Source organism: Deltaproteobacteria bacterium (genome assembly GCA_009930495.1).
GTDB lineage: Bacteria > Desulfobacterota > Desulfovibrionia > Desulfovibrionales > Desulfomicrobiaceae > Desulfomicrobium.
Genome location: RZYB01000001.1, coordinates 1 through 55,877, shown reverse-complemented (window position 1 = coordinate 55,877; position 55,877 = coordinate 1). Strand labels below are relative to the sequence as shown.

The 55,877-nt window shown below is 59.7% G+C and carries 60 protein-coding genes (1 of these 60 running past the window's edge); 23 read left to right on the top strand and 37 right to left on the bottom strand.

Annotation, left to right across the window (positions count from 1 at the left end; genetic code table 11):
- Positions 1-614, bottom strand: the 5' portion of a protein-coding gene (locus EOL86_00300; GenBank protein NCD24020.1) for a DNA polymerase IV. The gene continues 625 nt to the left of window position 1, outside the view; only the first 614 of its 1,239 coding nucleotides appear in the window; it begins with the start codon at positions 612-614; the stop codon falls past the left edge of the window.
- Between the two features lie 170 nt (positions 615-784).
- Between EOL86_00300 and EOL86_00295 the strand changes: the two genes are divergently transcribed.
- Complete coding sequence (locus tag EOL86_00295) at positions 785-1,912, top strand: VWA domain-containing protein (protein NCD24019.1); 1,128 nt, start codon at positions 785-787, stop codon at positions 1,910-1,912.
- Between the two features lie 181 nt (positions 1,913-2,093).
- Positions 2,094-3,902: a protein-disulfide reductase gene (locus tag EOL86_00290; protein ID NCD24018.1), complete on the top strand. Its 1,809-nt coding sequence runs from the start codon at positions 2,094-2,096 to the stop codon at positions 3,900-3,902.
- A gap of 15 nt (positions 3,903-3,917) precedes the next feature.
- Here the strand turns inward: EOL86_00290 and cobT are convergent, their stop codons facing one another.
- Positions 3,918-4,982: a nicotinate-nucleotide--dimethylbenzimidazole phosphoribosyltransferase gene (gene cobT, locus EOL86_00285; protein NCD24017.1), complete on the bottom strand. Its 1,065-nt coding sequence runs from the start codon at positions 4,980-4,982 to the stop codon at positions 3,918-3,920.
- A 72-nt stretch (positions 4,983-5,054) separates the two neighbouring features.
- On the opposite strand from cobT, the gene EOL86_00280 reads away from it, so the two are divergent.
- From EOL86_00280 to EOL86_00250, 7 genes are all read left to right on the top strand, one after another.
- Positions 5,055-5,504 (top strand): DUF523 domain-containing protein, encoded by a 450-nt coding sequence (locus EOL86_00280; protein ID NCD24016.1) that lies wholly within the window; start codon positions 5,055-5,057, stop codon positions 5,502-5,504.
- A gap of 77 nt (positions 5,505-5,581) precedes the next feature.
- Positions 5,582-6,232, top strand: coding sequence for a site-2 protease family protein (locus EOL86_00275; protein ID NCD24015.1), 651 nt, complete (start codon positions 5,582-5,584; stop codon positions 6,230-6,232).
- Between the two features lie 9 nt (positions 6,233-6,241).
- Entirely contained in the window at positions 6,242-7,252 is a 1,011-nt protein-coding gene (locus EOL86_00270; protein NCD24014.1) for a tryptophan--tRNA ligase, read from the top strand.
- A gap of 70 nt (positions 7,253-7,322) precedes the next feature.
- Positions 7,323-7,934, top strand: coding sequence for a hypothetical protein (locus EOL86_00265; protein NCD24013.1), 612 nt, complete (start codon positions 7,323-7,325; stop codon positions 7,932-7,934).
- 104 nt (positions 7,935-8,038) lie between these two features.
- Positions 8,039-10,123 (top strand): M3 family peptidase, encoded by a 2,085-nt coding sequence (locus EOL86_00260; GenBank protein ID NCD24012.1) that lies wholly within the window; start codon positions 8,039-8,041, stop codon positions 10,121-10,123.
- Positions 10,124-11,002: a ribosome biogenesis GTPase YlqF gene (gene ylqF, locus EOL86_00255; protein NCD24011.1), complete on the top strand. Its 879-nt coding sequence runs from the start codon at positions 10,124-10,126 to the stop codon at positions 11,000-11,002.
- Positions 10,999-11,334, top strand: coding sequence for a PilZ domain-containing protein (locus tag EOL86_00250; GenBank protein NCD24010.1), 336 nt, complete (start codon positions 10,999-11,001; stop codon positions 11,332-11,334). Before ylqF ends, EOL86_00250 begins: the two co-directional genes overlap by 4 nt.
- On the opposite strand, the gene EOL86_00245 is transcribed toward EOL86_00250, so the two are convergent.
- The 7 genes from EOL86_00245 to EOL86_00215 form a co-directional block, all read right to left on the bottom strand.
- Positions 11,335-11,676: a stress response translation initiation inhibitor YciH gene (locus EOL86_00245; GenBank protein ID NCD24009.1), complete on the bottom strand. Its 342-nt coding sequence runs from the start codon at positions 11,674-11,676 to the stop codon at positions 11,335-11,337. It lies immediately after the preceding gene.
- Positions 11,677-11,709: 33 nt separating this feature from the next.
- Positions 11,710-12,381: a glycosyltransferase gene (locus tag EOL86_00240; protein NCD24008.1), complete on the bottom strand. Its 672-nt coding sequence runs from the start codon at positions 12,379-12,381 to the stop codon at positions 11,710-11,712.
- Between the two features lies 1 nt (position 12,382).
- Positions 12,383-13,063 carry a glycosyltransferase gene (locus EOL86_00235; GenBank protein ID NCD24007.1) on the bottom strand — a complete coding sequence of 227 codons (681 nt, stop codon included), beginning with the start codon at positions 13,061-13,063 and terminating at the stop codon, positions 12,383-12,385.
- The gene (locus EOL86_00230) at positions 13,060-13,317 is read right to left on the bottom strand and encodes a ferrous iron transport protein A (protein ID NCD24006.1); all 258 of its coding nucleotides are present in this window, start codon (positions 13,315-13,317) and stop codon (positions 13,060-13,062) included. Before EOL86_00230 ends, EOL86_00235 begins: the two co-directional genes overlap by 4 nt.
- Before the next feature lies 1 nt (position 13,318).
- Positions 13,319-15,475 (bottom strand): ferrous iron transport protein B, encoded by a 2,157-nt coding sequence (feoB, locus tag EOL86_00225; protein ID NCD24005.1) that lies wholly within the window; start codon positions 15,473-15,475, stop codon positions 13,319-13,321.
- A gap of 1 nt (position 15,476) precedes the next feature.
- On the bottom strand, positions 15,477-15,728 hold the full coding sequence (locus tag EOL86_00220; protein ID NCD24004.1) for a ferrous iron transport protein A: 252 nt from the start codon (positions 15,726-15,728) through the stop codon (positions 15,477-15,479).
- 136 nt (positions 15,729-15,864) lie between these two features.
- Entirely contained in the window at positions 15,865-16,374 is a 510-nt protein-coding gene (locus tag EOL86_00215; protein NCD24003.1) for a metal-dependent transcriptional regulator, read from the bottom strand.
- 152 nt (positions 16,375-16,526) lie between these two features.
- Here EOL86_00215 and EOL86_00210 point away from each other — a divergent pair, with 152 nt between their 5' ends.
- Positions 16,527-16,883 carry an Hpt domain-containing protein gene (locus EOL86_00210; protein ID NCD24002.1) on the top strand — a complete coding sequence of 119 codons (357 nt, stop codon included), beginning with the start codon at positions 16,527-16,529 and terminating at the stop codon, positions 16,881-16,883.
- 118 nt (positions 16,884-17,001) lie between these two features.
- Here EOL86_00210 and lysA read toward each other — a convergent pair whose 3' ends face one another.
- From lysA to xerD, 12 genes are all read right to left on the bottom strand, one after another.
- On the bottom strand, positions 17,002-18,273 hold the full coding sequence (gene lysA / locus EOL86_00205) for a diaminopimelate decarboxylase (GenBank protein ID NCD24001.1): 1,272 nt from the start codon (positions 18,271-18,273) through the stop codon (positions 17,002-17,004).
- Positions 18,274-18,292: 19 nt separating this feature from the next.
- On the bottom strand, positions 18,293-18,709 hold the full coding sequence (locus EOL86_00200; protein NCD24000.1) for a hypothetical protein: 417 nt from the start codon (positions 18,707-18,709) through the stop codon (positions 18,293-18,295).
- Entirely contained in the window at positions 18,706-21,324 is a 2,619-nt protein-coding gene (mutS, locus tag EOL86_00195) for a DNA mismatch repair protein MutS (GenBank protein NCD23999.1), read from the bottom strand. Before mutS ends, EOL86_00200 begins: the two co-directional genes overlap by 4 nt.
- A 2-nt stretch (positions 21,325-21,326) precedes the next feature.
- Positions 21,327-22,403: a hypothetical protein gene (locus EOL86_00190; GenBank protein ID NCD23998.1), complete on the bottom strand. Its 1,077-nt coding sequence runs from the start codon at positions 22,401-22,403 to the stop codon at positions 21,327-21,329.
- A gap of 48 nt (positions 22,404-22,451) precedes the next feature.
- Positions 22,452-23,471 carry an SDR family oxidoreductase gene (locus tag EOL86_00185; GenBank protein NCD23997.1) on the bottom strand — a complete coding sequence of 340 codons (1,020 nt, stop codon included), beginning with the start codon at positions 23,469-23,471 and terminating at the stop codon, positions 22,452-22,454.
- A 90-nt stretch (positions 23,472-23,561) separates the two neighbouring features.
- Complete coding sequence (locus EOL86_00180; protein NCD23996.1) at positions 23,562-23,912, bottom strand: LapA family protein; 351 nt, start codon at positions 23,910-23,912, stop codon at positions 23,562-23,564.
- Between the two features lie 11 nt (positions 23,913-23,923).
- Positions 23,924-24,412, bottom strand: coding sequence for an HIT domain-containing protein (locus tag EOL86_00175; GenBank protein ID NCD23995.1), 489 nt, complete (start codon positions 24,410-24,412; stop codon positions 23,924-23,926).
- A gap of 9 nt (positions 24,413-24,421) precedes the next feature.
- Positions 24,422-25,165 (bottom strand): amino acid ABC transporter ATP-binding protein, encoded by a 744-nt coding sequence (locus EOL86_00170; protein ID NCD23994.1) that lies wholly within the window; start codon positions 25,163-25,165, stop codon positions 24,422-24,424.
- Entirely contained in the window at positions 25,149-25,955 is an 807-nt protein-coding gene (locus EOL86_00165) for an amino acid ABC transporter permease (protein NCD23993.1), read from the bottom strand. The genes EOL86_00170 and EOL86_00165 overlap by 17 nt, the downstream gene beginning before the upstream one ends.
- Before the next feature lie 73 nt (positions 25,956-26,028).
- The gene (locus EOL86_00160) at positions 26,029-26,772 is read right to left on the bottom strand and encodes a basic amino acid ABC transporter substrate-binding protein (GenBank protein ID NCD23992.1); all 744 of its coding nucleotides are present in this window, start codon (positions 26,770-26,772) and stop codon (positions 26,029-26,031) included.
- A 91-nt stretch (positions 26,773-26,863) separates the two neighbouring features.
- Positions 26,864-29,533: a CBS domain-containing protein gene (locus EOL86_00155; protein ID NCD23991.1), complete on the bottom strand. Its 2,670-nt coding sequence runs from the start codon at positions 29,531-29,533 to the stop codon at positions 26,864-26,866.
- On the bottom strand, positions 29,530-30,423 hold the full coding sequence (gene xerD, locus EOL86_00150; GenBank protein NCD23990.1) for a site-specific tyrosine recombinase XerD: 894 nt from the start codon (positions 30,421-30,423) through the stop codon (positions 29,530-29,532). The genes EOL86_00155 and xerD overlap by 4 nt, the downstream gene beginning before the upstream one ends.
- A 60-nt stretch (positions 30,424-30,483) precedes the next feature.
- Here xerD and folK point away from each other — a divergent pair, with 60 nt between their 5' ends.
- The 4 genes from folK to EOL86_00130 all read left to right on the top strand — a co-directional run bounded on the left by folK (position 30,484) and on the right by EOL86_00130 (position 32,696).
- A complete protein-coding gene (folK, locus tag EOL86_00145) occupies positions 30,484-30,990 on the top strand; it encodes a 2-amino-4-hydroxy-6-hydroxymethyldihydropteridine diphosphokinase (GenBank protein NCD23989.1) in 507 nt (168 codons plus the stop codon).
- A gap of 20 nt (positions 30,991-31,010) precedes the next feature.
- On the top strand, positions 31,011-31,265 hold the full coding sequence (locus EOL86_00140) for a transcriptional regulator (protein NCD23988.1): 255 nt from the start codon (positions 31,011-31,013) through the stop codon (positions 31,263-31,265).
- An 8-nt stretch (positions 31,266-31,273) separates the two neighbouring features.
- Positions 31,274-31,927 (top strand): fructose-6-phosphate aldolase, encoded by a 654-nt coding sequence (gene fsa / locus EOL86_00135; protein NCD23987.1) that lies wholly within the window; start codon positions 31,274-31,276, stop codon positions 31,925-31,927.
- Positions 31,928-32,180: 253 nt separating this feature from the next.
- Positions 32,181-32,696, top strand: a complete 516-nt coding sequence (locus EOL86_00130) for a hypothetical protein (protein ID NCD23986.1) — start codon at positions 32,181-32,183, stop codon at positions 32,694-32,696.
- Here EOL86_00130 and EOL86_00125 read toward each other — a convergent pair.
- The 5 genes from EOL86_00125 to EOL86_00105 form a co-directional block, all read right to left on the bottom strand.
- Positions 32,665-33,876, bottom strand: coding sequence for a response regulator (locus EOL86_00125; GenBank protein ID NCD23985.1), 1,212 nt, complete (start codon positions 33,874-33,876; stop codon positions 32,665-32,667). The genes EOL86_00130 and EOL86_00125 overlap by 32 nt on opposite strands.
- Positions 33,877-33,894: 18 nt before the next feature.
- Positions 33,895-35,727, bottom strand: a complete 1,833-nt coding sequence (gene topB, locus EOL86_00120; GenBank protein NCD23984.1) for a DNA topoisomerase III — start codon at positions 35,725-35,727, stop codon at positions 33,895-33,897.
- Between the two features lie 175 nt (positions 35,728-35,902).
- Positions 35,903-36,808, bottom strand: a complete 906-nt coding sequence (locus EOL86_00115) for a chromosome partitioning protein ParA (protein NCD23983.1) — start codon at positions 36,806-36,808, stop codon at positions 35,903-35,905.
- Between the two features lie 22 nt (positions 36,809-36,830).
- On the bottom strand, positions 36,831-37,226 hold the full coding sequence (locus tag EOL86_00110; protein NCD23982.1) for a hypothetical protein: 396 nt from the start codon (positions 37,224-37,226) through the stop codon (positions 36,831-36,833).
- A 13-nt stretch (positions 37,227-37,239) separates the two neighbouring features.
- Positions 37,240-37,695, bottom strand: coding sequence for a PilZ domain-containing protein (locus EOL86_00105; GenBank protein NCD23981.1), 456 nt, complete (start codon positions 37,693-37,695; stop codon positions 37,240-37,242).
- Positions 37,696-37,894: 199 nt separating this feature from the next.
- Here EOL86_00105 and EOL86_00100 point away from each other — a divergent pair, with 199 nt between their 5' ends.
- Entirely contained in the window at positions 37,895-38,359 is a 465-nt protein-coding gene (locus EOL86_00100; protein NCD23980.1) for a 23S rRNA (pseudouridine(1915)-N(3))-methyltransferase RlmH, read from the top strand.
- A 29-nt stretch (positions 38,360-38,388) separates the two neighbouring features.
- Here the strand turns inward: EOL86_00100 and EOL86_00095 are convergent, their stop codons facing one another.
- The 10 genes from EOL86_00095 to EOL86_00050 all read right to left on the bottom strand — a co-directional run bounded on the left by EOL86_00095 (position 38,389) and on the right by EOL86_00050 (position 48,856).
- Entirely contained in the window at positions 38,389-40,812 is a 2,424-nt protein-coding gene (locus tag EOL86_00095; GenBank protein ID NCD23979.1) for a HAMP domain-containing protein, read from the bottom strand.
- Positions 40,813-40,900: 88 nt separating this feature from the next.
- Complete coding sequence (uvrC, locus tag EOL86_00090; protein ID NCD23978.1) at positions 40,901-42,715, bottom strand: excinuclease ABC subunit UvrC; 1,815 nt, start codon at positions 42,713-42,715, stop codon at positions 40,901-40,903.
- Positions 42,715-43,980: a polynucleotide adenylyltransferase PcnB gene (pcnB, locus tag EOL86_00085; GenBank protein ID NCD23977.1), complete on the bottom strand. Its 1,266-nt coding sequence runs from the start codon at positions 43,978-43,980 to the stop codon at positions 42,715-42,717. Before pcnB ends, uvrC begins: the two co-directional genes overlap by 1 nt.
- A 69-nt stretch (positions 43,981-44,049) precedes the next feature.
- Positions 44,050-44,250 carry a hypothetical protein gene (locus EOL86_00080; protein NCD23976.1) on the bottom strand — a complete coding sequence of 67 codons (201 nt, stop codon included), beginning with the start codon at positions 44,248-44,250 and terminating at the stop codon, positions 44,050-44,052.
- A complete protein-coding gene (locus EOL86_00075; protein NCD23975.1) occupies positions 44,247-45,095 on the bottom strand; it encodes an HDOD domain-containing protein in 849 nt (282 codons plus the stop codon). Before EOL86_00075 ends, EOL86_00080 begins: the two co-directional genes overlap by 4 nt.
- 9 nt (positions 45,096-45,104) lie before the next feature.
- The gene (locus EOL86_00070; protein ID NCD23974.1) at positions 45,105-45,566 is read right to left on the bottom strand and encodes a hypothetical protein; all 462 of its coding nucleotides are present in this window, start codon (positions 45,564-45,566) and stop codon (positions 45,105-45,107) included.
- Positions 45,566-46,384, bottom strand: a complete 819-nt coding sequence (locus EOL86_00065; protein ID NCD23973.1) for a glutamate racemase — start codon at positions 46,382-46,384, stop codon at positions 45,566-45,568. Before EOL86_00065 ends, EOL86_00070 begins: the two co-directional genes overlap by 1 nt.
- 7 nt (positions 46,385-46,391) lie before the next feature.
- Positions 46,392-47,021 (bottom strand): NUDIX domain-containing protein, encoded by a 630-nt coding sequence (locus tag EOL86_00060; protein NCD23972.1) that lies wholly within the window; start codon positions 47,019-47,021, stop codon positions 46,392-46,394.
- 5 nt (positions 47,022-47,026) lie between these two features.
- A complete protein-coding gene (locus EOL86_00055) occupies positions 47,027-48,328 on the bottom strand; it encodes a pyridoxal phosphate-dependent aminotransferase (GenBank protein NCD23971.1) in 1,302 nt (433 codons plus the stop codon).
- A 273-nt stretch (positions 48,329-48,601) separates the two neighbouring features.
- Positions 48,602-48,856 (bottom strand): SlyX family protein, encoded by a 255-nt coding sequence (locus EOL86_00050; GenBank protein ID NCD23970.1) that lies wholly within the window; start codon positions 48,854-48,856, stop codon positions 48,602-48,604.
- 57 nt (positions 48,857-48,913) lie between these two features.
- On the opposite strand from EOL86_00050, the gene EOL86_00045 reads away from it, so the two are divergent.
- The 3 genes from EOL86_00045 to EOL86_00035 all read left to right on the top strand — a co-directional run bounded on the left by EOL86_00045 (position 48,914) and on the right by EOL86_00035 (position 51,307).
- Positions 48,914-49,294 (top strand): pancreas/duodenum homeobox protein 1, encoded by a 381-nt coding sequence (locus EOL86_00045; GenBank protein NCD23969.1) that lies wholly within the window; start codon positions 48,914-48,916, stop codon positions 49,292-49,294.
- A gap of 76 nt (positions 49,295-49,370) precedes the next feature.
- Positions 49,371-50,006 (top strand): 4Fe-4S dicluster domain-containing protein, encoded by a 636-nt coding sequence (locus EOL86_00040; GenBank protein ID NCD23968.1) that lies wholly within the window; start codon positions 49,371-49,373, stop codon positions 50,004-50,006.
- Positions 50,003-51,307 carry a 4Fe-4S binding protein gene (locus EOL86_00035; protein NCD23967.1) on the top strand — a complete coding sequence of 435 codons (1,305 nt, stop codon included), beginning with the start codon at positions 50,003-50,005 and terminating at the stop codon, positions 51,305-51,307. The genes EOL86_00040 and EOL86_00035 overlap by 4 nt, the downstream gene beginning before the upstream one ends.
- Here EOL86_00035 and aroL read toward each other — a convergent pair.
- Positions 51,304-51,960: a shikimate kinase AroL gene (gene aroL, locus EOL86_00030; protein NCD23966.1), complete on the bottom strand. Its 657-nt coding sequence runs from the start codon at positions 51,958-51,960 to the stop codon at positions 51,304-51,306. The two genes, EOL86_00035 and aroL, sit on opposite strands and share 4 nt — an antisense overlap.
- A gap of 102 nt (positions 51,961-52,062) precedes the next feature.
- Here aroL and EOL86_00025 point away from each other — a divergent pair, with 102 nt between their 5' ends.
- The 5 genes from EOL86_00025 to EOL86_00005 all read left to right on the top strand — a co-directional run.
- The gene (locus EOL86_00025; GenBank protein ID NCD23965.1) at positions 52,063-52,554 is read left to right on the top strand and encodes a TlpA family protein disulfide reductase; all 492 of its coding nucleotides are present in this window, start codon (positions 52,063-52,065) and stop codon (positions 52,552-52,554) included.
- Positions 52,551-52,925, top strand: a complete 375-nt coding sequence (locus EOL86_00020) for a DUF1992 domain-containing protein (protein NCD23964.1) — start codon at positions 52,551-52,553, stop codon at positions 52,923-52,925. The genes EOL86_00025 and EOL86_00020 overlap by 4 nt, the downstream gene beginning before the upstream one ends.
- Before the next feature lie 10 nt (positions 52,926-52,935).
- Positions 52,936-53,988, top strand: a complete 1,053-nt coding sequence (locus EOL86_00015; protein NCD23963.1) for a lytic transglycosylase domain-containing protein — start codon at positions 52,936-52,938, stop codon at positions 53,986-53,988.
- A gap of 235 nt (positions 53,989-54,223) precedes the next feature.
- Positions 54,224-55,354, top strand: coding sequence for a glutamate synthase (locus EOL86_00010; GenBank protein ID NCD23962.1), 1,131 nt, complete (start codon positions 54,224-54,226; stop codon positions 55,352-55,354).
- A partial coding sequence (locus EOL86_00005) for a 4Fe-4S dicluster domain-containing protein (protein NCD23961.1) occupies positions 55,318-55,877 on the top strand: 560 nt, incomplete at its 3' end. The genes EOL86_00010 and EOL86_00005, both read left to right, overlap by 37 nt.

The window sequence follows — 55,877 nt, the reverse complement described above, 5'->3', positions numbered from 1 at the left end:
CCCATGCGGGCCAATTCCTCGGCGAGCTGGCGACCGACGCCAGGGATCTTGGCCACGGGCAAATCGTGCAAAAACGCGGTCACGCCCTCGGGGACGATGATGGTCAAGCCATCGGGTTTGTTCCAATCCGAAGCTATTTTGGCCAGAAATTTGTTCGGGGCGATGCCGACGGAACAGGTCAAGCCGGTCGCCGTGAGCACCTCCTGCTTGAGCTTTTCGGCCAAGTGGCGCGGACTGCCGTGGAGGCGGTCCGTGCCGCCGATGTCGGCGTAGGCCTCGTCCACGGAAGCCTGTTCCACGACCGGGCACAACCCTCCCATGATGGCCATGATTTGGTGGGATACCTCCCGGTATCTGGCCATGCGCCCTGGCAGGAACACACCGTTTGGGCAAAGTTTTTTGGCCTGGGCGATGGGCATGGCCGAATGGACGCCGTATCTCCGGGCTTCGTATGACGCGGCCGAGGCCACCCCCCGCAAGGATTGTCCGATAATCACGGGTTTGCCGCGCAGTTCCGGATTGTCGGCTTGTTCCACGGCCGCGAAAAACGCATCCATGTCCAAGTGCAGGATTGTGGCTTGAAAATTGGTGTCGGTTGGCGTAGTTGGATACATGACTTGTTCTCTTGTCGTCCGGTTTTCCATGGGTCAAGACTCGTGATGCGAAATCCTGATGGCGTTTCTTTTCGATTGCCTTGGCCCGGGCTTGGAGTAAAGGACTCTGTATTGCGGCATGAGGTTCGTCACTTTTTATCACACATACCCAACCAAAGAGGAGTAAACGCATGAAACTGCAAAAACTGGTCGTGTTGAGCATGGCGCTGGTGCTGCTGGCGGCTTCCGCCGCTGTCGCCGCGGATAAATATGTCCGCAAGGTGGATAATTTCATTTTTCTGGTGGATACGTCCGGATCCATGGACGACAAATATGTGGACTCCAAGGAAACCAAAATTTCCCTGGCCAAATCCATCCTGGAACGCATCAATAAAATGCTTCCGGAACTTGGCTACAACGGCGGCCTCAACACCGCTGCCCCGGCCATGGAATTGAAGGCCGTCGAACCCTATCAGGCCGCCGCTTACGGCGCGGCCATCGCCAACATCCCCACCGTCATCGGCTCCCGACCCACCCCTCTGGGCGTTGGTCTTGCCAGCCTTGAGCCGGCCCTCAAAAACATGGTCGGCCGCAATGCCGTCATCATTGTTTCCGACGGTCAGGAGAATCAGGGCATCGAAACCCTCGCGGTCGCTTCCGAATTGTCCGAAAAATATGGCGTGTGTTTTCACACCATCGGCTTTGCCGATTCCGTCAACGGCAATCAGGAATTGCTGGACAAGCTGACCGCCCTGAAGTCCTGCGGCGTGTCCACCTCCGCCGCCCAGGTCGCCGATGACGCGGCCCTGGAAAATTTTGTCCGTGCCGTTTTTTATGATGTCGCTCCCGTTGAAATCGATCCCTGCTCCCTGGACGACGACAACGACGGCATCGGCAATTGCCAGGACAAGTGTGCCGATACCCCCAATGACCTGGTCGTCGACGCCGATGGTTGCCCGATCCCGGTCGTGGTCAAGCTGAAGGTCAATTTTGATTACGACAAGGCCGACGTAAAGCCGCAGTACCATCAGGAGCTGGCTGATTTCGCTGAATTCATGAAGCAGTATCCTGGCGTGTTCGTGGAAATCGACGGACACACCGACTCCGATGGCTCCGACGCCTACAATCAGAAGCTGTCCCTGCGCCGTGCCAACAGCGTGCGGACATATCTGATTCAGAAGCTCGGCATGGACAGCACCCAGCTTACCGCCATTGGTTTTGGAGAATCCAAGCCTGTCGCCAGCAATGCCACGGATGCCGGCAAGGCTGAAAACCGTCGCATCGAGGCGGTCTTGAAGGGCGTTTTCAAGAAGAAGTAGTTTGAATGCTGCTTTCCAAGCAAAAAGGCGGCCCCCCGGGGCCGCCTTTTTGCTGATTATTATCACGGAGAACAAACCGTCGCGTCATCACATATTTCACAATCTTGCTTCAAACCCGGTTACGGCCTAAAAGTCCGCCTTCAAGTCTGCGTTCATTTACACCCAACCCCCCGATGATTCCATGGCAATTTCTCGAATTTTTTGGTGTTTGCTTCTCGCCTTGGGCTTGGTTCCCACTACCGGCGGTCAGGCCGCGTCCAGGGAGCCCGTTTCGACCCGCTTGGAACTCTACCGCAGCCACGATCCGGACCATCCGGCCGTGGCCGTTTTTTTTCTGACTCCAGCCACGGGTTGGCACGTCTACGGTAACGTTCCCGGAGACGCTGGCTATCCAACCAGTCTGCGGGCCAGCCTCAACGGACGTTTCGTGCCGACTTTTTATCCCCCGGCCACGAACAAGCCCGATCCCCTGGACCCGACCCTGTCCGTCGATCTGTATCAAGGTCGGACGCCGCTGTTCATCCCGCTCGCGCCGGCCGAAACCCTCGATGTCCAGACGCATCTCGAAGCCCTGTTGTGCTCGGACACGACATGCCAGCCCCTGCGCGGCGATTTCAGGGCCACCGCCTCGGCCACGGAGCTGGCCAATCTGCCCCTGGCTGAAAGCCAGGATTGGTGGCCGCAGCTGGCCACCGCCTCGCCAGGCGTCGAAGAATCGGACGCGGTCCCAGCCGCCGTGCCCGAAGCCGATTTGCCGCCGGTTTTTGATTTCAAACCCCGTTATTTCGCTCCAGGCCTGGAGGTGAGCACCCTGTCCAAGGCAGCGACCCTGGCCTTTCTGGCTGGCCTGATTCTCAACTTCATGCCCTGCGTGCTCCCGGTCATCACGCTCAAATTGCGGTCGTTCATCCCCGCGGCCAACAGCGTGGCCACACACCAACGCCAAGCCTTTCGAACGCATAACCTTTTTTTTGCCTTGGGCGTGGTTCTCTATTTTGTGATCCTGGCCACGATCATCGCCATGACCGGCATGGCCTGGGGACAAATTTTTCAGCAGCCGGGCGCGATCATCACCTTGGCCGCTGTTGTTTTCGCCTTGAGCCTGAGTCTTTTTGGTGTCTACGACCTGCCGCTGATCGATTTGAAGGGCCATGCCCGGGGCGTTGCCCATCATCCCCGGTTGGAATCCTTCACCACGGGCGTTCTCGCGACGATTTTGGCCACCCCCTGCAGTGGTCCATTTCTGGGAGGAGTTCTGGCGTGGGCCCTGATCCAGCCGCCGCGAATCATCGCTCTGGTTCTGGCCTGCATCGGTCTGGGCATGGCGGCGCCCTATCTGTTGATGGCCCTTTTGCCTGGATTGTACCGTTTTTTGCCCCAACCCGGGGCCTGGACCATCCATCTAGAGCGGGTTCTGGGATTTCTTTTGGCCGGAACCACTGTCTATCTGATCGGATTGCTCCCAACGACACAGTATTTGAACGTTCTCATTCTCCTGTGGATGTTGGCGCTCGGAGCCTGGATCTGGGGGAAGTGGACCAATTTAAGCCAAACCAGGACGCGGCGCTGGTTCATCCGTGTCTGCGCCCTGGGATTGGTCGCCGGGACCGCGTTTTTGCTTTTCCGACCGGTTCACCATCCGGATGCGTGGAATGCGTTCGATCTGGACAGATTCAAGGCCCGCCTTGGCCACGAAACCCTGGTGCTGGAATTCACGGCCGATTGGTGCCCAAACTGTAAATTCCTCGAAAAAACAGTGCTTTCTCCGGAACGCAGCGCCCGTCTGACCGAAGACTTCGACATCGAGTTGATGCGCGTGGATTTGACCAGACACGACCCGACCCTGATGGCCCTGTTGGAAAATCTGGGCTCCAAATCCATCCCGGTGCTGGCGATTTTTCCCAAGGACGCCCCCCAAAGTCCGTTGGTGCTGCGGGATCTTTTCACCAGCGGACAGTTGCGCGAGGCCCTTGGGAAGGAACACGAATAGTCCATGGATAGTGGATCAGCATCCATCCTGGACGCCGGCGGCACCGAATGTGGCCATTTCATTGTAAATATTGGCCGCGCTACGCAGCAAGAAAATAGCCAACGCCGCGCCGGTGCCTTCTCCCAACCGCAACCCCAGGTGCAAAAGCGGCTCTGCCCGCAGACGCTCCATGATCGCCGCGTACCCGGGCTCGGCCGAGGAATGGGAAAAAAACGCGTAGTCCTTGACAGCGGGGCAGAGGGCCGTCGCGGCGACATAGGCGCTGGTGGAGATGAACCCGTCGATGACCAACTGCAGGCCCAGGCCCGCGCCGCCCACGAGGATGCCGGCCAGGGTGGCGATTTCAAACCCACCCAGGGCGGCCAGGATCTCCATGGGGTCGCCACGCCCGATGACATCACGGTGCAGGGCCAGGGCTTGCTCGATAACCATGATTTTACGCCGCACGCCTTCGCTGGAAAGGCCCGTGCCCGGACCAGTGATATCCACCGGACGCAGCCCCAGATACGCGCAAAAAAGAGCCGTGGCCGGCGTGGTGTTGGCGATGCCCATTTCTCCGGTGCCCAGCGTGACCATGCCCTCGTCGCGGGCCTGTTCGGCCAGACGGATTCCGTTTTCCACGGCCTGCCGGCATTGGTCATGGGTCATGGCCGGACCGACGCTCAAGTCCGAAGTTCCCGGGGCGACCTTGCACTGGGTCAGACCCGGATGGTCGCGGAAGGGTCCACCCAGACAACCCGCGTCCACGACCATCAAATCCACTCCGGCTGTTTTGGTCAGCACATTGATGGCGGCGCCACTGTTCATGAAATTTTCAACCATCTGGCGGGTCACGGCCTGCGGAAACAGACTGACACCCTGGATCGCGACGCCGTGGTCCCCGGCGCAGGTGTAAATCCGGGCCGGATCGACCCTGGGTGCCGAGCCGCCGGCGATGGCCACCATGCGGCAGGCGACGCGTTCCAGGGCTCCAAGGCTGCCCCGTGGTTTGGTCTGGGTGTCGAGATGGGCCTGGGCTTTGTCCATCAGGCTGTGGTCCAGGGGTGTGACCCGATCGATGGCCGTGTGCAGTAAAGACATTCTATCTCCTTGGTATGTTGAAAATTACCCCGATCTTCAGGATGGACACGGGGCTACAGGAAGGCATGTATGATGACAAGGGATATACACGATGGCGCGCCAATTTTGGTCAGCGCCTGTTTGGTCGGTATCCATTGCCGCTACGATGGTGGCTGTTCCCGTGACGAGCGCGTGCTGCGCCTGGCCCGGCGTGTCTGTCTGGTGCCGGTTTGTTCGGAGCAACTGGGCGGATTGCCCACGCCACGCGAATCCGTGGAGCTGCGCCAGGGGCGGGCGGTATGCGCCGATGGGCGCGATATGACCGCGTTTTTTCAGCGCGGCGTGGAGCAGGTGTTGCGGATCGTGGAGTTGACTGGAGCCAGGACGGCCATTCTCCAGCCGCGTTCGCCAAGTTGTGGCTCCCGCATGGTCTATGATGGCTCGTTCTCGGGCCGATTGATCCCTGGCCAGGGAATGTTGGCGGCCAGTCTCGACCGGGCCGGGATTCGGCTTCTGGACCCAGACGATCTGGACGGTCCTTGAACCGACCTCGCGAAGCGCTTCCTGCCCGGAGTAAAAGAGTTGCCCGCCAGGGCGCTTGATGATAGCCGCTGTGCTCTATGTTCGATATCAGCCAGACCATTCAGCATTTTTCCATCATTGCCCTGCCGTTTTTTCTCGGCATCACCTGCCACGAAGTGGCTCACGGCTATGTCTCGTACCTGCTGGGAGACCCCACGGCCAAACAGGCGGGGCGTCTGACCCTCAATCCCTTGAAGCATCTCGATCCCATCGGGACCTTGACCCTGCTCGTGACCCAGCTCATCGGCTGGGCCAAGCCCGTGCCCATCAATCCAGCCTACTACAAGGACTATCGGCGGGGCATCCTGTATGTCTCCCTGGCCGGGCCCATGGCCAATTTCGCGGTCATGATTTTTTTTGCCCTTGTGCTCAAGGTGCTCGCGGTCGTGAGTCAATATCCAGGCACGGCCTCGGCGGGGTATATCCTGCGGCCCATGATCAACATCGCCGTGGCCGGAGTCTTCATCAACGCCATTCTCGGTGCTTTCAATCTGCTGCCCATTCCGCCCCTGGACGGAAGCAAAATCCTCGCCTGTCTGCTTCCCGGCCATTTGGCCGCGCGATTCATGCGGCTTGAGCGCTACGGATTCATCATTCTGCTTGTCTTGGCCGTGACCGGCGGCTTGGGACTGATCCTGTCGCCGGTTTCCGCCTTTGTTCAAAACATGCTCATCAAACCCCTGCTATAGGTTCGCGCCATGAAAAAAATGACCGTTCTGACCGGGATCACCACCACCGGCACCCCGCACCTGGGCAATTATGTCGGCGCCATCCGGCCGGCCATCGAGGCCAGCCGTGATGTTAACGTCAATTCCTATTATTTTTTGGCGGATTTTCACGCCCTGATCAAATGCCACGAACCGGCCAAGGTTCATCAGTCAACCCTGGAAGTGGCCGCCACCTGGCTGGCCCTGGGCCTGGACACGGATAAGAGCACTTTTTATCGCCAGTCCGACATTCCCGAAATCACCGAACTGACCTGGATTTTGACCTGCATGACGGCCAAGGGCCTCATGAACCGCGCCCACGCCTACAAGGCCGCGGTCCAGGCCAACGAAGAGGAAAAAAGCGCCGATCCGGACAAGGGCATCACCATGGGCCTGTATTCCTATCCAATCCTCATGGCCGCCGATATTCTGATGTTCAACGCCAACGTCGTGCCCGTGGGCCGGGACCAAATCCAGCATTTGGAAATGACCCGGGACATCGCCCAACGGTTCAACCATCACTTCGGGGAGCACTTTGTCATGCCCGAGGCCAGGGTGGACGAATCCACGGCCGTGTTGACCGGGTTGGACGGGCGCAAGATGAGTAAAAGTTACAACAATTACATTCCTCTTTTTCTGCCGGAAAAGGCTTTGCGCAAACAGATCATGAAAATCGTGACCAATTCCCAGGCCCCGGAAGAACCCAAGGAAACCGAGGGCTGTGCCCTGTTCGACATGTACCGGGCCTTTGCCACGCCGGCCCAGGTGGCCGAGATGCGCCGGAAATTCGCCGAGGGAATCGGCTGGGGTCATGTCAAGCAGGAGCTGTTCGAGGTCGTCAATGCCCAAATCGGCGAAGCCAGGGAAAAATACAACGACCTTATCCAAAACCCGACATACATCGAATCCGTGCTCAAGCAGGGCGCGGCAAAAGCGCGCGAGCACAGCGCTCCCTTTCTTGCCAGTATCCGGCAGGCTGTCGGCATCACGCCTCTGCGGTAAAATCCGGGCTGGTCTTTGACCCCTTCTTTGTGTAGGGATGACCCACTCAACTTGAAGATGGAGGACATGCATGGGTGCAGCCAAAAAAATCGTGCAGTTGGAACGGAAGACGAAAAAAGCGGACCTGACCGAAGTCGTCAAGAAACCAGCTCCTGTCATTGATCTGGCGGAATTGGCCAAGAGTCTGACCTGGTCCGAACGGATGACGGACGAACAGGTCGAAGCCGCGCTGCAAGCCACCGTTTCGGACGCGGGCGTGGAGGATTTAGCCAATAACGCGGAGCCTGAAGCCCCGCACGCGGCGGTTCCGGACCACACGCGCAAGGACATGAGCAAGATGGCTCTTTTCGCTTCGCTGGCGGCCGTGATCCTTCTGCTCGGTTTTTATTTCCATCTCAACCAGAGCATCAAGGAACTGACCCAGCAGGTTCAGGACCTGAGCCTGATCAAGACAACCGTCTCCAGCCTGGACACCAAGATCGGGACCATGGAGTCCAAGGTGGCGGATCTCGAAACCCTGCCCGCCAAGACCAGGGCCGCCCTGATGAGTTCCATTCTGCAGGAAATGACCCAAAAAACGTCGTATATGTCCACCCAGCTGGAATCCGACGAGCAAAAGGACAAACTCATGAAGGCCAAGGAGCTCATCCAGCAAGTGCAAACGGAACTGAACACCAAATAATGCGAAGCCCGGGTAACCGGGCTTTTTCTTCCGCGCCCCATGTGCCTGCCCGCCCTGCTTTCAACTTCGGGAAGGCATTCATTTTTTCAAGGATCATCATGTCCATGCCAAGCAACAATCCCATTCTCGACTGGGAAACCCATCCTGATTTTTCCGCGATCACCCCGGACCATGTTCTCCCCGCCATGCGCGCGGCCCTGTCGGTCAGCCTCCAGGAGCTCAAGGCCCTGGAGGAGGCTCCGCCACGGACATGGCATGGACTTTTGGTGCCGCTGGAGCGTCTTTCGGACCGGGTTTTTCGGGCCTGGGGTTTGGTCTCGCATCTGCACAATGTCATGAATAGCCCGGCATTGCGCGCTGTCCATGCCCAGATGCAACCCGAGGTGATCGCCTTCGCCAATCGTCTGGGGCAGAGCCGTCCAATTTTCGAGGCCCTTCGGGCCCTGCGCTTCGGTGATGATTTCCCCGGATATAGCCGGGCCTTGCAACGGACCATCCTGGTCCTCCTGCGTGACGCCGAACTGAAGGGCGTGGGCCTGGACGGGGATCAACGGGCCCGATTCAATCAGATCAGTCAGGAACTGGCCGAGCTGGGAACGCGTTTCACCAACAATGTCCTGGACAGCACCCAGGCCTTTGCCCTGACCCTGCGTGATCGATCCGAAGTGGATGGCCTTCCCGAGGAATCGCGACGTCTGGCGGCCGCCATGTCCGTGGCCCGTGGAAATCCCGAAGCAACGGCCGAAAACGGTCCGTGGACGATCACCCTGGATGCTCCTTCGTACTTGTCCTTCATGCACCACGCCAACCGCCGCGACCTCCGCGAAACGGTGTACAAGGCCTACGTCACCAGGGCTTCGCACGGCGCGCCAAACAATCTGCCGCTCATCCGCCGTATTCTGGTGTTGCGCCGTGAACTGGCCGCATTGCTCGGATTCGAGCATTTCGCGGCCATGAGCCTGGTCCGGAAAATGGCCCCCAGCGTGGCCAGCATCGAGGGTCTCCTGGACCGAATCCGGGACGCGGCCACGGACTATGCCCTGAACGACCTGATCGAGCTGGGGGAATTGGCGAGATCGCGTGGACAAGCCGAGGACATCCAGCCCTGGGATGTTTTGTTTTGGGCGGAACGCCTGAAAGAGGAACGCTTCGGCCTGCATGACGAACAGGTCCGGCCATTTTTCCCGCTTCCAGCCATTCTGGGGGGGCTTTTTGCCCTGGCGCGCGATGTGTTCGGGGTTGTCATCGAACCGGCGGAGCAACCGGTCTGGCGTCCCGATGTCCGGTATTTTGAAGTGCTGGACGCGGACAAGCAGGCCGTGGCCGGATTCTATCTGGACCCGTATGCCCGCCCCGAGGAAAAACGTGGTGGAGCCTGGATGGATGAATTGACATCCAGCAGCGTGGCCTGCGCCCCGGCGGGGCAAGACCGGCGCCGGCCCATTGCCTATATCAATTGCAATCAACGGCCGCCCTTGGATGACGCGCCGTCGCTCATGAGTTTTCAGGAAGTGACGACGCTTTTCCATGAGTTCGGGCACGCGCTGCAACATATGCTGACCACGGTGAAACATGGATTTGTCGCGGGCATCAACCATGTCGACTGGGACGCGGTGGAACTGCCCAGCCAATTCATGGAAAATTGGTGCTATCAACGTGAAATCCTCGCCAGTCTCGCCCGGCATTATCAAACCGGCGAGTCCATGCCCGAGTCGATGCTGGACACGCTTCTTGGTGCTCGAACCTTTCGGGCCGGGTCCTCGGCCTTGCGTCAGATCGCCCTGGCCAAGACAGATCTCGCCCTGCACACCGCGCCGGATCCAGAAAGCCTCGATCCCATCGAAATCGATCACGACATCGCCCGTCAAATCCAGCCCTTGCCGCCCGTGCCGGAGGACCGCTTTCTGTGCTCGTTCGCGCATATTTTCGATGGCGGATACGCGGCTGGGTATTACAGTTATAAATGGGCCGAGGTCCTGAGCGCCGACGCGTTCAGCGCCTTCACCGAGGCCGGAATCGAGAATGAATCCGCCCGTCGCTTCTGGGGACGTCGCTTTCGGGACACCGTCCTCTCCTTGGGCGGCAGCCGTCCGCCGATGGAAATTTTTCGTCTTTTTCGCGGTCGCGAGCCCGATCCCACGGCCCTGCTTCGTCAGGAAGGGCTTTTAGCACCGGACAAGGACGCCTAGATGTCCATCCAATGGTTCCCCGGACACATGCACCGGGCCCGCAAGCAAATCGCCACGGTCATGGCCAAGGTCGATATCGTCATCGAAGTCCTGGACGCCCGTCTGCCCGGGTACAGCGAAAACCCGATGTTGCGGGAATTGCGTGGGGATCGACCGTGTTTGAAGCTCCTCAACAAAAGCGACCTGGCCGATCCGGACGTGACCCTGGCCTGGAAGAATTTTTTCCGGCGCGAAGACGGTATCGTGCCCCTGGAAATAGTGGCCACCAATCCCAAGGACACGCGCCGCGTCATTGCCCTGCTGCCCAAGATCGGGCCCAAGCGGAACCTGATCATGCAACCTCTGAACTGCCTGATTCTTGGAATCCCCAATGTGGGCAAGTCCACGCTCATGAACGCCTTGGTCGGACGCAAGGTCGCCCGGGCCGCCAATCAGGCCGCCATCACCACCAAGCAGAAACGGGTGCACTTGAACGACGAGATCACCCTTTACGACACTCCCGGCGTGCTCTGGCCCAAGATCGAGGACGAAGAGGCCTCGTTCATGCTTGCCGGGAGCGGCGCCGTGCGCGAAACAGCCATGGATAACGCGGAGGTCGCGGCCCGGGTTGGGGACTATCTGCTCCGGCACTATCCGACCCTGCTTCAGGTTCGGTACAAACTGTCCGACCTACCGGAAAACGGGAGCCTCTTGGTGGCCGCCGTGGGAAAAAAGCGGGGGTGCCTGGTCAAGGGCGGGGACGTGGATATGGACAAAGCAGCGGGGATTTTGCTGAATGAATTGCGGGCTGGACAAATCGGACGCATCAGTCTGGAAAAGCCGCCCGCGACGGATGACCCGAAAAATGCGACCGACAGTTTTTCCCAGGAGAAATCATGACCACCGACAAACGCCAATGGAGTCGAGAAGGTGTCGCCGTGCCCTGCCTGATCGGGGCTGTCGAGGATGCGCGGGACCCGTCGCGGGGGTTTATTGTGAATTTAAGCCAGGGCGGCGTCATGGTGACGTCCGAGGAGGGGTTCGCCCCCAATCAGCGGGTGACCATCATTTTGGATCAGGAATATGACGCCCTGTTGTTTGAATTCGCCGACACCCTGACCGGGATTGTTCGTTGGTCCCAAACCATCCCGAGCGACATTGGCTTTCCCTATCAACTGGGCGTGGCCTTTGAGCACGGCCTGCCTCACCGTTTGCATTTGGTCGAACAGTAATCAACCACCCGATTTTTTGGCCGCGATGCCCATGGCCTTCAGCTCGGCCATGAGGGCGTCGCGGTGTTCTCCCTGGAATTCAAGCATCCCGTCGCGACAGGTTCCACCGCAGCCCAAGCGTTTTTTCCAACGCGCCAGCAGGTTTTTGAGCTCCGCTTCAGGCAGGGCGAGACCGGAAACCACGGTCACGCCAGCGCCCTTGCGACCCTTTGTTTCGCGCCCGACGCGAACCGGTCCTTTCTGGACCAAGGGCGCCGGGCGGCACGCGCATGGATTTTTGCCACATCCGGGGCACAGGGAGCCGTGTTCCGTGGAATAAACCGGTCGAACGTCGTTACTCATGAAGTTCCTTGAAATTTTGTTCCGTCGAGATGGTTACCGAGGCGTTGCCGCCGACAGTGGTTCCAGATTGTGAGCGCGCACATAGGCCATTGTCGCGTCACAGGTTTTGACTCCACGACGCAGAAACGCGCCCAGATCCGCGAGCGTATCCACGTCGGACCAGGTTGGAACAAGGCGGGGACAAATACCCAGGGCCCGGCAGTTGTCCAGGGTTCGCTCCAAGACCTGGCTTGTGCCCCAGCAAACGTTGGCAAAGATGCGCGACAAAGGTTGAGGGGCACGCACCCCGAGGAGATAAAAACCGCCATCCTGACTGGGCCCAAGGCAGATATCCTCGGTGTTCAAGGCGTTTTGGGCCGCCACGAGGGACTCGACCGGAAGATCCGGCACATCGCCGCCAATGAGCACGGCGGGCGAGGTCAGGGCCAGTGTCGCGGCCAGGGCATTGGCCATGCGTTCTCCCAAATCCGCGCCGTGTTGCGTTGTATAGTTCCCCTGTGGGCCAAGCCACGTCCGATAGGCCGACAAGGTCGCGTTGGGCGCGCAGCACAGAGTGACTTCCAGCCCGGCGCGGCGGATGGTTTCCAATTCATCGCGGACAAACGCCCGATACAAGCCACGGGCGTGCTCGTCGCCGATATCCTTGGCCAGTCTGGTCTTGACCTGCCCCGGGCACGGATATTTGATGAAGAGCAGGACGTGCATCCTAGTCCCGGTGCGGTCGGTAGATGCTGGCCAAACGGTGGGGAGACAGGCCCAGATGATAGAGGAGGCGCAACGCCAAATTGCGAGCCGTGCACCGCGCCAAGCCTTCCAGGTCGTGGCGTCTGGGTGATGTCAGAACTGACGATGGCAAAATTTGGATGCCGTGGCCAGACCGACGCAGACGGGTCATCAATTCCAGATCCTCCATGATCGGAATATCCGCGAACCCTCCCAGGGATCGAAACACCTTGGCCCGCATGAAAATCGCCTGGTCACCATAGGGCACGCGGGTCCACGCCGTGCGGATATTGGCCAGGCAGGCGATAAGGCTCGACCCCGGACGGGAGGAGTTATAGCGCAGACCGAAGGCGCCGCCGCTGATACGGGGATCGCGTAAGGCGCGTTGGATCAGGTCCAGGGCGCGGGGAGGCAACCGCGTGTCGGCATGGAGAAAAAGAAAGATATCTCCCGTTGCCCTGGCCGCGCCCTGATTGAGCTGTGTCCCGCGCCCGGGAGATGACGCGACACGGTGGACATGGGGGAATTCCAGAGCCTCCAGGGTGTCGCGCTCCGGAGCGCCGTCGACGACAAGAACCTCCATGTCCCGGCGGGGTGGCAGGGACGCGAGCAGATGATTGATCCGGGCGGCTTCGTGATAGACGGGGATAATGACCGAGATCATTCGATGATGACGGACTGCGCCAGATTTCGGCACAAACAGAGGCGGGAGGACCGAACCATGACCAAAAGCGGACCACGTCCGTTGGCCAGCATTTCGATTTCCGTCCCTGGCGTGATTCCCATGGCCGTGAGCTTGCCGATATGGCATCCCTCGGTTTTATTCAGGCGGCGGACAACGGCCTTTTCTCCCACCCGCAGATCGCACAACGTACGCTGCCCGTGAGCGGGCACGGGAATGTGCTTGCAGAAAAACATGCTACCCCAGGCTCATGCCCACTTGATAGACCGCCGTGGCCAGGCCGAAGGCAAAGGCGGTATTGAAAAACACACTGAACACGGCCCACCCCCAGGAGGATTCCTGGGCGATGGCGATGACGGTCACGAAGCAGGGAGAATAGAGCAGGACGAACAGCATCAGACTGACCGCCATGGCCCGATTCCAACCCGGAGCCGTGGCCATGCGTCGGGAAAAGCTCTGTCCTTCGGCGTCGCTCATGGCGTAGGCCGTGGCCAGGGTGGTGATGATGACTTCCTTGGCGGCAACTCCGCCCAAGAGGGCGATGTTGGTCCGCCAGCTGAAACCGGCCCACATGGTCACGGGCTCAATGGCTTGTCCAATCCGGCCCGCCAGGGAGTAGGTGAGCTCTTGCTCCTTGATGCTTGAATCCAGATCGCGGATTTGGGCCGCCAGGGTGTCGGCTTCCGCCCGGTTGGTCGCGGCCTGGAGTTGGGCATTCAGGGTCTCGATGCGTTTTTCAGCTTCGAATTTCATGGCGTCGGGCAGGGTGGGAAAGGTCATCATGGCCCAAATCAGGATGGAAATAGCCAAGATCACCGTGCCCGCCTTTTTGATGTACTGCCAGCCGCGTTCCCAGGTGTGCAGAATCATTCCCGCCAAGGTGGGGACACGGTACGGAGGAAGTTCCATCACAAACGGGGTCGAGGGGCCACGAATGATCGTGGATCTGAGGAAGCGGGCCACGACCAGGGCCGAAGCCCAGCCCGCCAGGGTGATCAGAAACATGACCGAGGCGCCATGATTCGGGAAAAAGGCCGCCGCGAGCAGGATAAAAACCGGCACCTTGGCGCCACAGGCCATGAAGGGCGCGGTGAGGATGGTCGCCAATTTTTCCTTGGGACTGCGCAACGTCCGCGCGGCCATGACCCCGGGGACGGCGCAGCCGCCAGGAATGCCGCCGGAAATGATGAACGGCACGACGGAGCTGCCATGCAGGCCAAACACACGGAAGACACGGTCCAGCATATAGGCCATGCGCGCCATGTAGCCCGAATCTTCCAGAAAGGTGATGCCCATGAACATGATCAGGATCAGCGGGACAAAGCCCAAAATGCCGCCGACTCCGGCGATGACACCGTCCACGATCATGGATCTAAACAGCCCCTCGGGCAAAAGGGCCGTGACTGTTTCCGCGAGCCAGGAAAAAAACATCTCCATCCAGCCCATGGGAACCTCTCCCACGGCGAAGGTGAAACTGAACAGGCCATACAGAATACCGAGCATGATCATGGGGCCGGCCAGACGGTGGGTCAGGACCGCGTCGATTTTATCCGAAACATTGGCGCGGTTGTAGAGGTCCGGCAGGATGGTCAGCACGCCCTGGCGCAGAATGGAAGAAATATAGCCGTAGCGATAATCCGCGATCAAAAATTCAGGTTGGGTATTGAGGGTTTTGTCGCAGTGCTTGGCGACTTCGTCGGCCATGTCGCGGACCTGGCGGTGCAGGTCATGATCTTGTTCGAAGAGTTGGCGGATGACAGTGTCGTTTTCGAGAAATTTAATGGCCAGCCAGCGCGCGGGACAGTCCTGGGGATGAAAATCCCGAGCTTCGATCAACTGGGTTATTTTCTGGATGACCGGATCCAGATCCGGGCCATAGGAGATGTGCAGCGGGATCCATTCCTTCTGTTCGTGGGTCAGGGCCGCGTCCAGGGCCTCGCGGACCCCCTGGCCGGTACGGGCCACGGTCTCGACCACGGGCAGCCGCATGAGCTCGGACAGACGGGAGGTATCGATGCTGATCCCCTTGTCGGCCAGGGCATCGACCATGTTCAGCACGATCGTGACGGGAATGCCCAGCTCCAGAAACTGGACGGTCAGGTACAGATTGCGCTCAAGGCTGGTGGCGTCGAGGACGTTGATGACTCCGGCTGGCCGCTCCTGGATGAGCATGTTGCGAGCCACCAATTCTTCCTCGGAATAGGCGGTCAGGGAATAGGTTCCGGGAAGATCCACGACACGGACCGTGCCATGGCGCGTATCCACGAAGCCCTCTTTTTGTTCGACGGTGATACCCGGATAATTGCCAACGTGTTGCCGGGAGCCGGTCAGGGCGTTGAAAAGGGTGGTCTTGCCCGCGTTGGGGTTGCCAGCCAGGGCAAATGTGCGAAAAATTTTAGCCAAGGGGCACGTCCGGAAGTTCGACGGTTATGAAATCCGCCTCGCTATTGCGCAGGGTCAGGGTAAAACCTTTCAAACGCAGCGCCACGGGATCCTTGAGGGGAGCCCGGCCGATGACGGTTATCGTGGAGCCGGGAACAAGCCCCATGTCCCGGATGCGGCGGCCAAGTTCGCCCTGGGCGCTGACGCTCTTGATGATGCCGCTTTGGTCAACCTGCATGGCACGTAGATTCACGATGAGGGCCACTGGTGTTCCTTGCTGTACGGGTTTGCGGAATTGTCTGAAGTTGATAATTATTTCGCCTGTCTAATTTGTCAAGCCGCTGACACCTCTTGGCAATCGCGCGGCCAACCCCATGGCGCGTGACGAAAGGCGCCAGCTCTCAGGAATTCTTGGTGCATTTTGCGTCCTGGCGTTCCAGGCAGGCCCGAATGCACTCCGTGCAGTTGGCGCAGGTGCCGTGCTCGTTGCAGTCATGACTGAAGGCCTCCAGCCAGTCCTTGCCCGTGCGCGGACAGGTCATGATGAACCGGATAAATTTGATCAAGGCGTCCAGGCTTTCGTCATCGATGCCGTGTTCCAGTTTGCAGGCCGTTTCGGAGGCCAACTCCGGGCGGATACGCAGAAATCTGTTCAGGAATTCAAAAAGCACCTTGTGTCGGTGCACGATTTGGCTGGCTGTCCGAAATCCTTCCGGGGTTAGGGTGACCGAACTGTATGGCTCGTAATTGATGAGTCCGCGTTGGGAAAGTTTTTGCAGGGCATTGGTGACCGAAGCGCGTTGAACGCCCAGGGCGTCGGCGATATCCTTGGCCCTGGCCTCGGAATGCTGCGACTCCAGGTTGAAGATTACCTCAAGGTAATCTTCGAGATTGGATGACATATGTTTCATGATACATAAACCGGTTGGGGTGATTGAGTTAGGCGAGCCTACAAAGATTGTTTCACCGAGGCAAGGAGAACATCGGCCCGATAAAAGCTCTTTGCAGATGAAATGAAACAACATACAGGAAAGGATGATCGTGAAACACGTAACCGAGGAGAATGATTGTGTCTGCCGAACCCGTGCTCGCCATCGAGGAAACCTTGGAACGCATGTCCGGGGACAAGGAGCTTCTGGTCAATCTTTTTGCCCTGTACCAAACAGATGCTCCCAAAAAGCTCGAAAATATCGCGCAATCGGCGGCTGAAACCGACTACGTCCTTGTCGGGCGCCTGGCGCACTCGTTGAAAGGCGCCTCGGCGACAGTGGGCGCGGCGCGCATGTGCCAGCTAGCCATTGCGTTGGAGCAGGCCGCCAAGGCATCCGACAGCGCGGCGGTGGCCCAAAAGCTCGAAGCCATCCGCGAAGCCTGCGCCGACACCCTGGAAGAAATGCGCCGTTTCGCTTCCGGCAACTAAACGCGTCCCTCGTATACGCTGTCGGACGGCGCCTCCTGGAAATATCACCACGCAAAAAAACGCATGGTCCACCGGGACCATGCGTTTTGACTTCCAGGGTGAGTGCCCGGACCAGGAGTTACCGGCCCAGCTCGTCCACCATGGCCAATCCTTCCTCTTCCAACGACACGAGGTCATTATAGACTTCCCGCTTGCGGATGACCACGTGCTTGCCCCCCTGGACCATGATTTCCGCGGCGCGAGCCCTGGAATTGTACTGGGAGGACATGGCGAATCCGTAGGCGCCGGCGGAAAAGGCGGCCAGCAGGTCTCCCTGGGCAACCTTGGGCAGGGCGCGGTCCTTGGCCAGGAAATCACTGGATTCGCAAATCGGCCCGACCACGTCCACGATCGTTTCCTCGCCGCTGACTTCGCGCACCGGCGCGATGCGGTGGTAGGAACCGTACAGGGATGGCCGGACCAGATCGTTCATGGCCGCGTCGACGATGACGAAGTTTTTGCCCTCGTTGTGCTTGGTGTACTGCACCTCGGTCACCAGGATGCCAGTATTGCCCGCGATGACGCGGCCGGGCTCCAGGATAAGGGTCACGTCGAAGCCCTTGAGCGCCTCGACCAGGGCTTGCCCCAGCTCCCTGGGATGAGGCGGTTCCTCCTCGTTGTAGGTGATGCCAAGCCCGCCGCCCAAGTCCATGTATTGAATGGTCACGCCCATGTCCTTGAGCTGAAGATAAAACGTCTTCAGTTTTTCCAGGGCTTCCAGAAACGGAGCGAGCGTGGTCAGCTGGGAACCGATGTGGCAATCCATGCCGATGGGATCGACATGGGGCAGATTCTTGGCCAGGGCATAGGTGGAAAGCGCTTCGGCCCTGGACAGCCCGAACTTGTTCTCTTTCATGCCCGTGGAAATATACGGATGCGTCTTGGGATCGACATCCGGATTGATGCGCAGACTGATCTTGGCCACCATGCCAAGATCGCCGGCGACCGAATTGATCCGTTCCAGTTCCTGGGTGGACTCGACGTTGAACATCAGGATGCCGGCGAACAGGGCTTCGCGGATTTCACCCGCCGTTTTCCCCACGCCCGAATAGACGATTTTCTTGGGATTGACGCCAGCGCGCAAGGCTCGGAACAATTCGCCACCAGAAACAATGTCCGTGCCAGCGCCTTCGGCGGCCAGGATTTTCAAGACGCTCATGTTGGAATTGGCCTTGACCGAGTAGCAGGTCAGATGCGCGACGCCCTCGAAGGCCGAATCAAACGCCTTGTAATGCCGTTTCAGGGTTGATGCCGAATAAATGTACAACGGCGTCCCGTATTCCTCCACCAGATCGGCGACAGGAATGTCTTCGGCATGGAGCTGGCCGTCTTTATATTGAAAGTAGTGCATACATTCTCCTTGCAAGGGGTTATTGAGAGGGAGCGTCAAGGGTAACGACGTCCGAGATGGCGGGATCGATTATAGAGAGAGTGTTTTCGGCTTTCAACCGGATTCGAAGGTTGGGACTGCCAAAGGATTGGCACAGGGTGATGACATAGCTGTTTTCGCGCTGCCGGACCCCGGATCCGTAGGGATAGATTTTTTGAACAAAAGTCGCGCGGAAGGGACAGGTCGGGCAGCCATTTTCTTCCACCTCGACCATGAAAAACTCCAGATTGTGCAACTTCCCGCCCACCTTGGCGTTGATGAGTAGGCAATTTCCGTCCAGGCGCGCGTCGATATGGTCGATGAATATCGCTTCCTCGGTCGCGATGGGCTGGGGCCATTCCTTCTTGCCACAAGCCATAAGCGCCAAAAAAAGAACAAAAAGTATGATTTGTTTCATGATTGTCCTGCCAGGGCTTTCCACTCGTGGAGCACGGTCAAGGCTTCCAGCGGGGAGAGTTCGTTGACGTTGAGGGACGCAAGGGCGGCCAGGACCGGATGCTCGATCGTCTTTTCCCGGGTCGCCGCGACCGGAGCCAAGCCGGGGAAGGCGATCTGCTGACTGATAATCTCGCGTCGTTGCCTTCCGCCGGGGGCATGTTTCTCCAGGACGGCCAGGATGTCCTTGGCCCTGGCCACGACCGGGGCCGGAACGCCGGCCAGGCGGGCCACCTCGATGCCGTAGCTGCGGTCGGCTGGGCCTGGAACCAGACGTCGGAGAAAAACGATGTCGCCCTTCCATTCCTTGATGGCGATATTGAAGTTGCGCACGTTGGGCAGACGCTCCGCGAGCACCGTCAGTTCGTGGTAATGCGTGGCGAACAGGGTACGGATCCCGCCGTGTCGCTTGGACAAATCCTCGGCCACGGCCCAGGCCAGGGACAGGCCGTCGAAGGTGCTGGTGCCGCGGCCGATCTCGTCCAGGATCACCAGGGAGCGTTTGCCGGCTTGCCGCAAAATGCGCGCTGTTTCACTCATTTCGACCATGAACGTCGATTGCCCCATGGCCAAGTTGTCCGAGGCCCCGACCCGTGAAAAAATCCGATCGCACAGGCCGATCCGGGCCGACGACGCGGGCACGAATCCCCCCATCTGCCCGAGGATGCACATCAGGGCCACCTGGCGCAGAATCGTGGACTTTCCGGCCATGTTCGGGCCGGTGATAAGCAGGATGCGGCCCTGATCGTCCAGGGTCAAATCATTGGGGATATAGCCGGAGCGCCCCTGCACGGCCTCGACGACCGGATGGCGGCCGTCCTTGATGATGATTTCCAGGCCGTCATGGAGTTCCGGACGACACCATCCCCATTTGCGGGCGGCGTGTCCCAGGCCCTGGACGAAATCGAGTTCCGCCAGGATCGCGGCCATGCCCATGAATCGGGTTCGGTGCGTCGCCACCTCCTCGCGCAGGGCCAGAAACAGCTCGTACTCACGGGCTTTGCGACGATCGGAGGCACTCAGCAACCGCTCTTCGAGGCTCTTGAGTTCCTCGGTGACATAGCGCTCGGCATTGACCAGGGTCTGGCGGCGGATGAAGTGGGCCGGGGGATCGGCGTTCCGCGCCCTGGTCAATTCGAAGTAATAGCCGAAGGCCTTGGTAAACCCGAGTTTGAGCTTGGGGAGGGCACAGGCCTCGCGTTCCCGCTCCAACATGGATTCGAGAGCAGCCTCGCCATGGTCGGTCAGCTCCATCAATTCATCGAGGGCGGCGTCGTGGCCAGGACGAAAGAGACCGCCCTCGGTGATGACCGGTGGCAGGGTATCGTTCAGGGCACGGCGTAGCAGGGCGTGGACATCGTCAAGATCGTCCCATCGGGCTCGCAATCCAGCAAGAAGCGGCGGGAGCGAATCCAGTCCGTCCAGAAAAACACGCAGGCGCGGCAGAACCGCCAGGGACGCGCCCAAGGCCGAAAAATCCTTGGGAGTGCACCGATTGACAAAGATCCGGGTGCACAACCGTTCCAGATCATAGACGTGATCCAGAAGCTGACGCAGTCCCTCGCGAGGCGTGTCCTGGCGCGCAAAAAGGGCCACTGCCTCCTGGACGGCCATGATTCGGTCCAGGCTCTTGAAAGGCTGGCGCAGACGGGTCTCCAGCAGGCGTCCGCCCATGGGTGTCTGGGTCTGGTCCAGCACCTGCCAGAGCGTGCCCCGTCCCTTGGTGCCATCCATGGCGCGGAACAATTCAAGATTTCGTTCCGTGACTTCGTCCAGAAGCAAGGTCGACGACAAATTCAGGGGTTCAAAAGGGCAGAGGTGATCCAGGTCCCGCTTCTGGGTCAGTTCCAAATAGGCCAGCAGGGCTCCGCAACACCGAACCAGGGCGGGCTTGTCATCCAAATCCAGGGTGGCCAGCGAAGCAACCCGCTGGGCACGTAGAATTCTTTCTTCCGCGCCACGCGGTTCGAAATACGTCGCGCGCGGGTACCGCGTGATCCGTTTTTTCCAGCCCGCAAAGTCAGCCGGCAACGTCTGGTCCTCGGCCAGCAACACCTCGCGCGGATCCATCTTGGCCAGCCATTGCCACAGGACAGTCTCGGTTTTGGTTTGCAGGCCGGACCAGGTTCCGGTCGAAAAATCGACCCAGGCCAGGCCTCCGCCCAGGTCCGGATCCCAAAACAGGGCGCCCAAAAAATTGTGCCCCTTGGCGTCCAGATTGATGTCTTCCACCACCGTGCCCGGAGTGAGCACGCGGGTGACTTCGCGCCGGACCAAGCCCTTGGCCTGCTTGGGATCCTCGACTTGGTCGCAAAGGGCCACCTTGTACCCTTTGTCCAGAAGTTGGCGCAGGTACTCGTCGATGGCATGATGGGGCATGCCGCACATGGGTACGGGGTTGTCCGCGCCCGGATTGCGGCTGGTCAGGGTGATTTGCAGTTCGCGGGCCGCGATTTCGGCGTCATCGAAAAACAATTCGAAAAAATCTCCCATGCGGAAAAAAACCAGGGTTCCCGGGTACTCTTCCTTGACCCGCAGATACTGCTCCATCATGGGCGTGAGTTTGACAGTGTTCATGGCTAATCGCTTAAAATCTTGCGGAAGGAGATGGAATGCCAGGCCAGGCATTTGGGACAGCAGAAAAAAATATCCCGGCGTTTGAGGCCGCATTGGGCGCAGGCGAAGCGCTTCACCTGTCGGCCTCGCTCCAGAAGGATTTCGAGCTGCATGGCGAAAACCGGTGTCAAGTGCTGGTCCGGCATGGACAAGGTCAAAAGTTCGAGTCGGGCCGGCCAAAAAGCGGGATTGAGCAAAAGCGCCTTTTCTTGCCATGTCGTGGCCTCGGCCACGAACCCGTGGGCCCGCAGCAACCGGCCCGTGGAATGGATCAGGGCCAGATTCGGCGGTTGATCATGAATCATGCGCGCCAGCCCGGCAAACCAGTCCTTGGGCGGCATGGGCGCATCCCATGTTTCATGGTCGAGCAATGGTTCCAACAGCAAAAATCCCAGGTCCGGCGCCACGGCGGTCAGTCCGTGTCCAATGAGCGCCAGCAACTGCTCCCAGCTGCCGCCACGAACCATCAGACCGATGGTTTCCAGCCAGGCTTCGGGCGACGGCGGGTAAAGGTCCAAGGCCTCCCGGAGAAGTCCCCGATCGACGAATCCATAGCGGGAACAGGCGGCCCGGACCAGGTAATGCGCGGCCTGGGGAATGGCGCCGACATATTTATACTGCCGGCTGGCTTCCAGGAATTGACCACCCTTGGCGAAGAGGTCGGCCAATTCCCGATCCAGGGACGAGGATGGACCGCCCAGCTGCCGGGCCTTGAACAGCGCGTCCTGGGCACGGTCCAGAAGGCCCGCCCGGGAATAATCCCGACCAAGTTCGAAAAAAATACAGCCCTGGTCTTGAACCGATAAATGGGGACGGTTCGCCAGGGACGAGCGCACCTGGATGGCCCGGTCCAAGTCTCCCCGTAGACGATAGAGGTTGCCCAGGGCGGAACAGAGTTCCACGGCCTCGGGATTGTGCCGGATGGCTCGGGTCAATTCCTCGATCGCGGCCAGGGCATCCTGGGCGGGATGCGGCTGTCCGGTCGAGGCCGGTGGATGGTCGTGGCCCTTGGAGGCAAAAATCGAGGTCAGCCAACGCACGGGTAATACATCCTCCGATGGAGACGGATGGAGCGTCGAAATCCTGTTTTAGACAAGGTGCCGCGCATACCAGGGACCGGCCAGGGACAAGCCGGCGCGGACGTCCCGAGTCGGCTCGTAGCCGAGCAGATCGCGAATTTTCGAGATGTCGGCCAGGGAATGTCGGACATCTCCTGGTCTGAAGTCCCGGTATGTTGGTCGCATGTCCGCGCAGCCCGGAGCATGCTTGGCGGCTTCGGCGCGGATCAGGAAAAAAAGATCCGTCAGCGAGGTCCGCTCGCCACAGGCCACATTGAACACTTGGCCGGCTATTTCCGGCCGCTGGCTGCACGCTGCCAGGATATTGGCCTGGACGCAATTCTCGATGAAACAGAAGTCACGACTGGTTTCTCCGTCTCCATTGATCCAGACCGTCTCGCCGCGCATGAGCCCGGCGAACCATTTCGGGATCACGGCCGCGTAGGCTCCTTCCGGGTCCTGACGCTGGCCGAAGACGTTGAAATACCGCAGCCCCACGGATTCCAGGCCGTAGGTGCGCAGAAAAACCGAGGCATACAATTCATTGACATATTTGGTCACGGCGTACGGAGACAGGGGCTGTCCGATGACGTCCTCGACCTTGGGCAGGTCGGGATGATCGCCATAGGTGGAGCTGGAAGCGGCGTAGACAAAGCGGCGCACGCCCCGATCCCGGGCCGCGACCAGCATGTTCAGGAACCCGGTGATATTGGTTGCGTTGGTGGTCAGGGGATCGGTGATGGAACGTGGCACCGAGCCCAGGGCGGCCTGATGCAGCACCACGTCCACGTCGGTGCACGCCCGGTGACAGGTGTCCAGATCGCGGATGTCGCCTTCGATAAAGTGGAAACGGGACCATTGCGCGTCGCTCACCGTGGCGCGGACTTCTTCCAGGTTGTGGCGATGGCCGGTGGAAAAATTATCCAGCCCGGTGACATGCTGGTCGTGGGCAAGCAGGGTTTCAAGCAGGTTGGAGCCAATGAAACCGGCCACGCCGGTTACGAGCCAGCTTCGGGAAGTAGCCAACAAGGACGAGTGCAAGGTGGTCATTTTGATTCGGGGGGCAAGGGTGAAAAAAAGTGCGTCCCGAGGCGGTTCGCCGGGGGACGCAACGACGGATCACACGAAATGCGGAGGGAGTTAGTTCTGAACGTTTTCGGTTGCTTCCGGAGCCACGTAGGGTTCTTCCACCGGACTTGGACGCAAGGAGGCCAGTTCGCGCTCCAGAGCGTCGATGTCCTTTTTGTACTGTTTGCAGTGCTTGGACAAGCGTATCCGCTCCAGAAAAAAATACAGCGTACAAAGCAGGGCGCCCACGACGAAGGACAGCAGGATAAGCAAATAAAAGGGCACGGATTCAGTCTGATAGTGCCACCCAAAGACCTTGAGCTGCAGGGCCAGCTCCTGGACCAGCGTCGCGTTATTCTGCACGAAGAAGAGCATCGAGAAGAAAAAGAGGGCAACCAGACCCAACACCTTGAGATAACGCATCCGTATCACCTCTACCGTTGAAGATTATTGAAAAAAGGCTTTAAGCGCCCGTATGTGGAGCGCAGGTGCTCGGGAATGACATTGGTTTCGGACATGACCGCCATGAAGGAATGGTCCCCATTCCAACGGGGCACAAGATGGACATGAAGGTGTTCCCGGATGCCCGCGCCCGCAGCCTCGCCGATATTGATCCCGATGTTTATCCCATGTGGCTTGAAGGCCTGCTCTAGGATAAAAGCGGACTTTTGTACATAGTCCATGATCTCGTGACTTTCTGTCGCGGTCAATTCGGTGATATGACTGACGTGTCGATACGGGGTAACCATCAAATGGCCATTGCTGTAGGGGTAGATGTTCATGATGACAAAACAATGCGCGGCCCGGTGCAAGACAAAACGCTCCTCGTCGCCTTCGGTTGAATCGGGGAGGCAAAAGACGCAGGAATCGGGCTTGGGACCAAGAATGTACTCAATGCGCCAGGGGGCGTGGATGGTTTTCATGGTGATGTCCTACAAAATCTGGCTCAGGAATTTCTGGGTGCGCGGTTGTTCGGGATTGGTGAAGAAATGTTCGGGCGAGCCCGTTTCCACGATCTGGCCATGATCCATGAAAATAACCCTGTCCGCCACCTCGCGGGCAAAACCCATCTCGTGGGTGACGACGACCATGGTCATGCCTTCCCTGGCCAGCGTGACCATGACGTCCAGCACCTCGCCGATCATTTCCGGATCAAGGGCCGAGGTCGGCTCGTCGAAAAGCATGATTTTCGGGTTCATGGCCAAGGCCCGGGCAATGGCCACGCGCTGTTGTTGCCCGCCGGAGAGCATGGACGGGTAAACTTCGGCCTTGTCCCGGATGCCAACCTTGGCCAGGAGATTCAGGGCCTGTTTCTTGGCTTCCAACTCCGGCACTTTTTTGAGTTTCATCGGAGCCATGGTCAGGTTGCCGAGCACGGTCTTGTGCGGAAAAAGGTTGAAGCTCTGAAAAACCATGCCCAGTTCCTGGCGGATGACATTGATGTTGTTGTCGGGAGAATTCACGTCCTGGCCGTCAACGACGATCGACCCGCTGTCGATGGTTTCCAGACGGTTGATGGAGCGCAACAAGGTGGATTTGCCCGAGCCGCTGGGACCAATGATAACCACCTTTTCCCCGGGCTCGATGCTCAGGCTGACGTCGTTGAGGGCCTGCAGCTGACCGTAGAATTTGTAGACGTTCTTGATTTCGATAATGGGATTAGTCGCGCTCATAATAATTCAACCTATGCTCCATTCGGCTGACAGCCTTGGACAGGAAAAGCGTGATGACCAGATAAACCAGGGCCACCATGGTGTAGGCCTCGAAATAAAGAAAGGACTCGCTGGCGAATTCGCGCCCCCGGCGGAGCAGATCCGAGACCGCCAGAATGGACACCAGGGAGCTGTCCTTGAGCAAGGCGATGAATTCGTTGCCCACGGGGGGCAGGATGGTTCGCCAGGCCTGGGGCAGGATGACCAACAGCATGGTCTGGGTCCGATTGAACCCCAGGGAACGCGCGGCTTCGGCCTGCCCCTTGTCGATGGAGTCGATGCCCGCCCGAAAAACTTCGCCCATGTAGGCCCCGTAACAAATGCCCATGGCGATGACCGCCGCGGCCAGGGGGGGAAGATTCTTGAAAATATCCATCCGGCCCAGGGCATAATAAATATAGAAAAGCTGCACCAGGAGGGGGATTCCCCGGATCACTTCCACATAGGTCGAGGCGATCAGGTTGATGACCCTGTTGCGGGACAGCCGGCCAAGGCCGGTGATGAGCCCCAGCACCAGGGACAGGAGAATGGACAGGACCGTGACCTGAAAGGTGACCAGGACCCCATCGGGGAGAAAGGTCAGGATGCGCCAATATGGCTCGGGTCTGGTCGTGCACAGATAAACAATGATCGCGATGGCGCCGAAGAATGTCAGCCACCAGGCGTTGAACAGTCCGGAATCCTTTTTGAGCGGGATGGCGGCGCCGTCGCCAATATCGATCTTGACTTCTTTTTTGGAAATTTTTTGGGTCATGGCTGGCCTTGTGATGGTCGCGTGAAAAAATAAAACCGGGGCTTTTGACACCCCGGCTCATGGTTATGACTGGTTATTTTTTGGTTCCGAACCATTTATTGTAAATGACGTCGTATTCGCCATTGGCCTTGATTCCGGCCAGGCCCTTGTTGATCAGTTCGGCGATTTCGGTGTTGCCCTTGTTCACGGCAAATCCCAGATACTCGGGAGTTTCGGACGGGACCATGAAGGCCAAAGTCAATTTTTTGGAATACTGCTCGTTCTGCAAGGCATAGTCGGAAGCAACGGGAGCGTCGGCGATGACGGCATCGACACGGCCATTGTATAGGTCTTCCATGGCCAGACCAATTTCGTCATACGGCTTGGCCTGGGCGCCTTCGATCTTTTTGCAGAGAAAATAACCGGTTGTACCCATCTGCGAGGCAACTTTCTTGCCGGACAGATCGGTCAGGGCGTTCACGGCCACGCCCTTGGGCACGACCACGCCTTGCTGGACCTCGAAGTAGGGGTCCGTGAAATCCATGGTCTGCTTGCGCTCCGGAGTGATGGAAACCGAAGAGGCGATGGCGTCGTACTTACCCGAGGACAGACCCGCGAAAATTCCATCCCAGGCGGTGTTCTTGAGCACTGGCGTGAAGCCGGCGGCCTTGCCGATGGCCATGACCAACTCCGGGCAGAAACCGACGATGTTCTTGTTTCCGTCGATCATTTCCATGGGCGGATAGGTGGCATCCACGGCAAACACGACGTCCTTGGCCAGGGCGTTGCCGGCCAGACAGCCCAGCGCCAGCACGATCAGCATGAATTTTTTGCACATACGTCCTCCAAACCAGTAAGATGATGAAGTCTCCAAAAAATGTCCTACAGACAAAAAGACAGGAAATGGTTAAAGAATTGCCCTGGTAAGGTCAAGAATGGGCGCCCGGTCCGGGCCGGACGGACCCGGCCAGCCGTCGGGCCAGTCGCAACTGCTCGTCCCGGGTGCGGACCTCGTCGTTGAGCAAGGCCCGTTTCACGGACTGCAGGATGGTCGTGAACCGGGGACCCGGCGCCAGGCCCATGCCCACCAGATCGCGACCGGAAATGGACGGGGTAATATCCCGAAGGCGGGTCAGGTAAAGGGAGATGGCTTTTTTGAGCTCCTGCTTGCGTTGCTTGGCCATGATGTAAAGCAGCCCCTCCAAGGACAGATGGACCAGTATCTCCACCAGATCGGCCTGACTGCCCGTGTTTTTTTCCCACTGGGCCAGTTGCATGGCCACGAAGCGCAGCTGACGCCGGGTAAGCTCGATTATTTCCGCCTGTTTCGCCGGAAACTGCAGGCGCTGCATCAGGGCCTCGACCTGGTGGGTATCGAATCCGGTGATCAATCCCAGGAAATAAATGGTCCAGACGTCCGGAATTTCCGGTCGGAAGAGCAGTTTGTACCACGTCACGACCCGCTCGATTTCTTCCAGCAGGGCCTCCTTGGACGGCGGGAAGTGGAGCAGGGGGTGAATCTCCTGGAAAAGGCCCAGATCGCGCATGCGCACGAAGCCGTCCACGGGGGCGCTATCTTCGGCCAGGAGACACAGCTCGTGGCGAATGCGCGTTCCGGACAGGCGTTGGAACAGGTTCAGACGCACCGCGTTTTTGATCAGCCGTTCGGTCTGGGTTCCGATTTTGAACTGGAAACGTTGCTCGAAGCGGATGGCGCGGATGATGCGCGTGGGATCGTCCACGAAGGACAGGGAATGGAGCACGCGGATGATGCCATCCTTGATGTCCTGCTGGCCGCCAAAGAAGTCGACCAGCTTGCCAAAACGGTCCGGGGCGAGATGGATGGCCAGCGTGTTGATGGAAAAATCGCGACGATACAGGTCCATTTTCAAGGAAGAAAGCTCCACCACGGGCAGGGCGGCCGGATATTCGTAATATTCCAGCCGGGCCGTGGCCACGTCGATCTTCTGACCCGAGGGCAGGATCAGCACCGCCGTGCGGAATTTCAAATGCGGCCGGACTCGGGCATCCAGGCGCTGCCCCAGGGCATGGGCGAAAACAATACCGTCGCCTTCGACCACGAGATCGATGTCGTCATTGGGAATGGCCAGTAAAATATCACGCACGAAACCGCCCACGGCATAGACCGGCGAGCCCAGATCGCGGCCGATCGTGCCGGCCAAGTGCAGCAGGTCGAGCACGGGCCGGGGTAGGCGTTCATGCAGAAGCTGGCGGATATTGCGCTCCTGGCGTTTGTCCGAGAGATAGCCTTCGGGAATACGCGCCGGCTCCTGGATCAGGATATTGATCAAATCCGTGCGCGTGATGACCCCAACCAGCTCCGTGCCGCGCAACACCGGCACCAAGCGCTGCCGCCGGCCAAGGATGATTTCGATGACCTCGTACAGATCCTGGTCCTCGGTCACGGCCAAAAAATCCTCCAGCATGTATTCCACGACCGATTCCTCGCCCAAGCCATGGCCGACGGCCTTTTCGGCGACACTGTTTTCGATGATGCCCCTGGCCTGGCCATTGTCCAGCACCGGCAACGCCTTGAACCCGTATCGGGTCATGATTTCCGCGGCCTGGGCCACGGTCTGAGTCGCCTGGACATGAACCACGGGCGCGGACATGAAGGCTTCGACCCGCAGTTGCGGATTGATGTGGGAGTAGAGCAGGGCGAAAATTTCATCCTTTACTTGAGAATTGGTGCGGTCCTTGATGGACGCCGACGCGGCGTAGGGGTGCCCGCCGCCACCAAACGAGGAGCAGATCAGTCCGACATCGACTTCCGGGATCTTACTGCGGGCCACGAGCTGGACGCGGTCGCCCATGCGACCGATGGCGAAAAGCACGCGGATATTTTCCATGTCCATGAGCTTGTGGGTCAGCAAGGCGAAATCGGCCACATAGGCATCCAGGGACACTTCGGTCAGGACAACATTCACGCCGTTGATGGTGTGGGTGGTGGCGGCGGCGATCAACTCGGACAGGATGGCGACCTGTTCCGATGACAGCTCCCGGCTCATGATGTCCCGAATGACGTCCAGATCCATGCCCATGGTCTTGAGCCAGGCCGCAGCCTCGAAGTCGTGCTCCGTGGTCGAGCCAAAGGTGAACCCGCCCGTGTCCTCGAAAATGCCCAGGCCCAGAATGGTGGCCTCGTCCCCGGTCACGCTCAGTCCGGCGGACCGCAGCCGGGCCACGATGATGGACGTGGTCGCGCCCCAGGGTTCAAAATCCAGGCGCGTGGCCGTGAGCGCGTCCTCGGTCGGGGGATGATGGTCATAGATATGGATTTCCAGACCGGGCAAGGCCAACAATGCCTCCACGTGGGACAAACGCGACCGCTGCCGGGTGTCGACCACGACCAGCCGGCGCACCGTCTCGGGATCAATGTCCTTGATGCTCCGGAAATTAAACAGATACATGGCGCTCTGGATGAAATAATCCTTGAGCGAGCTTTCCTGGGTGCCGGGGAACACCAATACCGAGCCGGGATACAGCTTGCTGGCCGCGATCATGGCGGCCAGGGCGTCGAAATCGGCGTTGGCGTGGCAGGTGATGACCGTGTCGGCGGTCAGCAAGTGTTGGGTCATGGGCGGTCGGGGGTTGAACGGGGATGGTATTGGCGGTGCATGGCGAGCATTTTATCGGATTGGACGTGGGTATAGATTTCCGTGGCCATGACGTCGGCGTGCCCAAGCAGAATCTGGACCGTGCGCAGATCGGCTCCGCCCTCGAGCAAGTGCGTGGCAAAGGAGTGACGCAGGGAGTGGGGCGAAATGGGACGAATGATCCCGGCCGCCCGCGCATAACGGCCAATGAGCTTCCACACCCCCTGGCGGGACAGCCCCAATCCGGATCGGTTCAGGAACACGATTTCGACCTTGGGGCCGAACAAGGGACGCCAGTGACGCTGGTAGTCCAGCAACCACGACACGGCCGTGTCATGAAGCGGCACGAGGCGTTCCTTGGAGCCCTTGCCCAGCACCCGCAACAATCCGGCCTGGGCGTCGAAATCGGCCAGGGTCAGGGAAATCAACTCCGAAACGCGCAACCCGGCCGCGTACAGAAGCTCGAGCATGGCGCGATCCCGAAAACCAAGGCGGTCCGTGGTATCCGGAACGGCCAGCATGGCGAGTATTTCTTCCCTGGACAGAACCACGGGCAATCCACGGACCAATTTGGGGCCGTCGAGCAGGGTGACCGGGTTGGCGGGAAGGCGTCCTTCCTGGACGAGAAACTCGAAAAATCCACGCAGGCACGACAGCACCCTGGCCAGGGACGCATTGTTCAGCCCCTTGCGCCGCAACTGTCCCAGATGAAGAAGAACAATATCCTCGGTCAGTTCTGTCGGAGTTCCGTGATATTCGTTCAGAAAATCGGAAAAAAAGCGCAAGTCCGAGGCATAGGCCCGGACCGTGTTTTCGGCCAGTCCACGGATGACGGTCAGGTGTTCAAGATACGTGTCGATTTCGTCGAACATGGGCGTGGAAGCTACATCTGGCCCCTTGCCGGCACAAGGCGAAAAAGGTAACTTTTTTTAATGTCCAATCATGAAAGGCAAATAGGGTATGTCGGTTTGGGCTCCAACATGGGCGACGCCCGGGCGAACCTGCTTCAAGCCGTCGCGGCCCTGGACGCGACCCCAGGAATGGCCGTGGCCGCGATGTCGGATGTCTTCCGCACCGAGCCCCAGGGACGACGCGACCAGGATTGGTTTTTGAACATGGTCGTCCGTATCGAGGCTTCGGCGCGTTTTTCCCCCGAGGACGTTCTCGACGCCCTGGACAGGATAGAACAACGCATGGGCCGGGTCCGATCCGTGGTTTGGGGGCCGCGCCAAATCGATCTCGACTTGCTGCTCTTGGATGGCATCACATATCATTCGTCCCGGTTGATCCTTCCGCATCCACGGATGCACGAGCGGGCTTTCGTGCTTGTTCCGCTACGACAAGTGGCTCCGGACGTTCTAATCCGGGGCCAGCGGCCAGAACAGTGGTTGTCCGGCCTGGACCACACCGTGGACGGCGACAGAATCTGGCAGGCGTAACTCTTTAGCTTGAGGTTATTATGCTTAAATTTATCATTTTTGCCGTGGCTGGCTATCTTCTGTACAAATTGTTCATCAATGATCGGAAGAAAAAGGCCGAAGTCAAAAACACCCACGACGAAAAATTGGCCAAGGAGGGCGTTTTGGTCAAGGATCCGGTTTGTGGCACCTATGTGTCCAAGGACACGGATATCCGCATCAAGGACGGCGATGAAGTGCGCTATTTTTGCAGCTATGAATGTCGGGACAAGTATCTGGAGCGGATGCGTTCCTAGGAGAAAGCATGCAGTTTTTCATCGATACGGCGAATCTCGAAGAAATCAAGTCGGCGTTGGATATGGGTCTGGTTGACGGCGTGACCACCAATCCGAGCCTCATGGCCAAGGAGGCGGATGATTGGCGCGACGTGGCTCAAAAAATCTGCGCCCTGGTCCCCGGGCCGGTCAGCCTGGAGGTCATTGCCCTGGACACCGAGGGCATGGTTCGCGAGGCCAAGGACTTGGTGCAGTTCGGCCCCAATGTCGTGGTCAAGGTGCCCATGACCGCCGAAGGCCTTAAAGCCGTGCGCATCCTGAAATCCATGCATATCGACACCAACGTCACCCTGGTGTTTTCGGCCGCCCAGGCGCTTTTGGCCGCCAAGGCCGGGGCGCGCTACGTCAGTCCGTTCTTGGGACGACTGGACGACGCTGGTCACGATGGCCTGGAGCTGATCCGGCAGATCATGACCATTTTTTGCAATTATGGATTTGCCACCCAGATCATCGCGGCCAGTGTCCGCAGTCCCATGCATGTCCTGGACGCGGCCCTGGCCGGAGCGCATGTCGCGACCATCCCATATAAAATTTTGACCCAATTGCTCGCGCATCCGCTGACGGACAAAGGCATCAAGGCGTTTTTGCGCGATTGGGAACGGAAAAATCCGACGGCACGCTGAAACATCATCCATCACGGACGTGGTCGACATGCGCAATGGTGTTTTCTCGGCACCGAAGGGATTACCGGCAGTGCTTGTGATCCATGCTAAATGCTCATAATGAAAATTATGTAAACTTTTATCCAACAAGCCCGTGCAATGCCACCGTGACTCCGTCCAAACCAAGGGCTTCCCATTGCCTTGACGACGTTCTCTTTGATATTTCACGCATGTGGCAACGAACCATCACCAACCGAACCGTCAAGGAGCCGTCATGAAACGCTTCGCCTTGCTTGTTGTCGTCCTTTGCTTCCTGATCGCCCCGGCGGCCGCAGCCCCCGTGGATCAAAACGCCACGGCGTCGCCAGCCATGGCCAAGCCGGCGGAACCGTCCAAGTCCACGCCAGATCCTGGCCCAGGGAGTTCGTCAACCGCCGTGGGCAAGCTTCCCCTGGATATCGTCAGCAAGGGCTCGGACCCGTCGGGAACCTTGCTGTCCTATAAACTGAAGGAAGAACTGACGGCCAGCAAGCTGTTCGCCCTGATTCCGGTGGAACAACGAAAATTCGTGCTCCAGGTGCGTACCCAGGCGGAATTTCCGGACCGTCCAGGCATTGCCTCACAGTATGCCATCGCCTTGGTTTATCAGGAGGACTCGACCACGCTCTCCTACTACCTGGACCAAATCCAGGGCCAGGTGCATCCGGAGGCCGTGACGACCGAAATCCAGAAAATCCTGGAATGGTCGTACGCGACCCTCAAGCGGTATCATTATCTTTTGGACGAGTGAGGGCTGCCCGTCGGATGATCAATGGCTCCCGCACGATCCCATGCCGCGCCGATTGGCGCAAAAAGACAATGGTCGTGCGGGAGATTTCATAGCCCTCGGGCACCAGCACCACTTCCTTTCCGTCCCGTTCCCCGAGCACGGGCTTGGCCATGATCATGCCCGGTTGCAAGGCTTCCAACGTCACTTCTTCCTCGCTGTGATCCAGCTGCAACATGACTTCCTCCAGCGCCCGCAGGAACCGGGGAGGATGGCAGGCATGGCTTCGGGATAAATCGTCCAGAATTTTAACGGGATCCGTATTACGATACAGGGCCAGACGGTACTCCATGACCAGGGCCAGGAGCATGGCGCCAATGGGCTGGTTCCTATCCAGATATTGGCATTCGTTGGTGTTGTTCAGCAGGCTTCCGTAACTCGCCAGAATTTCGGATACCCCGCGCAACTGTGGCAGATGCCGGAAAAGTTCCATGGCCTGTTCCGGGTGCCGGGAAAAAAGCAACCGTTCCTCATCGTCAAGTTCCTGCCCCCGGATGACCTTGTGGAGCAAATTTTTGGGGAGGCAGATCAGCCCCATGACCGAAATGAGCAAGGCTGTCTCGGTCAGCATGGGATTCGGATCTTCCAGACGGGCGCACAGGGGCCGCACAAGGGGTAAGACCGGGCTGATCATGTCCCGGACATCGGCTCGCAGCCAGCATACGATTTCGTGGATGGCCTTGGCGAAAATCGCATGATGACGGCGCATTTCACGGGTCAGCAGGGCATTGCGTTCAAAGACCTCAAGTGCCTCGTTCATGACGGACGCCAGCATCCCGTCGGTGCATGGATTGGGAAGAAGATGAAAAATCTTGGCCTGATTGACGGCCCGGACCACATCTTGGACCTCCATGGGCGTCCGGCTCGTCAAGACGCGCACCGCGTCCGGACAAAGTTCCCGAACACGTTCCAGGACTTCGACACCGTCCATGCCCGGCATGGCGTACTCGACGCAGACCACGGCGAACGGCCCTTCCTCGGCCAAGCGTTGCAAGGCCATGGGGCCGCCCAGGGCGATATGCGTTTCCGCGATGTCACGCAGCTTGCGTTGCAATGCCGCCAGGGCCTTGCCCTCGGTATCGACCACGAGAATGGCCATGCGTCCTCCCTGTATTGCCGGTGTGATTCTTTTGATTCTCTCCATTATCCCCGTCGCCGCGAATTATCCAGAGCGCGGGCAACGCGGCAGCCCAATCCGGCTGGATTTGACCGTGTCCACGCCAAAGGCGACCATGTCGCGCACCTGACGCATGAACTGTCCATAGATCGCCCGCCCCTGCTCCATATCCTTGAGTTTTTTCTCCCATTCCCCGGTCAGCTCGGGCGAGGCCATTTGCGGAATCATGGCGCAGACCACGTCGATAGCCCAGACGCCCAAATCCGTGGCCACCAGACGTTTGCCATCCTTGGCCACGTATTTCCGGCCGAGCAGGGTTTCGATAATCTGGGCCCGCGTGGCCGGAGTTCCCAAACCGCGATCACGCATGGCATCGCGCATGGCTTCGTCGTCAACCAGCTTGCCGGCGGTTTCCATGGCCGCGAGCAGGGTCGCGTCCGTGAAATGCGCCGGTGGCTTGGTTTTGTGCTTGGACTCGGCCAATTCCCGCGCAACGACCAGCGCGCCCACGCGAAGGTCCGGCAGGGGGTTGTCCTCGGCGGCACGCCAGGGCTCGGCTTCGAGCCAGCCCTTGTCCTGGAAGATCTTGCCATTGGCCCGAAACCGGTGTTCACCCAGACCAACCAGCAACGTCGTGGTCGAAAAACGGGCGTCGTCCATGAACGTCGCCGCGAATCGGCGGCAGATCATTTCATACACGGCCCATTCGTCGGGTCCGAGGGTGTTCGGATTGGCGACCAGGGCCGTGGGGATGATGGCGTGGTGATCCGTGACCTTCTTGTCGTTGACGCATTCGAATTTGTTTTTCGAAGCCTTGATATTGTCCGCGGCCTTGTGGGCGATATCCGGAAAATGAGGGTACACCGCGCGCAGGGTATCCAGGCATTCGGCGAAAAGAGCCTGGGTCAGATGGCGTGAATCCGTTCGTGGATAGGTGATGAGCTTCTTTTTTTCGTACAAGGTTTGGGCGATGCCCAAGGTTGTCTGGGCCGATAGATTGAGCCGGGAGTTGGCTTCTTTCTGCAACGTGGTCAGGTCAAAGGGCAACGGCGGCTTCTGGCGCCCTTTTTTCTTTTCCAGGGACGCGACCGTGCCTTCGCCGCCGGCGCAATCCCGCACCACGGCCAAGGCCTCGGGCTCGGACCAGATTTTGGAATCCTTGAATTCCTCCGGCGCCACCCAGACGGCCTTGAACGCCTCGTTGTGATGCTCGAAAACAGCATCCACGGTCCAATAGTCACGCGGCGTGAAATTTTCGATTTCGCGCCGGCGGTCCACCAAAAGCTTCAAGACCGGGGTCTGTACCCGGCCAACGGTGATCAAACTGCCCGAGCGCAGGGTGAAAAGGCGGGAAAAGTTCATGCCCACCAGCCAGTCGGCCTCGGCCCGGGCAAAAGCGGCATGCCCCAGACTACGTTTGTCATCCCCTTCCATCAGCGCGGCAAAGGCCTTGCGCAATCCTTTTTCGGTCATGTCGCTGGCCCAGAACCGCTTGATGGGCTTGGTGCTCCCGGCCAAAAGATAAATGCGCCGGAAAATTAACTCCCCTTCCCTGCCCGCGTCCGTGGCGTTGATGACCATATCCACGGTGTCGTCGGTCAAAAAAGTCCGGAGCACCTCGTATTGCCTGGCGGTCTGGGGCAACACATGCAGAACGAAACGCGTCGGCAGCATCGGAAGCTGATGCATGGCCCAGCGGCCGGACCAGTCCGGATTTTGGTCCCCGGGCTCGGCGATGTTGACCAAATGCCCCACGGCCCAGGTCACGATATGGGTCGGGCTTTCCAGGTAACCGTCGCGGCGGCCCCGGACTTCGAGCACGCCGGCCAATTCCCTGGCCACTGACGGCTTTTCCGCGATGATCAATGTTCTGGCCATTCTTTCCACATCCTTGTCTGACAGCTTCCCTAGGGAATGCCCGGCCAATGGGCAAGACCCCCAAGGCGCGCCGGCAGTGTCATGTCAATGAACCGCGCGCGAATTCCGACCGGCGCACCACAAAAAACTCCCGGCCTCGCGACCGGGAGTTCGGAGCACAGGGGCGACAACGAGACTATGCGAACAGCTTGGGATTCCCGGTGACCTTGCGGACCAGTTCCCGATAGTCCAGGGCCCCGTGGGAGCCCGGCGCGTACTCGTAGATGGTTTTCCCATAGGCCGGGGATTCCGAGAGCCGGACATTGTAGCGGATGGGCGTGCACACGTATTCCCCATAGAGATCCTTGAGCCGATCCAGGATATTGTCCGGGTTTTTGATGCGCTTGTCCAAGAAGGTGGGCAGGATGTAATTCAAGGTGACGTCGGCGCGGTACTTCTGGATCGAGGCCAGGCTTTTGAGAAATTCCACCAGGCCTTGCAGGGTCATGACTTCCAGGGAAACGGGAGTGATCAGTTCGTGGACATAGAACAGCACGTTCACGGTCAGGGGGTCCCAGCCAGGGGAAGTGTCCACGATGACGTAGTCGAAATCTTTTTCCAGCGGCTCCAACGCCTCGGCCAAGGTGAGCTCGCCGCCATAGTCCTTGCGGTCGATGAGACGCTTGATCCCGGCCAGGGAACGTCCACCGGCCAGGAGCCACAAATTGTCGCGGGCCTCGACCATGGCCGCGGACGCCGGAAGTTCGCCGGTGACCAGTTCCGTCAGCCCGGCCTTGGGCTTCATGCCCAAAACATAGGCCGCCTGGCCCTGGGTATCGGTGTCCACCAGCAACACCTTGTGCCCGGTCAGGGCCAACCCGGCGGCCAGATTGACCGCTGTCGTGGTTTTACCCACGCCGCCCTTGCTCAGGGTCACTCCGATTCGCCGGGTCTTGCGGGCGGGAGTTTCGTCCTTGACCACGGACTCGAACAGCGGAAAACGGTGTCCGCAGGCCCGGCATTGGGCGGATTTGGCATTGGCGGGAATTTTCGACTCATCGATTATGTGCTCTTTTTTACACTGCGGACAAATCACCTTCATGCGCGGCCTCCCCAGGGTTCGCTTATTCCTCGTCGCTCAGAATACTTTTGACCAACGGACTGTCATCCCCCTTTTCCTCGATCTCCTTGAGCAGCTTGGTCACGGCGTAATTGACCAGCCGGGATTTGGACGCCCGTGACTTGGCGCCATCGGGGAGCATGCCCTTGAGAATCAGATTGGCCTCGGTGAGTCCGTCAAAGACCTCTTCCTGCAAATAATGCGTCGCTTTTTTTGTTCCGCTCAGTCGTTTGTTTTGGAGGGACAAAAGTTTTTTTTCCCCGGACCGCCGCTTCTCCTCGCTTGGAGCCACGCAGGCGTGGATCAAGGAGTCCAGCTCTTCAAGGCCGGGCACCGTGGTGAACGGCTGCTCGCCCCGAAAAAGATCGTCCAGGATGTCCCGCTGTCCCTTTGTTGTCATGGCTGCCTCGCGTTTATTTGAAAACGTCCTTGATGGTCAGCATCGCGGCCTTCATCTCGGCGATAACCCGTGTCATCCAGTCGACATATCCGGCGTCATGGGTGTGCACGATCTGCATGCCGCAGATCAGGCTGTCACCGCCATGGGGAGAGATATGGACAACCCGGACATCGACCAGGAAAGACTTGTCGGAAAATTGGATGCTCACGGAGGGGATGTCCTCGCCGATGCGAAACTCTTCCGGATCCGGAACTTCCAGACCAAGGCCATACATGGACAGATCGACCGCGTTATAGGATTTTCCCTTGACCGCGCACGTGACCACGCCCTTGTCCAGGGGCACCCGGAACGATTTGCGAACAATGGGCTCGGGCTCGTCGCACGTGATGATCAAACCGGCATCGTCATCGGACAGGACGGGGATGTCCTGATCAGTGGGACTTTCGGTCCCGGGAACGGCCTTGTTCATAGCAAACCTCCTGGAACATGGGCTTTGAATTCGCGCCGCGCATGGTTGCCATCCCAGTACCAACGATCTAGAAACTTCGACGGCAATATTTAAAAAAGTTGCCCGTAATTTCTCAAAAAATCAATACCCTTTGCCAGATTTGGCGGAGCCTACGGACAACCGGCGCGATACTCCGCTGGATTGGGGAAAGCCAAAAAACATGTATAAAATCAAGATTGTTTCCGTCGGAAAAATGAAAAAGGGATACTGGTGCGAGGCCGTGGCGCATTACGAAAAAATGCTCCGCGCCACGGCCAGAATCGAGGCCGTTCATGTCAAGGATTGCTCGCATCTTCAGGGATGGGAACGAAAAACCCAGGAAGCCGCGCTCCTCGGGCAAAAAATAGCGGCCAGGGACAGGGTCCTGGCCTTGCACGAGAAAGGCGTGTTGTATTCCTCCCACGAGTTCGCGTCCATGCTGCGCGGCGTGTTGGAAAATCCGACAGAACAGTGCTGTTTCGTCATTGGCGGCGCCCTTGGACTCGGGCAAGATCTGCTGGAAAGCGCCCACGGCCTGGTCAGCCTTGGCCCCATGACCATGCCGCATGAATTGGCCCAGGTCGTGCTCTACGAGCAGATTTTCCGGGCCATGACCATCATTGGCAACCGCGCCTATCACTATTGAGCGCGCCACCGCGCGCAAAACGCCCCACCCTATTTTGTTTCGCCCAGCCGGCGCAATTCCTCGGCCAGCCGGGACAACTCGGCGATGGCACCGGCGGCCCGCTCCATGCCCTCGGCCGTGGTCGCCGCGATGTCGTTGACCGTGCCCAGTGACGTGGCCACCTCCTCGCTGGCGCTGGATTGCTCTTCCGAAGCCGTGGCAATGGCCGTGATGCGTGTTGTCGTATTTTCGACCAGGGGCACGATCTCGGTCAGCGCCAATCCGGACTGGCGGGCCAAATCCGTGGTGGCCAAGACCTGCTCGGCCACGCGATGCATGCCCTCGATGTTCTGCCGGGTGCCGTTTTGGATATCGGTGATGGCCACTCCGACTTCCTTGGTCGCGGTCATGGTTTTTTCGGCCAGTTTGCGCACCTCGTCGGCCACGACGGCGAAACCGCGTCCGGCGTCACCGGCCCGGGCCGCCTCGATGGCCGCGTTGAGCGCCAACAAGTTGGTTTGATCGGCGATGTCGGAGATGACATTCATGATCCGGCCAATGGATTCGGCCTGATTGCCAAGGTCGGCCATTTGCTTGGACAGGCTCTGGGTCCGCTCGTGGACCTGGGCGATGGACCGGACCACGTCTTCCACAACCCGCGCCCCGTCCTGCGCCTTGTCCGAGCTGGAATCGGCGGCCTTGGCCGCGTCCGAGGCACTGCGGGCCACGTCCAAAACCGCCTCGTTCATCTGGTGCATGGCCGCCGAAACTTCGGCCAGCCGCTGGCTTTGCTCGCGGGTTCCCGTCCGGGCCTGGTCCACCCGGCCCGCGATATCGTCGGAGGTCAGGCTCACGGCCTGGGCCACGCGCAGAATGTTCGCGGTCACGTTTTCCATGCGGCTCATGGCGTCGTGGAGAACCCGTTCCCGTTCCACCAGGGCGGTCACGTTCTTGGCGATTTCAAAATATCCCAGCACAGTGTCGTCCACGTCGTGGAGCACGCCGCCTTGGGGTTGGATACTCTGGGTCTGTCCATGGGCGGAGATTTCAATGACGTCCGCGGTGAAGGATGACCGCGTGTCCATGGCGGTACGGATGGGACAGGACGACGTGCCGCACAGCGCGGTGTTCAGGATGGAGTGACAGGTCTTGGCCGTGATCTCGTCCTTGGCGCAGCCCGCGATCTCGAGCATGGCCGAGTTGGCGACAAGAATCTTGAAGTTCTTGTCCACGGCGAAAACCGGATCACCGATGGCATTGACCAGATTTTTATACACGGCCACGTCGGACAGGGTGTCGTGGACCTTGTCCATGAGCGCGTTGAACCATCGCGCCAAATCCCCGATTTCATCCTTGGAGGTGACGGGCAACTTGTGGCGCAGGTCGGCCTTGTCCTGGGTGATGTCGATGATGCAGCCAACGATTTCGCCAATGGGCCGGATCACGAACCGATGCAGGGCAACGCTTGTCGCCAGCCCCGCGACCGCCATGAGCAGGGCCATCGCGCCCATGAAATACCAGCCCACATTGACGATGGACGCGTTCCAGCCCGAGGCGTCAAAAGCGTAAACCATGATCCCGGCCTGCTGCCGGGCATGGTCATATAACGGAAAAGCGGCCACGGCGGTGTTTCCAAAACGTGCATGCGTGATGCCCTGCTGCCCCTTGCGCAAAAATTCCGGAGACACCAGACCCTCCAACCGGCCATCCTGGCTTGGCGTGACCAGGACATATTTGTCGTCAATGACCGGATTCTTGGCCGGGTCCTGAAGGGCCGTGGTGATCGGCAAAAATTCCGCGTTCATGTACACGACAATGCTCTGTCCTGGTCCGGAAGCCGCGCCCTGGATCACGGAATTGAAGGATTCCAGGGTTTCGACGGAACCGAGGTGCCGACCCTTGGCATCCCTGACCGGAACAATGCCCCGGATGGCGAAACCACCGCTGCCGAGTTCCACGCCCCGCACGGATCGGCCGTCCTTGTTCACCTCCATGACCGTTTTCCGGAAGGAGGAAATGTCGTCGGAAATATCGACCCATTGTCCATCGCGCTTGGTCTGCTTGTCTCGCCACATGCGGGCCAGACTGCGGCCGTTGGGCAAATGGAAATGCAGTCCCATGGCCTTGCCCGAGGCGGTTTTGAAGCCTGACAGGTCATCCTTGAGCAACGCGCGCAATTCTTCCCGGGCCTGTTGGGCCAGGGCATCGGATTCATTGTCCATGTTGCCCAGATGCGCCAGCTCGAACGCCTGGACGACATCGTCCCGGGCTGAAAAAAGGGCCGCTTTTTCCAGCCCTTGCGCCGCCAGCGTGGCCACGGCGTTGTTCACCTCGCGGGATTTTTCCTGGGCCATGGATTGCAACACTTGGTTTTCAAAACCCTGGAGCTGGGCCCGTATAATCAACACGCCGATCAGTCCCAGGACCGCCACGGCCACGAAAATGGGCAGAAAAAATTTACTTTTGAGCTTCATGAACTTCTCCTTCCGTCGTGAAAAACCGCGAAGACTGTGCGTGATTGCCGGAGATTATTCCAGCATGGGAAAAAAGGCGCGAGACAGGTCAGGAGGCGAGGAGTTGCAAGGCCGCGTGCAGGGCGCGCGCTTTTTTGGGGCCCAGACCGGGCAGCTTGGCGAGATCTTCCTCCGAGGCCAGACACATGGCCTCCACCGAGGGGAAATGGGTCCAGAGCAGACGCGCTGTCTTGGGACCGATGCCCGGCAGTTCGCCCAGGTTGGACTTGAGCTGATCGCCGCGCTTGTGACGGCGCAGGCGGGAGATGACAAAGCGATGGGCCGTGTCCCGGACATGTTGCAAAAACAGAAGCTCCGGGCTGCCGGGCCTGAGGTCCAGCGGATTCTTGCGGCCGGGAACAAAGATGACATCGCCAAGCTCGCCCGCCCTTCTGCTTTCTCCCTTGGCGATGGCCGCCACGGGAAACAAACCGGGCCGCCCGGCCTCGGCCAGGGCGCGTTCCACGCTGGCCAGCTGACCCTTGCCACCGTCGATGAGCAACAGGTCCGGCCATGGCGGGCCGGACTCCAGACGTCGGGCCGTGAAACGGGCCAGGGTGAGATAATCGTCGGCCGTGCCGTCCAGTTCCGGGAAGGCGTACTGCCGGTACGCGTTCTTCTCGGGCCGCCCACCGACAAAAACAACCAGTCCCGCCCTGGTGCCCTCGCCCTGGATATGGGACACGTCGACGCATTCAAGGCGCTCGATGGCAACGCCAAGACCCAGCGCCCGGGCCAGAGCCCCGCCATCGGTCTCGGTGCGGCGACGTTGCGTCGCGTGGGCCCTGGCGTTGGCCCGGGCGATATCGACCAAACGACGTTCCTGATCTCCCCGCGCCTTGCCCAGGGCGACCTTGCCGCCACGCATGTCGGCCAGGGCGTCTTCCAGATTCTGGTCCGAACACCCCAAAGCCGTGACAACGCGGCCCGGTATGAAACGCTCGGCGGTGTAAAACTGCATCACGAACGAAGCGATCAGCGCGGTTTCATCCTCGGGGTTTTCCAGGGGCGCGTCCTCGAACCAGAACGCTTGCCCGTCGATGATTCGTCCCTGGCGCACGAAGACCACGGCCAGGGATGCGCCGCCTTCATGGCCATGCACGCCGATGACGTCGATGTCGCGGCCGTCGGACAACACCGCCGCCTGTCGTTCCAGGGTGTCCTCCAGGGCACGGAGGCTGTCGCGAATCCTGGCGGCCTGTTCGAATTCCAGACGGTCCGAGGCGGCGCGCATTTCGGCCTTGAGCCCGGCCATGAGTTCGGCCGATTTTCCGGCCAAAAAAAGTTCAACACGACGCACCACCTGGGCATAATCCTCTTCGGACACGGGCAGACAGCACGGCCCCAGACAGCGCTTGATATGGTATTGCAGACAGGGGCGGGTCCGGTTGGCGAAGACCGTGTCCCGGCATTTGCGCAGCGGAAACAGCCGGTCGATGACCCGCTTGGTCTCGCGCGCGGCCAGGGCCGAGGTGAATGGCCCAAAATAAACCGATCCGTCCCGGACCACCTTGCGGGTCAGGCGCAGGGCCGGGTACGGATGGTTCCGGGACAGGCAGAACAGGGCGTACTGTTTGTCGTCGCGCAGAACGATATTATACCTGGGGCGGTGCTGCTTGATGAGGCTCGCCTCCAGGAGCAGGGCCTCTTTTTCCGTGGCCGTGCACAGGAAGTCGATGGCCTCCACCTTGGGCATCATGACCCGGACCTTGGTCGGCAGCCGGTGCTCGGGCTGGAAATAGGAGGCCAGACGGCGGCGCAGGTTTTTGGCCTTGCCCACATAAATGATTCTGCCCGTGGCGTTCTTCATCAGATACACGCCCGGGCAGGTGGGAAACGACGGCAGCAACTCGCGCACGCTCATCAGCGTCGCCGTCGCGGCGGCCGTTTGCGCGGCGGCCGGCCGTTTCTGGAACGCGATTCCGAGGGCACGGGCTGTTCGGCCTCGACGTCGCGCCGCATCTCGATCCAGGGGGAAATCTGGTCCAGGTCCTCGCCGGCGACCTTGAGCCCCAGTTCATAGAGGGCCAGGGTTTCCGGAAAACAGTCCTGGGCCACGAAGCCGCGCTTGGAAAACCGCTTGCGCTTGTCCGGCACGAACCGGCTTTGGTACGCCATGATCTGGATCACGCGCGCGGTCATCCATTTGGGCATGCTCACCCGTGTCGCGACGGGCACGATGAGGTCGTCCAGCAACGCGCTGTAAACCACCTTCTCGCCTTGGGCCGCGTGGTGGGTGGCCACGCGCCGCACCGGAACGGAAAAAAGGGCCGCGAAGATCAACACCGGTTCGACCTTGCCCGTGTCCCGGATGCGCGCGTCCAGATGGGCCAGCCAATCCCAAAGCATCGAGTCCTGGCCATGATCATGGTCCAAAAATTCGGCGATTTCCGGGAGCAGGTCATGCAGCAGGCCGGTTTTGTAGAGCAGGCGGAATGCTTTTTCGCCACAGCCAAAGGCGAACAGCTTCTGCAGTTCCTCGAACACACGGGGCGGCGAGGCTTTGAGAATTTCCTCGTGGTGACGCAGGATGGCGTTGTAGGTTTCGGGCTCGATGTGAAAATCCAGGCGGGAGGCGAAACGCACGGCCCGGATCATGCGTACCGGGTCCTCGCGAAAACGGATGTTCGGGTCTCCGATACAGCGAATGAGCCGGTTTTGAATGTCGCTCAGCCCTCCGACGTGATCGATGATCGAGAATTGGACGATCTCGTAAAAAAGACCGTTGATGGTGAAATCCCGCCGCAGGGCGTCCTCTTCGGGCGTGCCGTAACAGTTGTCGCGGTGCATGTACAAATCAGCGTCCAGGGCGTCATCGTCCTGATCTGGACAGCGCCTGAAGGTCGAGGTTTCGATGACGTGCTCCCCGAACCGGATGTGGGCCAAACGGAAACGGCGGCCAATCAGGAAACAGTTTTGGAAAATTTTCTTGATCTGGGTGGGCGTGGCGTTGGTGCTGACATCAAAGTCCTTGGGGGCGCGGTCCAGAATCAGATCGCGCACGCTGCCCCCGACCAAATAGGCGGTAAATCCCTTTTGGACGAGGCGGTACATGACCTTCAAGGCATCCGGATGGATGTTTTTGCGAGAAACGGGGTGTTCCGGTCGCGGGATAATGACGGAAGTCATGAGTCGAGAAAATCCTTTGCAGAGTTGGGTGAATGATCACGGGGTTGAAAATACACGAGGGCGGGGTCTTCAAACCCGGTCGCAGGGAATGTTGGCCAGATACTCTTCGACCAGGTCGTCCAGGGTCGTGCCGAATTCGCGCAGGTCGTACACGGCGCCGCAGGACAGGCACCGCAGGCGGACATCCTGGCAGCCGCGCGTTCCTTGCAGCGGGCCCCGGCATTTGACGCAGCGCAGGTTGGTCCGAAAGTCACGGTTTCCAAATATCATCTGAATGCCCCCTCGACGCGAAGGACCGTGTCCCGCACGTCCTGGATCAGTGTTTCAAAATCGAGCTCGACCGCCGGCAGGTCTGTCCCATGCAACCAGTAGTCGGCCGGGATCCTGGGATGAAAATTGTATTCTGTCATCATGATTACATGGCGGGACAGACGCAACAGACTGTGCAGTTGGGGATAGATCCCTTGGAATTCCGAGTTCGGACAGTGGTATTGGCCGACGATCTCCCAGGCGCAACGCGGAAAATTCCAGTGGGAGAGCACGGCCCGGCCGGCCGAAAAATGATCGTGGTCATCAAACCACGCATACTCCCGATCGAAAAAATCCGACAGCGGCAAGTCCGCGTGGGCCTCGAAAAATTTTAAAAAACGGTCCCGATAATTGGCCAGCAGGACCACATAGCCCAGATTATGGATCAGCCCCAGACAGCCCAGAAGTTCGATCTCCTCGTGATCCAGGGTGTAGGCCTCCGGAGTCATGGAGACAAGACGCTGCATGAACACGTTGGCGGTCAGGCTTTGGAGCCAGATCCGTCGCAACAGGACGTTGAGTTCCGTTGACTCGTGAAAAAAAGCGCCGCGCAACACGACCTGGTACACGATGCGCTTGATTTCCCGCTGCCCAAGGCGGACCAGGGATGTCAGAATGTCCAGCGAGGGATGAACACCCTGATACATCGGGGAATTGGCGCACGCGACCAGATTTCCGTAGATGACCGGATCAAGCTTGGCCTGGGCCGCGATCTGTTTGACCGTTGTCTCGGGTGAATTCAAAAGCGCGATCAGGTCCAACCCCACGGAGCTGATTCCCGGCAGATCATATTTTAATGTACTCATCTGTCCTTGTTAAGTTCTGAGTCTGGGTAACGGGCGCCAACCGAGGGTGGCCACCGCCCATGATCCGATGAGCACGGCCTCGGCCGCGTCATGCCGGGGAGCGGTGGGCAGCAATCGGTCCTCGTCACGCAAAAGTCGTGCGACCAGCCGGCAGGCCGCGGCCTTGGCCTCCTGGCCGCCGACCCGCTCCCGGGGAAGCAGGAAAGCGCCGCGCCACGTGTCCGCCTGGACGACCAAACATGGAATGTATCGTCGCGTGGCCGCATGCTCCCAAATAGCCGCCAGGCGCCCGCCGCCTTCCACCACCAAAAATTCCAAATCCGGCAATTCAAAAAGAATGCGGGCGGCGGCTTTCTTGAGACGGGCCGGTGTGCCCAGATTGTGCGACCGGCACCAAGCCAGACGGCCATCGCGGTCAAAAAGCGCCAATCCGGTCCGCAGTCCCGCGTCCACCGCCAGCAGCGCCGCCATCAAAGATCCACGATTTCCACATCGTCCGGACGCAGCGGGCTGTGCATGAACAGCCCGCCGACGCGGGCGAAACGCTCTGCCCCGTCCGTGGCCAGAAAAGTCAGGGTCCGGGACGAGGATGGGGCGCAAATTTTCCGGCGCTCCAACATCTCGCGCACGAATTCAGCCGTGGTCCGGGCCGAATCGACCAGGGCGACCCCGGGCCCCATCACCGCGCCAATGGCTCCCGACAGAACGGGAAAATGCGTGCAGCCCAAGACCAGCGTGTCGATGCCGGTCTCCACGCCCAGGCGTTCCAAATAACGCCGGGCCACCAATTCGGCGATTTCCCCGGCGCACCATCCCTCTTCGGCCAGGGGCACGAACAACGGGCACGGCAACCCAAACACCCGGGCCTCGGGCCGGATACGCAAAATTTCACGCTCGTAGCTGCCGCCGTTGATGGTGCTTTCGGTGCCGATGACTCCGATCCGGCCATTGACACTCGTGCGGCACGCGGCCAGGGCGCCCGGCTGGATGACGCCGACCACGGGCAAATCGGGATAGGCATCCTGGAGCGCATCCAGGGACACGGCCGTGGCCGTGTTGCAGGCAATGACCAGAAGTTTCACGCCTCGGGCACGGAGCAGGGCCGAGGTCTGCAATGCGTATCTGGTCACGGACTTGGCGCTTTTGGTTCCATACGGCAGGCGGGCCGTGTCACCAAGATAGACGAAACTCTCGTTGGGCAGGGTTTCGCTCAGGGCCTTGAGAACGGTCAGGCCGCCAATGCCGGAATCAAATACGCCGATGGGCAGGGAACGGGTGTCGGTGTTCATGCGAAAATCAGTCGAATGCCGCTGGTCGGGAAACGTCGAGCAGATGCTCCACGATCTCGTCCAGATGACGATGGTTGGTTCTGAATTCGGACAGCGGGGGCAGATCGTTGAAATCGAAAAAATCCACGTCCAGCGTTTCCATGCTGACGGTGGCCTCGCCGCCGACGAGGTCGCAGAGGAAAACCAGCTTCACCGCGTGGTAAAACATGTTCGCCCTTTCCCCCCGATTGGCGTCAAAGGCCCCGACCAGCTTGGTGGCCCGGACCAGGAAGCCGCTTTCCTCGAGGGTTTCCCGCTCGGCGGTCTCGGACGGACGGTCGCCCACGTCGGCCCAGCCGCCGGGCATGGCCCATTTGCCGTCGGATTTTTCCCGGACCAGCAGAATCCGCCCGTCCCGCACCACCGCCGCCCGCACATCGACCTTGGGCGTGGCGTAGCCGGGCTCCAGGGAAAAGGACCGCCGGATCAGGGGCAAGGGCAATTGGGAGTGTTCGGCCAAAATTTCCGCCGCGATGTCGGACAAACGCGTGAAACTGATACGATCAAAGGGATTTTTGGTGAAGGCCAAGCCGGTCTGGGCCAGGGATTGGATCTCCCGGGCCCAGTCCAGCCAGCGCGTCGACACGTCGTCCGTCATGGGAATCAGGCCGAGGCGAGGTACGTGGTGATGGCCTGGCCGATGGTCTTCCAGGTCTGCTGGCGCTTGGCGTCGTCCGTTTCCAGAAGCGTGACCCGGAACCCCTTGCGGTTGCAACAGAATCCGGTCAGGGGAACCACGCAGATTCCGGTGGCGCCAAGCAGGTAATAGACAAAACGCTTGTCCACCTCCACGCCCTTGACGATGTCCTCGATGTAGGCCCGCGCCTTGGGGTTGGCGATATCCAGGGTCTGGTTGCCATTGAGGACTCCGTCCTCGAACATGACCGCCATGTAAAACGCGCCCTGGGGCTTGATAACCCGCACGCCGGACACGCCCTGAAACGCTTCCCAGGCTTCCTGGGCGCGATGTTCGAACATGTGGCGTCTGGCGTCGAGATGGGCCGGGTAGCGCGGATCGCCCATGACCCTGGGAATGGACAGCTGGGGCAAGCTGGTGGAACAGACCTCGAGCATCTTGGCGTTCAGGAGGCTGCGGATATAGGCCTTGAAATCCGGATTCTTGTCCTTGTTGTAGACTTCCATCCAGCCACAACGCCCGCCCGGCCACGGATATTCCTTGGAGATGCCGCGCAGGGCCATGCCCGGCACGTCGCCGATGACCTCGGACAGACTGCAGGTCGGGTGTCCGCTGTAGACGATGTTGGCGTAGATTTCGTCGGCCAGGACAAAAACATCGTAACGCCGGGCAATGTCCACGATTTTTTCGATCAGCTCGCACGGGTAGACCGCGCCGGTCGGGTTGTCCGGATTGATGAACAGGATGCCGGCGATGGAATCGTTGTAGCGGATTTTGTTTTCCAGATCGACCAGATCGGGCATCCAGCCGTTGTTGGGGTCCAACTCGTAGGTCAGGTGTTCATAGCCGGAATGGGCGGCCTCGGCCGAGGAATGGGTCGAATAGGCCGGAGACGGACCGATGACCCTGGCCTCGCGCTTGAGGAAGCCAAAAATCTTGGCCACGGCGTCGCCCAGACCGTTGAAGAAAATAATATCGTCGGCCGTGACCTGATAGCTGCCGCGTCGGTTGACCAATTGGGCCACGAATTCACGCGTCTCCAAAATGCCCTGGGTGGCGCAGTAGCCATAGGTGTGGTCTTCCATGGCCAGGTCGGCGATGATTTCCTTGATCCAGGCCGGTACCGGCTCGCCCTTTTCGATGGGATCGCCGATGTTTTCCCAAACAATGTCCAGACCGAGGTTGCGGAGGTCATGGGCCACGGCCACGATTGCCCTGATTTCGTAGGTCAGTTTCCCCCAACCCACATGTTCGATGTTTCTACGCATAATATAGTCCTGATAGCTGCAGGAGGCCGCTCGGACACTGCAGGAAGATAAGTCTCCCTCAAAAATACTAGGGAGATAGATTCAAAGGTGCATTTGCTTATGCCAGCGGACGGTGATTGTAAATAGCGCGACGACAGCCATGGACACGCCGCCGGAAAACCCACGATCAACCGGTGCGTCCCCGCAAACCGGGACGGACAAACCCGGCGCTATCTGGCGTCCGGCCTGGGTATTGATTGGCTCCATGGCGAAGTGGCCGGCCTTGGGGGCGCGTCAATAATGCGGGGGCTTTTCGTCGGGAGCAATCTCCACGGGAGTTGATAATTCCTGGAATTTCTGGGCCAAAATTTTGAGGCCGCGCCGCAACTCGTGGATTTCCCGTTGCTGCTCCAGGACAACGCCGCTTAGCTCATCGACGGTTTTTTGCAGATAGCCGCAGTGAACTTCGATGTTTTCGATACGATCCGACATAAATTCCTCCTCGCGCCCTGTCCGGCGGGGCTTCCGTCCGCAAGCCTTGACCGCCATTTCCGGCCTGCGTAGGACTGCGCGACATTTTCACCCGCCAAGGAGTACTCCATGCCCATGTCCAACGCAGCCGCGACTCTCGACGCCGATTTTCTCGACCATGTTTTTCCCCCGGCCAGGGCCGACGCCTTTTTCGACGCCTTGTTCGATGGAACCGAGGATGGCGCCTATGATATCCGGCTGCGTTTCGAGAAGCAAACGCCGACCGAACTCCACCTGGCCTTTCATCTGCTCGAACGACCGGGAAAATGCCTAGTCTGCAACCTGACCCACGGCCTGCCCCGTGTCTTTGCCCGGCATCCAGTCCTGGCCGTGGGGCAGACCGTGACCGACCTGTGCGCCAAACTGGGCCTGGAGGCCTCGTCCTGGAATCTGTCCCCAACCCGGGAAGTCCGCAGGGGGCTGCACGTCATTCCCCTTGTTGTCAAATTGGCTTGATCCATGCGCCGAAATTGCCGCCTTTTTTTGACCCGTGTCAAAAAAACTTCACTGTTTTGGTGGTAGGCGAGCACGCATGAAAGACAACACTTCGGAATCATTGCCTTCGTTTGCCATCCGAACTTGCCGGGGCTGTATCCGCTGCCCCCATGCCGTCGTCACCCGCGATCCAAGCGCGGATCTCGCGCGGATACTGGATGCCTCGGGCTGGGCCGCCTTTCTCGCCAGCCAGGGGCATCCCATCCGCCACCACCAGCAATTCCGCGTTGCCGTGGCCGCCTGCCCCAACGGATGCAGCCAGCCGCATATCGCGGATTTCGCCCTTGTCGCCACGACGTCCGTCCTGCTCGACGCCGGAGCATGCACCGCCTGCGGCGCGTGCGTGGCCGCGTGCGTCGAAGATGCGTTCTGTCTGGATGACACCATCCGCATCGACCGGAACGCCTGCCTGGGCTGCGCGGCCTGCGTCAGGGTCTGCCCGACCGGGGCGCTGCGCCACGGACCGGACGGCTACCGCGTCTTGGTCGGCGGCAAACTCGGCCGTCATCCGCGTCTGGCCCATGAGCTCGGCGTTTTTTCCCCGTCCGAGGCCATGCATGTCCTGGAACGGGTTGTATCCGTGCTTATGAAGCATCAACACGGTCGGGAACGTCTGGGCGACGTCGTCGAACGCCTGGGACAAAACCGCTTCGACCCCCTGGTCCGGCCATGACCATGCCGCTGCGCGCCCTGATCGTTTTTTGCGGACTTCTGGCCGGAGCCCATTTTCTGCGCTTCGGCACTGTCTGGGAATGTCTGGCGGCCCTGCTTCCGGCCTTGGGCGCGCTCTTTCCCCGCCTTGTGCCCCGACCACTCATGGCCCTGGCCCTTGTGGCCGGTTTCTGGCTCTGGACAGACCAGGCCGCCGGTCTGATCGCCACGCGTCTTCAATTCGACATGCCCTATCTGCGGCTGGCGGCCATTCTCGGCGCGGTCTGTCTGCTCCATGTGGCAGGATTGGTGCTTCTTCTTGGCCGGGCCGGCCACCGGCTCCTTGGCCCCGTGGACAGCACTACGTGGGCCCAGAGCGCGGCCATGCTTTTGGTCGGCGCGGCCATGATCGCGGCCACGGTCACGGCGCCCTTTCCCCTGCTGCTGGGCGAGCGTTTTCTGCCTGGCTCCAGCCCGGCTTGGATCGGCTTTTTCGCCATGTACGCGGGTGTTGTTGTCCGCCACATGCTGACCGGCTCGGCGCCGCGCGTCCGGGCTTTCATCTGGAGCCTCTTTTCCCTGGTTTTTTTTGGGCAACTTGCACTGGGTCTGGGCGGAATGACGGAATTTCTCATGACCGGCAAGCTGCATCTGCCCGTGCCGGCCCTGATCCTGGCCGGCCCCCTGTACCGGGGCGAGGGGCTGTTCATGCCGATCCTGCTCGGTGTTTCCCTGCTTCTGGTCGGCCCGGCTTGGTGCAGCCATCTGTGCTACATCGGGGCCTGGGACGACCAGTTGTCCCGGCTGGGACCGAAACGGCCGCGCCCCCTGCCCGCCTGGGCCCCGCGAGTCCGGACGGGCATTCTCGCGGGAACGATCCTTGTCCCGCTGGCCCTGCGGCTGGCTGGCGTGACCTGGGCATGGGCCCTGGGCGTGGCCGTCTTGTTCGGTCTGACCGGGATTGGCATCATGGCGCTCTGGTCCCGAAAAAGCGGAACCATGGTCCATTGCACCATGTGGTGTCCCGTTGGGCTGGTCAACAATCTGGTCGGGCGTATTCTGCCCTGGCGCGTGCGTATCGCTCCGGATTGCACGGGGTGCGGTCTCTGCGCCCGGGCCTGCCGCTACAATGCCCTGACCCTAGAGGATCTGGCCCGCAAGCGCCCCGGTTTAAGCTGCTCGCTGTGCGGCGATTGTCTGCCGCGTTGTCCGCACGGGCACATCAACCTGACCCTGGCGGGACATACCCGGTATGCCCGCCCCGTGTTTGTCGTTCTGGTCGTGGCGTTGCACACGATTTTTTTGGCAGTGGCCAGAATTTAGTAACGGTCCATGATCCGGGCTTTTTCGGAATAGTCCCACGCCTTGAGGCCCAGATCGACCAACACGTCATCGACCAATTCCTCGACGCTCCGATTGGCCTGGAGCATGTGGTCCATGCCGGCCATGTACAGAGGTTCGCGCTCGGACATGATGTGGGCGACCTCGTCGTGCAGGGCCAGACCGGTCAGGGCCGGACGCTGGGCGGGATTATCGTCCCGCAGAATGCGACCGGTCAGCAGCGCGGCATCGGCCGCCAGATAAAAACTGACCCCGGTCTTGTACATCAGGTCCCGGTTGGCGGCGGACAGAACAATACCCCCGCCCGTGGCCACGACCTTGCCGGGCAGGCCGGCGACCTTGGCCAGGGTTTGTTCCTCCAGGGCGCGGAAATGCTCCCATCCATGAGCGCTCACAATTTCGTCAACGCTCTGCCCGGCGTCCCGGACCAGGACCTCGTCCGTGTCCACGAAGGCGCAATCCAGAGCCGCGGCCAGGGCTTTGGCCAGAGTGGTCTTGCCACTGCCGCGCATGCCGATCAGATAAATATTTTTGGTTTCCAGGCTGAATGCGGGTTTTGAGTACTGGCCGGGCTTGAACGTCATGGAGGCTTCGGCGTCCTCGATTTCCGTTTTTTTCTTGATGAATGTCGTCATGGTTCCTCCTGTGAATGTGGGCCCCGCAATGGGCCAAATCCGCCTAAAATGCAACCAGCGCCTTGATTGACGGCCAATCCGCAATCGGGCTAGGTTGACATCATGCACATCAACCCAAGGACTTTCATGAAATCCCTGCCTGTTCTTGTCGCCATGTTTTTTGTTCTGTGCCTTGGTTCCGTGGGATCGGCCCAAACCGTGGAAAAAATGTCGGCCACCGGTCTGATGCAGTTCATTGGTGCCAACAAGGGCCGGGTGGTCGTGGTCAATTTCTGGGCCACCTGGTGTCAGCCCTGTGTCCAGGAATTTCCGGGCCTCATCGCCTTGCGGGAAGGATTTCCGGAAAGCGAGCTGACCGTGCTTGGCGTGTCCGTGGATTACAACCTCAAGGCCGCCCAGCGGTTCGTGGACCGCTCCGGGGTCAATTTTCCCGTCTTCCTCGACGAAGGGAATATCAGCTCCACGTTCGACGTCCAGGGCATCCCCCGGACCATGGTTTTCAACGGCGCGGGAAAAAAAATATTCGACCATGTGGGCTATATCGAGCCCGCCAGTTTCAGGCACATCGTGGAACGGGTCCAGGCCATGCCATGAACGTCCTGGCGGAGCTGGCGGAACGGGCCATTCTGGACGCCCAGGCCAAGGGCGACTTCGACAACCTGCGGGGACAGGGCCAGCCCATCCCCCTGGAGTCCGACCCCTTCATGCCCGAACATCTGCGCATGGCCTATAAGATGCTGAAAAACGGCGGCTACGTGCCCGAGGAAATCCAGACCCAGCGGGAGATTCGTTCCCTGATCGAATGTCTGGAACGCGAAACCGACGAATTCCGCAAGATGCGCCAGATCCAGAAGGTGAATCTGCTCATGGTGAAAGCCAAGCTGCGACACGGTGGGTTGCTCCTGGAAGAAAACGAGGCCTATTATCACAAGGTCGTGTCCCGAATCACCCTGAACCAGCCCTGATCGTACCTCCATGAATGAACATCGTCGCAATCTGCTCAAGGCCGCCCTGGCTCCCCTACTGCTGCCCCTGACGGCGCCGTTGGCCGAGGCCTCCACGCCTCCCCTGTCCGAAGTTTCGGAGATCCGGGTCATCCAGACCAAGGACCCCGCCAATATCTTGGAACGCGTTTCCGAACCAGGTTTCACCATGGGCCTGACCAATTCGGTGCTGGGTTTTCTCCAGGATACGCATCCCACCGGCAATCTTCCGGTCTGGAACCAGCCCGCGTCCCAGGTGGATCTGAGGTCCCGTATCCCGCGCATCGCCGACCAGGTGGTGCGTGGCGTCATCCGTCATGCGTCCATCTATCCGGTGGACCCCTGCTGGATCATGGGCCAGATGATGGCGGAATCCTATTTTTATGAATTCGCCGTGTCGTCGGCCCTGGCCGTGGGGCCGTGCCAATTCATCTCGGCCACGGCCAGGGGCTACGGTCTGATCTGCGCCGACACACGTCTGGCCGATCCGACCTCGATCCAACGTCCGGATCTGGACGCGGATTTCGAACGGGCCACGGAATTGCGCCAGCGTGTCCGCAGTCTCCGGCGCAAGTATAGCGATCTCTTCAACCGCCCCGAAAAAATTTTGCGCTCCCTGCTCGCGGCCCGAACCACCGGCGCGACGCCGCCCAATGTCGCGGAGTACGGTCCGGCGCTGGAACTCATGGACCAGATGCAAGCCCAGTATGCCCAGGCCCGCAACAACTATCGCCAGTTTTTGAACGCGAATTTTCAGAACCGTTCCATCTTCAAGCCCGAGGACGTGGCCTTTTTCGAACGCTTCGACCAACGCGTCCTCCATGACCACGCGATCAACGCCATGGTCCGGATGATGGCCGAAAACCTGCGCGCGCGCGGCGGCAACATCCTGGCCGCCACCGCCGGCTACAACGCCGGGCTGGGCAACACCGGTTCGTCGCCGGGAGTCTACGCGACATACGGGCGCATCCCGAACTTCGGTGAAACGGTGAACTACGTCAGCAAAATCCTGGTCAACCATCACGAAATCTCCCGCCGCATCTGATCCCCCTTTTCCCGCGCCGGGATCAGTGACCAGGAATCCGGCCTTGGCCGTGCTGGTCGCTGATTTTGGCTTTGTCCTTGCTTTATCTCCTTCCCCAGGCAAACTGGGGACTGACAACCGATTTTTTATTCAATTTTGTTACAAAATCTCGGATTGACGTCCACGGAGATGACAATTCTGTCATATTCTCATGGCGCCAAAATCCGGAAGCGAACAGCAAAGGGAGTAGCACGCCATGTGTCGATTGTTTGCTCTGACGAGCAGCGAACCCGTGTCCCCCATGGATGCCATCCGGGCTCTGGATGTCATGCGCGAAGGGCACGACGGATCGGGAGTGGGGCTCTATCTGTCGGATTTGGGCGGTCCGTTCGAATCCATGAAGGACAGCCCCGTTTTGTCCGGAATTTTCACGGAAATCGGCGTCAAACGCCTGGACGAGTACATGTCCGCGCGGGGGTTCACCCTCAAATACGATCTGCCCATCACCCCCAAGGGGGCCATGCCTGCCTGGACGCCCAAACGGGAACGGTACGTGGTCCGCGCCTACGATGCTCCGTTCTCCTGGGCCGGGCTGTCCGAGCAGGAAAAAGGCCAGGGCTATCTTAAAATCCGCCTCGAACTCAAGCACATGGGTCTGGCCGATGACAGCATGACCGTTTTTTCCTTCTGGCCGGACACGGTCATGATCAAGGAAATCGGCGATCCCCTGCAGGTCGGCGAGTATCTGGGTCTGGACCGGCCCGAAATCAAGAGTCGCCTGATCCTGGCCCAGGGCCGTCAGAACACGAACTACGCCATCAACCTCTACGCCTGTCATCCCTTCTTCATCGAGGGCCTGAGCACCATGACCAACGGCGAGAACACGGCGTTCGTGCCCATCCGCGACTACCTTTCCAGCCAGGGTGTGTCCGGCTATGAAGGCTACAACTCGGATTCCGAGGTTTTCACGCACATCCTGCACTACACGATCAAGAAGCTGGGCCTGCCGTTTGCGGCCTACAAGCACATCATCACGCCCCTCAAGGATCACGAGATGGCCGCGCATCCGGACAAGGCCTTTTTGACCAAGCTGAAGCAGATCTGCCGACGGCTGATCATTGATGGCCCCAACTGCGTCATCGGCTGTCTGCCGGACAAATCCATGTTCATGGTGCAGGACAGCAAGAAGCTGCGCCCCGGTGTGGTCGGCGGCCGTCCCGGTCTGTACGCGTTCTCGTCCGAGATCTGCGGCCTGGATCTGGCCATTCCCGATCGCGACAAGTCCCAGGATTTTCAACCCATGCATCTTGATTCGGCCATTGTCGGCCCGGACCGTCAGGAGATCACACTATGTCGGCAAACACAGCCATTAGCCCTTCCCAACTGAGCATCAAGGATCTGCCCTGGCAGATTGTCTGGAACCAGGACCGCTGCACCCTGTGCGGCCAGTGCTGCGCCGTGTGCCCCATGCAGGCCCTGGAGCTGGGCACGTTCCGCAAGCGCACAATCAAGGTCACGCCCGGATTCAGGAACAAACCGGAAAACGAGCATTCCATTTATTACGGCATCCGCCAGCGCACGGCCCCGCATCAGGCCTGCGTCGGGTGCGGCACGTGCACCATGGTCTGCCCCAATGACGCCATTCTGCCCGTGCATTCCGACGAAAAGGACAAGCTGCGCTTTCACGTCAACCGTGGCGGCCAGCCCAGGACCCGTGGCGGGCGCCGCAACGACAACGGTTCCGTTCTGGACCAGATCAAGTTCATCCGCATTTCCATGCTGACCGACCCGGCGCTGGACTCCGGCCGTCACGAGTTCGACCTGCGCACCCTGATCGGCCGCGTCCAAAGCCCGGCCGATGGTCTGGCCACCTTCAAGGAGCACGGCTGGGCTCCGCCCGTGCGCGAGAT

What these genes read in the sequence shown, in the direction of transcription:
- EOL86_00295 (NCD24019.1), top strand. Translation starts at nt 785, where the DNA reads ATGAAACTGCAAAAACTGGTCGTGTTGAGCATGGCGCTGGTGCTGCTG.
- EOL86_00290 (NCD24018.1), top strand. Translation starts at nt 2,094, where the DNA reads ATGGCAATTTCTCGAATTTTTTGGTGTTTGCTTCTCGCCTTGGGCTTG.
- cobT (NCD24017.1), bottom strand. Translation starts at nt 4,982, where the DNA reads ATGTCTTTACTGCACACGGCCATCGATCGGGTCACACCCCTGGACCAC.
- EOL86_00280 (NCD24016.1), top strand. Translation starts at nt 5,055, where the DNA reads ATGACAAGGGATATACACGATGGCGCGCCAATTTTGGTCAGCGCCTGT.
- EOL86_00275 (NCD24015.1), top strand. Translation starts at nt 5,582, where the DNA reads ATGTTCGATATCAGCCAGACCATTCAGCATTTTTCCATCATTGCCCTG.
- EOL86_00270 (NCD24014.1), top strand. Translation starts at nt 6,242, where the DNA reads ATGAAAAAAATGACCGTTCTGACCGGGATCACCACCACCGGCACCCCG.
- EOL86_00265 (NCD24013.1), top strand. Translation starts at nt 7,323, where the DNA reads ATGGGTGCAGCCAAAAAAATCGTGCAGTTGGAACGGAAGACGAAAAAA.
- EOL86_00260 (NCD24012.1), top strand. Translation starts at nt 8,039, where the DNA reads ATGCCAAGCAACAATCCCATTCTCGACTGGGAAACCCATCCTGATTTT.
- ylqF (NCD24011.1), top strand. Translation starts at nt 10,124, where the DNA reads ATGTCCATCCAATGGTTCCCCGGACACATGCACCGGGCCCGCAAGCAA.
- EOL86_00250 (NCD24010.1), top strand. Translation starts at nt 10,999, where the DNA reads ATGACCACCGACAAACGCCAATGGAGTCGAGAAGGTGTCGCCGTGCCC.
- EOL86_00245 (NCD24009.1), bottom strand. Translation starts at nt 11,676, where the DNA reads ATGAGTAACGACGTTCGACCGGTTTATTCCACGGAACACGGCTCCCTG.
- EOL86_00240 (NCD24008.1), bottom strand. Translation starts at nt 12,381, where the DNA reads ATGCACGTCCTGCTCTTCATCAAATATCCGTGCCCGGGGCAGGTCAAG.
- EOL86_00235 (NCD24007.1), bottom strand. Translation starts at nt 13,063, where the DNA reads ATGATCTCGGTCATTATCCCCGTCTATCACGAAGCCGCCCGGATCAAT.
- EOL86_00230 (NCD24006.1), bottom strand. Translation starts at nt 13,317, where the DNA reads ATGTTTTTCTGCAAGCACATTCCCGTGCCCGCTCACGGGCAGCGTACG.
- EOL86_00215 (NCD24003.1), bottom strand. Translation starts at nt 16,374, where the DNA reads ATGAAACATATGTCATCCAATCTCGAAGATTACCTTGAGGTAATCTTC.
- EOL86_00210 (NCD24002.1), top strand. Translation starts at nt 16,527, where the DNA reads ATGATTGTGTCTGCCGAACCCGTGCTCGCCATCGAGGAAACCTTGGAA.
- lysA (NCD24001.1), bottom strand. Translation starts at nt 18,273, where the DNA reads ATGCACTACTTTCAATATAAAGACGGCCAGCTCCATGCCGAAGACATT.
- EOL86_00200 (NCD24000.1), bottom strand. Translation starts at nt 18,709, where the DNA reads ATGAAACAAATCATACTTTTTGTTCTTTTTTTGGCGCTTATGGCTTGT.
- mutS (NCD23999.1), bottom strand. Translation starts at nt 21,324, where the DNA reads ATGAACACTGTCAAACTCACGCCCATGATGGAGCAGTATCTGCGGGTC.
- EOL86_00185 (NCD23997.1), bottom strand. Translation starts at nt 23,471, where the DNA reads ATGACCACCTTGCACTCGTCCTTGTTGGCTACTTCCCGAAGCTGGCTC.
- EOL86_00180 (NCD23996.1), bottom strand. Translation starts at nt 23,912, where the DNA reads ATGCGTTATCTCAAGGTGTTGGGTCTGGTTGCCCTCTTTTTCTTCTCG.
- EOL86_00175 (NCD23995.1), bottom strand. Translation starts at nt 24,412, where the DNA reads ATGAAAACCATCCACGCCCCCTGGCGCATTGAGTACATTCTTGGTCCC.
- EOL86_00165 (NCD23993.1), bottom strand. Translation starts at nt 25,955, where the DNA reads ATGACCCAAAAAATTTCCAAAAAAGAAGTCAAGATCGATATTGGCGAC.
- EOL86_00160 (NCD23992.1), bottom strand. Translation starts at nt 26,772, where the DNA reads ATGTGCAAAAAATTCATGCTGATCGTGCTGGCGCTGGGCTGTCTGGCC.
- EOL86_00155 (NCD23991.1), bottom strand. Translation starts at nt 29,533, where the DNA reads ATGACCCAACACTTGCTGACCGCCGACACGGTCATCACCTGCCACGCC.
- xerD (NCD23990.1), bottom strand. Translation starts at nt 30,423, where the DNA reads ATGTTCGACGAAATCGACACGTATCTTGAACACCTGACCGTCATCCGT.
- folK (NCD23989.1), top strand. Translation starts at nt 30,484, where the DNA reads ATGTCCAATCATGAAAGGCAAATAGGGTATGTCGGTTTGGGCTCCAAC.
- EOL86_00140 (NCD23988.1), top strand. Translation starts at nt 31,011, where the DNA reads ATGCTTAAATTTATCATTTTTGCCGTGGCTGGCTATCTTCTGTACAAA.
- fsa (NCD23987.1), top strand. Translation starts at nt 31,274, where the DNA reads ATGCAGTTTTTCATCGATACGGCGAATCTCGAAGAAATCAAGTCGGCG.
- EOL86_00130 (NCD23986.1), top strand. Translation starts at nt 32,181, where the DNA reads ATGAAACGCTTCGCCTTGCTTGTTGTCGTCCTTTGCTTCCTGATCGCC.
- EOL86_00125 (NCD23985.1), bottom strand. Translation starts at nt 33,876, where the DNA reads ATGGAGAGAATCAAAAGAATCACACCGGCAATACAGGGAGGACGCATG.
- topB (NCD23984.1), bottom strand. Translation starts at nt 35,727, where the DNA reads ATGGCCAGAACATTGATCATCGCGGAAAAGCCGTCAGTGGCCAGGGAA.
- EOL86_00115 (NCD23983.1), bottom strand. Translation starts at nt 36,808, where the DNA reads ATGAAGGTGATTTGTCCGCAGTGTAAAAAAGAGCACATAATCGATGAG.
- EOL86_00110 (NCD23982.1), bottom strand. Translation starts at nt 37,226, where the DNA reads ATGACAACAAAGGGACAGCGGGACATCCTGGACGATCTTTTTCGGGGC.
- EOL86_00105 (NCD23981.1), bottom strand. Translation starts at nt 37,695, where the DNA reads ATGAACAAGGCCGTTCCCGGGACCGAAAGTCCCACTGATCAGGACATC.
- EOL86_00100 (NCD23980.1), top strand. Translation starts at nt 37,895, where the DNA reads ATGTATAAAATCAAGATTGTTTCCGTCGGAAAAATGAAAAAGGGATAC.
- EOL86_00095 (NCD23979.1), bottom strand. Translation starts at nt 40,812, where the DNA reads ATGAAGCTCAAAAGTAAATTTTTTCTGCCCATTTTCGTGGCCGTGGCG.
- uvrC (NCD23978.1), bottom strand. Translation starts at nt 42,715, where the DNA reads ATGAGCGTGCGCGAGTTGCTGCCGTCGTTTCCCACCTGCCCGGGCGTG.
- pcnB (NCD23977.1), bottom strand. Translation starts at nt 43,980, where the DNA reads ATGACTTCCGTCATTATCCCGCGACCGGAACACCCCGTTTCTCGCAAA.
- EOL86_00080 (NCD23976.1), bottom strand. Translation starts at nt 44,250, where the DNA reads ATGATATTTGGAAACCGTGACTTTCGGACCAACCTGCGCTGCGTCAAA.
- EOL86_00075 (NCD23975.1), bottom strand. Translation starts at nt 45,095, where the DNA reads ATGAGTACATTAAAATATGATCTGCCGGGAATCAGCTCCGTGGGGTTG.
- EOL86_00070 (NCD23974.1), bottom strand. Translation starts at nt 45,566, where the DNA reads ATGGCGGCGCTGCTGGCGGTGGACGCGGGACTGCGGACCGGATTGGCG.
- EOL86_00065 (NCD23973.1), bottom strand. Translation starts at nt 46,384, where the DNA reads ATGAACACCGACACCCGTTCCCTGCCCATCGGCGTATTTGATTCCGGC.
- EOL86_00060 (NCD23972.1), bottom strand. Translation starts at nt 47,021, where the DNA reads ATGACGGACGACGTGTCGACGCGCTGGCTGGACTGGGCCCGGGAGATC.
- EOL86_00055 (NCD23971.1), bottom strand. Translation starts at nt 48,328, where the DNA reads ATGCGTAGAAACATCGAACATGTGGGTTGGGGGAAACTGACCTACGAA.
- EOL86_00050 (NCD23970.1), bottom strand. Translation starts at nt 48,856, where the DNA reads ATGGCGGTCAAGGCTTGCGGACGGAAGCCCCGCCGGACAGGGCGCGAG.
- EOL86_00045 (NCD23969.1), top strand. Translation starts at nt 48,914, where the DNA reads ATGTCCAACGCAGCCGCGACTCTCGACGCCGATTTTCTCGACCATGTT.
- EOL86_00040 (NCD23968.1), top strand. Translation starts at nt 49,371, where the DNA reads ATGAAAGACAACACTTCGGAATCATTGCCTTCGTTTGCCATCCGAACT.
- EOL86_00035 (NCD23967.1), top strand. Translation starts at nt 50,003, where the DNA reads ATGACCATGCCGCTGCGCGCCCTGATCGTTTTTTGCGGACTTCTGGCC.
- aroL (NCD23966.1), bottom strand. Translation starts at nt 51,960, where the DNA reads ATGACGACATTCATCAAGAAAAAAACGGAAATCGAGGACGCCGAAGCC.
- EOL86_00025 (NCD23965.1), top strand. Translation starts at nt 52,063, where the DNA reads ATGCACATCAACCCAAGGACTTTCATGAAATCCCTGCCTGTTCTTGTC.
- EOL86_00020 (NCD23964.1), top strand. Translation starts at nt 52,551, where the DNA reads ATGAACGTCCTGGCGGAGCTGGCGGAACGGGCCATTCTGGACGCCCAG.
- EOL86_00015 (NCD23963.1), top strand. Translation starts at nt 52,936, where the DNA reads ATGAATGAACATCGTCGCAATCTGCTCAAGGCCGCCCTGGCTCCCCTA.
- EOL86_00010 (NCD23962.1), top strand. Translation starts at nt 54,224, where the DNA reads ATGTGTCGATTGTTTGCTCTGACGAGCAGCGAACCCGTGTCCCCCATG.